At 68.8% G+C, this 57,671-nt stretch carries 50 protein-coding genes (1 of these 50 cut by a window edge); 24 read left to right on the forward strand and 26 right to left on the reverse strand.

The window, feature by feature from the left end; translation table 11 throughout:
• The first annotated feature begins 42 nt into the window (after positions 1-42).
• From ACYR7D_RS04765 to ACYR7D_RS04775, 3 genes are all read left to right on the forward strand, one after another.
• Entirely contained in the window at positions 43-216 is a 174-nt protein-coding gene (locus ACYR7D_RS04765) for a hypothetical protein (protein WP_459548411.1), read from the forward strand.
• Positions 213-530 carry a hypothetical protein gene (locus tag ACYR7D_RS04770; RefSeq protein WP_459548412.1) on the forward strand — a complete coding sequence of 106 codons (318 nt, stop codon included), beginning with the start codon at positions 213-215 and terminating at the stop codon, positions 528-530. Before ACYR7D_RS04765 ends, ACYR7D_RS04770 begins: the two co-directional genes overlap by 4 nt.
• 302 nt (positions 531-832) lie before the next feature.
• A complete protein-coding gene (locus ACYR7D_RS04775) occupies positions 833-1,069 on the forward strand; it encodes a hypothetical protein (protein ID WP_459548413.1) in 237 nt (78 codons plus the stop codon).
• 550 nt (positions 1,070-1,619) lie between these two features.
• Here ACYR7D_RS04775 and ACYR7D_RS04780 read toward each other — a convergent pair.
• Complete coding sequence (locus ACYR7D_RS04780) at positions 1,620-1,904, reverse strand: cupin domain-containing protein (RefSeq protein WP_459548414.1); 285 nt, start codon at positions 1,902-1,904, stop codon at positions 1,620-1,622.
• A gap of 30 nt (positions 1,905-1,934) precedes the next feature.
• Positions 1,935-2,912: a GlxA family transcriptional regulator gene (locus ACYR7D_RS04785; protein ID WP_459548415.1), complete on the reverse strand. Its 978-nt coding sequence runs from the start codon at positions 2,910-2,912 to the stop codon at positions 1,935-1,937.
• Positions 2,913-3,038: 126 nt separating this feature from the next.
• Here ACYR7D_RS04785 and ACYR7D_RS04790 point away from each other — a divergent pair, with 126 nt between their 5' ends.
• On the forward strand, positions 3,039-3,659 hold the full coding sequence (locus ACYR7D_RS04790) for an HD domain-containing protein (RefSeq protein ID WP_459548416.1): 621 nt from the start codon (positions 3,039-3,041) through the stop codon (positions 3,657-3,659).
• 257 nt (positions 3,660-3,916) lie between these two features.
• Entirely contained in the window at positions 3,917-4,255 is a 339-nt protein-coding gene (locus ACYR7D_RS04795; RefSeq protein WP_459548417.1) for a hypothetical protein, read from the forward strand.
• A 64-nt stretch (positions 4,256-4,319) separates the two neighbouring features.
• Here ACYR7D_RS04795 and ACYR7D_RS04800 read toward each other — a convergent pair whose 3' ends face one another.
• The 4 genes from ACYR7D_RS04800 to ACYR7D_RS04815 form a co-directional block, all read right to left on the reverse strand.
• The gene (locus tag ACYR7D_RS04800) at positions 4,320-4,817 is read right to left on the reverse strand and encodes a flavin reductase family protein (RefSeq protein ID WP_459548418.1); all 498 of its coding nucleotides are present in this window, start codon (positions 4,815-4,817) and stop codon (positions 4,320-4,322) included.
• Positions 4,818-4,827: 10 nt separating this feature from the next.
• Positions 4,828-5,337, reverse strand: a complete 510-nt coding sequence (locus tag ACYR7D_RS04805; protein WP_459548419.1) for an NADPH-dependent FMN reductase — start codon at positions 5,335-5,337, stop codon at positions 4,828-4,830.
• A gap of 67 nt (positions 5,338-5,404) precedes the next feature.
• A complete protein-coding gene (locus tag ACYR7D_RS04810) occupies positions 5,405-5,971 on the reverse strand; it encodes a hypothetical protein (RefSeq protein WP_459548420.1) in 567 nt (188 codons plus the stop codon).
• A 157-nt stretch (positions 5,972-6,128) separates the two neighbouring features.
• A complete protein-coding gene (locus ACYR7D_RS04815; protein WP_459548421.1) occupies positions 6,129-6,461 on the reverse strand; it encodes a hypothetical protein in 333 nt (110 codons plus the stop codon).
• A gap of 228 nt (positions 6,462-6,689) precedes the next feature.
• Between ACYR7D_RS04815 and ACYR7D_RS04820 the strand changes: the two genes are divergently transcribed.
• On the forward strand, positions 6,690-7,472 hold the full coding sequence (locus ACYR7D_RS04820; protein WP_459548422.1) for an alpha/beta fold hydrolase: 783 nt from the start codon (positions 6,690-6,692) through the stop codon (positions 7,470-7,472).
• Here ACYR7D_RS04820 and ACYR7D_RS04825 read toward each other — a convergent pair.
• The 4 genes from ACYR7D_RS04825 to ACYR7D_RS04840 all read right to left on the reverse strand — a co-directional run bounded on the left by ACYR7D_RS04825 (position 7,457) and on the right by ACYR7D_RS04840 (position 12,003).
• Complete coding sequence (locus ACYR7D_RS04825; RefSeq protein WP_459548423.1) at positions 7,457-8,734, reverse strand: SpoIIE family protein phosphatase; 1,278 nt, start codon at positions 8,732-8,734, stop codon at positions 7,457-7,459. The genes ACYR7D_RS04820 and ACYR7D_RS04825 overlap by 16 nt on opposite strands.
• 2 nt (positions 8,735-8,736) lie before the next feature.
• Positions 8,737-9,555: an alpha/beta fold hydrolase gene (locus ACYR7D_RS04830; RefSeq protein ID WP_459548424.1), complete on the reverse strand. Its 819-nt coding sequence runs from the start codon at positions 9,553-9,555 to the stop codon at positions 8,737-8,739.
• 163 nt (positions 9,556-9,718) lie between these two features.
• Positions 9,719-10,483, reverse strand: a complete 765-nt coding sequence (locus ACYR7D_RS04835) for a crotonase/enoyl-CoA hydratase family protein (RefSeq protein ID WP_459548425.1) — start codon at positions 10,481-10,483, stop codon at positions 9,719-9,721.
• A complete protein-coding gene (locus tag ACYR7D_RS04840) occupies positions 10,483-12,003 on the reverse strand; it encodes an acetyl-CoA acetyltransferase (RefSeq protein WP_459548426.1) in 1,521 nt (506 codons plus the stop codon). Before ACYR7D_RS04840 ends, ACYR7D_RS04835 begins: the two co-directional genes overlap by 1 nt.
• Positions 12,004-12,309: 306 nt before the next feature.
• Between ACYR7D_RS04840 and ACYR7D_RS04845 the strand changes: the two genes are divergently transcribed.
• Both ACYR7D_RS04845 and ACYR7D_RS04850 read left to right on the forward strand, forming a co-directional pair.
• Positions 12,310-13,416 (forward strand): DUF4185 domain-containing protein, encoded by a 1,107-nt coding sequence (locus ACYR7D_RS04845; protein WP_459548427.1) that lies wholly within the window; start codon positions 12,310-12,312, stop codon positions 13,414-13,416.
• Positions 13,417-13,461: 45 nt separating this feature from the next.
• Complete coding sequence (locus tag ACYR7D_RS04850) at positions 13,462-14,127, forward strand: class I SAM-dependent methyltransferase (RefSeq protein ID WP_459548428.1); 666 nt, start codon at positions 13,462-13,464, stop codon at positions 14,125-14,127.
• A gap of 8 nt (positions 14,128-14,135) precedes the next feature.
• On the opposite strand, the gene ACYR7D_RS04855 is transcribed toward ACYR7D_RS04850, so the two are convergent.
• The gene (locus ACYR7D_RS04855; protein ID WP_459548429.1) at positions 14,136-14,735 is read right to left on the reverse strand and encodes an alpha/beta hydrolase family protein; all 600 of its coding nucleotides are present in this window, start codon (positions 14,733-14,735) and stop codon (positions 14,136-14,138) included.
• A 234-nt stretch (positions 14,736-14,969) separates the two neighbouring features.
• Here ACYR7D_RS04855 and ACYR7D_RS04860 point away from each other — a divergent pair, with 234 nt between their 5' ends.
• Positions 14,970-16,805 (forward strand): acyl-CoA dehydrogenase, encoded by a 1,836-nt coding sequence (locus ACYR7D_RS04860; protein WP_459550019.1) that lies wholly within the window; start codon positions 14,970-14,972, stop codon positions 16,803-16,805.
• A 196-nt stretch (positions 16,806-17,001) separates the two neighbouring features.
• On the forward strand, positions 17,002-18,093 hold the full coding sequence (locus tag ACYR7D_RS04865; protein WP_459548430.1) for a DUF4185 domain-containing protein: 1,092 nt from the start codon (positions 17,002-17,004) through the stop codon (positions 18,091-18,093).
• Between the two features lie 42 nt (positions 18,094-18,135).
• Here ACYR7D_RS04865 and ACYR7D_RS04870 read toward each other — a convergent pair whose 3' ends face one another.
• A complete protein-coding gene (locus ACYR7D_RS04870; protein WP_459548431.1) occupies positions 18,136-20,325 on the reverse strand; it encodes a VanW family protein in 2,190 nt (729 codons plus the stop codon).
• Between the two features lie 626 nt (positions 20,326-20,951).
• Between ACYR7D_RS04870 and gnd the strand changes: the two genes are divergently transcribed.
• Positions 20,952-21,983, forward strand: a complete 1,032-nt coding sequence (gene gnd / locus ACYR7D_RS04875; protein ID WP_459548432.1) for a phosphogluconate dehydrogenase (NAD(+)-dependent, decarboxylating) — start codon at positions 20,952-20,954, stop codon at positions 21,981-21,983.
• A 247-nt stretch (positions 21,984-22,230) separates the two neighbouring features.
• Here gnd and ACYR7D_RS04880 read toward each other — a convergent pair whose 3' ends face one another.
• Entirely contained in the window at positions 22,231-23,523 is a 1,293-nt protein-coding gene (locus ACYR7D_RS04880) for an acetyl-CoA C-acetyltransferase (RefSeq protein WP_459548433.1), read from the reverse strand.
• A 179-nt stretch (positions 23,524-23,702) separates the two neighbouring features.
• Here ACYR7D_RS04880 and ACYR7D_RS04885 point away from each other — a divergent pair, with 179 nt between their 5' ends.
• Positions 23,703-25,061, forward strand: a complete 1,359-nt coding sequence (locus ACYR7D_RS04885; protein WP_459548434.1) for a 3-oxoacyl-ACP reductase — start codon at positions 23,703-23,705, stop codon at positions 25,059-25,061.
• Positions 25,061-25,927 (forward strand): MaoC/PaaZ C-terminal domain-containing protein, encoded by an 867-nt coding sequence (locus ACYR7D_RS04890; RefSeq protein WP_459550020.1) that lies wholly within the window; start codon positions 25,061-25,063, stop codon positions 25,925-25,927. Before ACYR7D_RS04885 ends, ACYR7D_RS04890 begins: the two co-directional genes overlap by 1 nt.
• A gap of 167 nt (positions 25,928-26,094) precedes the next feature.
• On the opposite strand, the gene ACYR7D_RS04895 is transcribed toward ACYR7D_RS04890, so the two are convergent.
• Complete coding sequence (locus tag ACYR7D_RS04895; RefSeq protein WP_459548435.1) at positions 26,095-27,270, reverse strand: PorA family protein; 1,176 nt, start codon at positions 27,268-27,270, stop codon at positions 26,095-26,097.
• A gap of 202 nt (positions 27,271-27,472) precedes the next feature.
• Here ACYR7D_RS04895 and ACYR7D_RS04900 point away from each other — a divergent pair, with 202 nt between their 5' ends.
• Positions 27,473-28,708 carry an acyltransferase family protein gene (locus ACYR7D_RS04900; protein WP_459548436.1) on the forward strand — a complete coding sequence of 412 codons (1,236 nt, stop codon included), beginning with the start codon at positions 27,473-27,475 and terminating at the stop codon, positions 28,706-28,708.
• Between the two features lie 12 nt (positions 28,709-28,720).
• Here ACYR7D_RS04900 and ACYR7D_RS04905 read toward each other — a convergent pair whose 3' ends face one another.
• From ACYR7D_RS04905 to ACYR7D_RS04915, 3 genes are all read right to left on the reverse strand, one after another.
• Entirely contained in the window at positions 28,721-29,896 is a 1,176-nt protein-coding gene (locus ACYR7D_RS04905) for a DUF5685 family protein (RefSeq protein WP_459550021.1), read from the reverse strand.
• Between the two features lie 118 nt (positions 29,897-30,014).
• Positions 30,015-30,638 (reverse strand): TetR/AcrR family transcriptional regulator, encoded by a 624-nt coding sequence (locus tag ACYR7D_RS04910; RefSeq protein ID WP_459548437.1) that lies wholly within the window; start codon positions 30,636-30,638, stop codon positions 30,015-30,017.
• Positions 30,639-30,788: 150 nt separating this feature from the next.
• Positions 30,789-31,958 carry a glycoside hydrolase family 3 N-terminal domain-containing protein gene (locus ACYR7D_RS04915; RefSeq protein WP_459548438.1) on the reverse strand — a complete coding sequence of 390 codons (1,170 nt, stop codon included), beginning with the start codon at positions 31,956-31,958 and terminating at the stop codon, positions 30,789-30,791.
• Between the two features lie 102 nt (positions 31,959-32,060).
• Here ACYR7D_RS04915 and ACYR7D_RS04920 point away from each other — a divergent pair, with 102 nt between their 5' ends.
• From ACYR7D_RS04920 to ACYR7D_RS04935, 4 genes are all read left to right on the forward strand, one after another.
• Positions 32,061-32,573: a universal stress protein gene (locus ACYR7D_RS04920; protein ID WP_459548439.1), complete on the forward strand. Its 513-nt coding sequence runs from the start codon at positions 32,061-32,063 to the stop codon at positions 32,571-32,573.
• 30 nt (positions 32,574-32,603) lie between these two features.
• Complete coding sequence (locus ACYR7D_RS04925) at positions 32,604-33,704, forward strand: isochorismate synthase (protein ID WP_459548440.1); 1,101 nt, start codon at positions 32,604-32,606, stop codon at positions 33,702-33,704.
• Between the two features lie 165 nt (positions 33,705-33,869).
• Positions 33,870-34,040 carry a DUF2613 domain-containing protein gene (locus ACYR7D_RS04930; RefSeq protein WP_459548441.1) on the forward strand — a complete coding sequence of 57 codons (171 nt, stop codon included), beginning with the start codon at positions 33,870-33,872 and terminating at the stop codon, positions 34,038-34,040.
• A 68-nt stretch (positions 34,041-34,108) separates the two neighbouring features.
• The gene (locus tag ACYR7D_RS04935) at positions 34,109-38,386 is read left to right on the forward strand and encodes an alpha-(1->3)-arabinofuranosyltransferase (RefSeq protein ID WP_459548442.1); all 4,278 of its coding nucleotides are present in this window, start codon (positions 34,109-34,111) and stop codon (positions 38,384-38,386) included.
• On the opposite strand, the gene ACYR7D_RS04940 is transcribed toward ACYR7D_RS04935, so the two are convergent.
• Entirely contained in the window at positions 38,343-39,554 is a 1,212-nt protein-coding gene (locus ACYR7D_RS04940; protein WP_459550022.1) for a polysaccharide biosynthesis protein, read from the reverse strand. The two genes, ACYR7D_RS04935 and ACYR7D_RS04940, sit on opposite strands and share 44 nt — an antisense overlap.
• Positions 39,555-39,747: 193 nt before the next feature.
• Between ACYR7D_RS04940 and ACYR7D_RS04945 the strand changes: the two genes are divergently transcribed.
• Positions 39,748-41,589 (forward strand): hypothetical protein, encoded by a 1,842-nt coding sequence (locus ACYR7D_RS04945; protein ID WP_459550023.1) that lies wholly within the window; start codon positions 39,748-39,750, stop codon positions 41,587-41,589.
• Between the two features lie 45 nt (positions 41,590-41,634).
• Here ACYR7D_RS04945 and ACYR7D_RS04950 read toward each other — a convergent pair whose 3' ends face one another.
• The gene (locus ACYR7D_RS04950) at positions 41,635-42,834 is read right to left on the reverse strand and encodes a glycosyltransferase family 4 protein (protein WP_459548443.1); all 1,200 of its coding nucleotides are present in this window, start codon (positions 42,832-42,834) and stop codon (positions 41,635-41,637) included.
• 281 nt (positions 42,835-43,115) lie between these two features.
• On the opposite strand from ACYR7D_RS04950, the gene ACYR7D_RS04955 reads away from it, so the two are divergent.
• Positions 43,116-43,898, forward strand: a complete 783-nt coding sequence (locus ACYR7D_RS04955) for a class I SAM-dependent methyltransferase (RefSeq protein WP_459550024.1) — start codon at positions 43,116-43,118, stop codon at positions 43,896-43,898.
• A 3-nt stretch (positions 43,899-43,901) separates the two neighbouring features.
• On the opposite strand, the gene ACYR7D_RS04960 is transcribed toward ACYR7D_RS04955, so the two are convergent.
• The 5 genes from ACYR7D_RS04960 to ACYR7D_RS04980 form a co-directional block, all read right to left on the reverse strand.
• Complete coding sequence (locus ACYR7D_RS04960) at positions 43,902-44,216, reverse strand: hypothetical protein (protein WP_459548444.1); 315 nt, start codon at positions 44,214-44,216, stop codon at positions 43,902-43,904.
• Between the two features lie 350 nt (positions 44,217-44,566).
• Positions 44,567-44,749, reverse strand: a complete 183-nt coding sequence (locus ACYR7D_RS04965; RefSeq protein WP_459548445.1) for a hypothetical protein — start codon at positions 44,747-44,749, stop codon at positions 44,567-44,569.
• Between the two features lie 340 nt (positions 44,750-45,089).
• On the reverse strand, positions 45,090-46,922 hold the full coding sequence (locus ACYR7D_RS04970; protein ID WP_459548446.1) for a phosphoenolpyruvate carboxykinase (GTP): 1,833 nt from the start codon (positions 46,920-46,922) through the stop codon (positions 45,090-45,092).
• A 242-nt stretch (positions 46,923-47,164) separates the two neighbouring features.
• Positions 47,165-48,736: a hypothetical protein gene (locus tag ACYR7D_RS04975; protein ID WP_459548447.1), complete on the reverse strand. Its 1,572-nt coding sequence runs from the start codon at positions 48,734-48,736 to the stop codon at positions 47,165-47,167.
• Positions 48,723-49,781, reverse strand: coding sequence for a hypothetical protein (locus tag ACYR7D_RS04980; RefSeq protein ID WP_459548448.1), 1,059 nt, complete (start codon positions 49,779-49,781; stop codon positions 48,723-48,725). The genes ACYR7D_RS04975 and ACYR7D_RS04980 overlap by 14 nt, the downstream gene beginning before the upstream one ends.
• A 334-nt stretch (positions 49,782-50,115) precedes the next feature.
• On the opposite strand from ACYR7D_RS04980, the gene ACYR7D_RS04985 reads away from it, so the two are divergent.
• The 4 genes from ACYR7D_RS04985 (at position 50,116) to ACYR7D_RS05000 (ending at position 55,983) form a co-directional block, all read left to right on the forward strand.
• Positions 50,116-50,328, forward strand: coding sequence for a hypothetical protein (locus ACYR7D_RS04985; RefSeq protein WP_459548449.1), 213 nt, complete (start codon positions 50,116-50,118; stop codon positions 50,326-50,328).
• 519 nt (positions 50,329-50,847) lie between these two features.
• Positions 50,848-51,651, forward strand: coding sequence for a tRNA (guanosine(46)-N7)-methyltransferase TrmB (trmB, locus tag ACYR7D_RS04990; RefSeq protein WP_459550025.1), 804 nt, complete (start codon positions 50,848-50,850; stop codon positions 51,649-51,651).
• Positions 51,651-52,379, forward strand: a complete 729-nt coding sequence (locus tag ACYR7D_RS04995; protein ID WP_459550026.1) for an NYN domain-containing protein — start codon at positions 51,651-51,653, stop codon at positions 52,377-52,379. Before trmB ends, ACYR7D_RS04995 begins: the two co-directional genes overlap by 1 nt.
• A gap of 1 nt (position 52,380) precedes the next feature.
• On the forward strand, positions 52,381-55,983 hold the full coding sequence (locus ACYR7D_RS05000) for an MMPL family transporter (RefSeq protein WP_459548450.1): 3,603 nt from the start codon (positions 52,381-52,383) through the stop codon (positions 55,981-55,983).
• Positions 55,984-56,026: 43 nt separating this feature from the next.
• Here the strand turns inward: ACYR7D_RS05000 and ACYR7D_RS05005 are convergent, their stop codons facing one another.
• Positions 56,027-56,671: a DUF1707 SHOCT-like domain-containing protein gene (locus tag ACYR7D_RS05005; protein ID WP_459550027.1), complete on the reverse strand. Its 645-nt coding sequence runs from the start codon at positions 56,669-56,671 to the stop codon at positions 56,027-56,029.
• A 144-nt stretch (positions 56,672-56,815) separates the two neighbouring features.
• Positions 56,816-57,671, reverse strand: the 3' portion of a protein-coding gene (locus ACYR7D_RS05010) for an AI-2E family transporter (protein WP_459548451.1). 479 nt of this gene lie beyond the right edge of the window; only the last 856 of its 1,335 coding nucleotides appear in the window; its start codon lies beyond the right edge, outside the window; the stop codon is at positions 56,816-56,818.

The following is a 57,671-nucleotide window of genomic DNA, read 5'->3' on the forward strand; positions in this document are numbered from 1 at the left end:
CGGGTGCTTGCCAATTGATCGCCTCGCTCGGGGAGCGACGAAATGCAGCACACGAGCACCAAAACCGCCGCGCCGCGACCGCCGTTGCCGCAACGCATACCGGCACCGGTCCCGCCGTACCGGCGCCGATTCGCGCTCTGCACCGATACGTTGCTGTTGGCCCGGATCGCCGAGGGACTTCGCGCACTCGATACCGGAATCGGGTCGGCCCGGTGAAGCACGCAATCCTGCTGCGCCGGCGCGAGGCCGATAGCCGCGACGGCGAACCGCTGTTGCAGCGGTACGGCCTCGAGGTCGTGTTCACGGCGGTAATCGACTCGGTATCGAAACTCGCCGCGGCGGTCGCCATCCAACACGTGCTACAGCACGACGCCGAGACCGTTGTCGTGCCACATCTCACCCGATCCGAAGCATGCGCGGCGCCGCCATGGCAAGCGGTGGCAGCTGTCGCCGAGCTCGTAACCATCGATGGTGTGTTGCGATACGACCGCGCCGAGGGCGCCGACGCGATCGCCGAGGGCCGGCCATGAGTACGCCGTTGCTCGTGCTCGTGCTGCTCGGCCTCGGGGTGTTCGTCGGCGCGCTGGTCCTACCGGGCCGCTGGTAGCACCGGCCGGCCGCCGCCGATCCGGTGAACATCGATTCATCCCAACAGGGGCATCATGTCCACACTGGTTCTGATCGCGATACTGGACACCGGTTGGTCGTGAAATTCGGCACCGCCTGTTCGGGGAGGATGCGTATGTTCGCGAATTTCGACATCGCCGGGTGGTGGGCAGTCCCGCCCGGGAGAACGAGGAACAGAATGCAGAACGGTTACCGTTCCACGCTAATGGAGCAGCTGCGGAAGTACGCGCCTGCGCTGCCCGCGGGGAAGGTGGACTCTCTGCGCGAGACGGTGGTGGTGGGTGAGCTCTCGCTCGCCTCCGTCGATCTCGTCAGCGCATTGGTCAACGACGCGGTGCCTGTCGATCGGCAGGACGTGCCTACGCTGCGGTGGCTGCTCGAGAACGTGGCGCTGCCGCCGGATACTCCGGCCGACCTCGCCGACCGTCTGGTGGTCGAGTGAGAGTCCCCGACTCGACAGCGGCGCCTGGCTCCCTGGTTCGCTGCTGTTTCTCGGGTGGCTCGGGTCGCGGTTTCGGACATCGCTTTGTCGCGATCTCGGCACCTGGCGGATGTTCTCGGTCGTGAATCCCGGTGTCACCACGACCAGTCGACCGCTCCGGTACCAGTGGTTCGCTGACCGGCCGCGGGAGGTAAGCCGGGTACGGCTGGTGCCTGTCCCATCAACTCTGTGGTGCCGGAATTCGCGACCGAGGGCGAGTTGCAGTGGTGTCGGAATTCGCGACCAGGTGTCACCAGAATTCGTGATCAAAGCCAGTGCTCAGCTGATCCGGTTGGTCGACGCCGGGGCGTTGTGCGTTGATACGTTACGTAATGAACGCGCGTACGTAGCTTGCCGGGTTGGCTTGTTGCCGATACCGAATTGGCGGCGCTGGGTTGCGCTGTAGGAGTTCACGGGCGTCCGTGATCATCGGAGAGGCGCTCGATATCGCCCTCGGCCAACCCCGGATCGGCCGTACCGGTATTGCTGGCCCGGTGTGCCATCCGGAGCATTACATCCATTGCGTCGCCGGCCTGTAGCCGTCGAGAGTCGCGATGCGCTCCCCCGACACGATGAACCGATACTCGGCCCTGTACTGATGCCTCTGGTAACTGAGCCGTTGCCCCGGCTTCACGGTGATCGTCTCGACCTTGTAGCCGGCGGCCTCCAGGAGAACGCCGTAGGTGCCCCACGAGCGTTCGCTGTGTTCGGTCGGAGGGCACAGGTTATGTCCGCGGCCTCCGGTCCGTGGCGGTCTGCTCGTGAGCCCGTACGCGGCGGATCGAGCATCTGTCACTGAGTCTTCCGAGTAGCGGTGTTGTGGCAGTCAGCAGGAGAAGCGGTCACGGTAGGCCGCAGGGGCCACCCCGAAGTGCTGTTTGAAGACTCGGTGCAATGTCTCGATGGAGCCGAAGCCGACAGACTGTGCGATAGAACGAAGTCCGTCACTGGTGTGCACGAGCCGGCGTGCTGCCGCATCGACTCGGATCGACTCCACATAGTGCGCCGGTGCGACCCCCACCTGTTCGCGGAACACTCGTGCGAAATGACGAACGCTGAGACCGGCGCGGCGTGCCAGCGCGGAGTTGGAAAGGTTCTCGGTGAGATTGTCCGGTATCCAAGCCTGCAGACGCGCGATCTGGGCGTCGGTGGCCGTGGAGCGTGCCAAGAATTCACTGAACTGGCTCTGGCCACCCGGCCGCCGCAGATACATCACCAGCCAACGTGCGGTGCGGCGTGCCAACTCGGCATCGTGGTCGGCGGCGACCAACGCGAGAGCCAGGTCTATCCCCGCGGATACCCCCGCCGATGTCCAGACGTGTTCGTCCCGGACGAAAATGGAGTCGGGTTCGACCAGAACGCCGGGATGCTCGGCGACCAACTGGGACGTAGTCGACCAGTGCGTCGTCGCGCGTCGCCCATCGAGGAGACCCGCCGCTGCCAAGGTATGGGCTCCCGCGCAGACCGATGCGATTCGTGGCGTCCAGCGGGCCTGCACTGCCAGCCAGTCGATGAGCGCCTCGTCCACCAGCGCCTCCGGTGCGGTCCCGTCCACCGACAGACCACCGGGCACGATCAGGGTGTCGATCTGCCGGGCTACTTCGTCCCAGGATGCCTCAGCGACGACGCATGTGCCTCCAGCACATCGGACGACACCCTTATCCGGTCCCGCGACCAGCGTCCGATAGCCGGGAGCAGCCGCGTGGACCAGGCGGCTTGCCGTTGTGAACACTTGGATCGGCCCAGCGACGTCGAGAAGCTCTACTCCGTCGAAAGCGGCGATCACGACAAGATGCGGCGTCACCAGCACAGCCTTCTGGATCGTGGCCAGGTCCGCAATGACGGGAACATGTCAGATTCGGACGAGAGGAAATGGCTGGATCTGACATAACAATGTCCTTGCGGCCATCTACGGGGCGGGTTGACGATCGTGATCGTTCATTTCCCCGTACTCCAGGAGTTCTCGATGATCCCCGCGATTCCCGATTCGCCGACCGCCCGGGCGGCAGCCGACCTCGCCGCCGAGGCCGCACCCACATACCTGTTCAATCACAGCTACCGCACCTACCTGTTCGGTCGTTGTATCGTCACCGACCGGGACATCGACGACGAAGCAGCCTTCGTCGCCGCGATGATCCACGACCTCGGGCTCACCGACACCCACCGCGGTGCCGATGAATTCGGCCGGGTAGGAGCAGACCTGGCCTGCCGCTTCCTGCAGACACGTGGATGGGATACCGATCGAATCCACTTGGTCGAGCAGGCGATTCTGCGGCACACCAACCTCGTCGCCGAGCAAGTTCCCCTGTACCGGGTGGTTCAGGCAGGCGCAGCCGTCGATGTAGCGGGACTCGGTCATGAAGAAATCTCGCGGGACGATCTTTCCGGGATTCTCGGCCTCTATCCTCGCCTCGACTTCGTCTCGCGGATGCGCGACAGCTTCCTCGAGGAAACGCGCCGTCACCCCCAGGGCGCCTTCGCCGACCTCGAACGCACTGTGGCCCTGTCCAGTCGGTTCGGTACCAATCCAATAGACCGGCCCGCCGCGTAATCCCGTTCCGTGCCCGGCGTTTGTGCTGATGCCTCGGTGGTTCGAGCGCAGCCAAGGCGAACGCGCTGGTAGATGCCCATTTACGCCACTAAATCGACACATAGGAGTCATTACCGGGCAATGCGCTCGGCGGGTGTCCTCGCAAGAGAAGCATGGGGCACGGAGAACACGAGGCCGGCCGAATGGCCTGTCCGTGCCGTATTCGTAACGGCCCGATTCCGCGGGCCGGTCCGTGCTCTACGAACCGAGGAGGCGCCTTGTTCAAATATCTGTCCGCCGCCGTGCTGACCGGGCTCGCGCTGACCGTCACCGGCGCTGCCCTCGCCGCCGATGTCCACGCCGCCCCCGCCCCCGGGAGCCCCACCGAACTCGCGCTGCACGCTCGTCTGGCGATCGCGGGCGCCGACCGCGGCGACGCCGTCGTACTCGGCGAGCGGGTATGCGCCATCCTGGAAGGCGATCCGACGCCCGCCGGCAAGCTCGCCGCCAGGACGTATCTGCTCGAGGCCGGGGTCGAGGCCGGGTTCCGGGAAGGCTGGACCCTGGGCACGATGGTGGACGTGGTTTGCCCGGCCCTGGCACCCGTGCTGCGGTAGGAGACCTCCCACAGGGTGGCGCGGTTCTCGCCGGATGGATCACCGGCGAGGACCCGCCACCGGGTCAGCCGGCGCGCAGCAGCCGGAAACGGGAACCGTGGAAGACCAGCGGGTCGCGACCGGGATGGATGGCCAAACGGTTTATCCGCAGGATCACCACGGTGTGGTCGCCCGCCGGCACATGCGCCTCGGGCGTGCCCTCGATCCAGACCGAGGCACCCTGGATGAACACCGCTTCGCCGGTGCCGTCGTGCAGGCTCAGTCCACGGAAACGGTCGCCGGTGCGTGAGCTGAGCGAGCGAGCCGCCTCCTGCTGATCGGTGCCCAGCAAGCTCAGGCCCAGATGCCCCGCGTCGACCAGACGGGTCCAGGTGGCCGAGGTGTTCTGGATGCAGAACGAGACCAGCGGCGGATCCAGCGAAACGGGTACGAAGGTGCTGACGGCCAAGCCGTCCGGCTTCCCGTCGATCCGGGCGCACACCGCGACCACCCCGCTGGGGAAGTTGGCGAAAGCGCGGCGCAGGCCGGTGCCATCGGCGGGAGTTTCGAAGAGATCGCTCATGATCAACCCTTCACTTCGATCGGGAAACCGTGGCCGATAACGCGGATGCGATCGGCCGCCAGCGTTCGGCGTAGGCGGTGAGCACCCCGTCCTCGCCGAAGGTTCGGTCGGAGAGGTACAGGCCGGGCAGCGCCGTGGTCGCGCCCAGCTCCCCCAGAACCGGTTTGAGCAGCAGATCCGGTGCGAGCGCGTGCGTGGGGCCGGCGCCCAGCATGAGCGGGACGGCCAGCACACCGGCCAGGCCGGTGCCGCCGTCGAACTGCTCGAGGAAGAGTTTCAGCAGGCCGGTGTAGGTGGCCTTGAAGGTGGGGCTGGCGAAGATCACCAGTTCCGAATCGGCGACGGTGCGCGCGGCCGCGCCGACCGCGGGATCACCCCAACCGAGCAGACCGGGCCCGAGCTCGACCAGGTCGATGACCGTCGGCTCGGTATCCGGGCGTAGCGCCGTGGCCAGCGCTACGCCCGCGGACAAGGTGCGGGACGCGGGTTTCGGGTTACCGACCACAACCGTCACGGTCACGCCGGAGCCTCCTGTCCCCGGCCGGCGCCGGGCTCGACTCGTGCTGTCCGCTCAGTTCAGCATCGAGTCACCCGGTGGCACGAGGTTTCGGCTCGATGCGATCGGAACCGGCTACCCGGGTCACCACATAGACACCCTGCAGCGCTTCGGCCGGCCCCCGGTGCACCGGGCGATCACGATCGGGCGGGAAGTAACCGGCCGGCACACCGCGGCCGGGAGCGACGAGCGTCAGATCGGTGGTGGCGGCGATCGCGCCCAGCGATTCCGGCGTCACCGTCTCCACGAGCAGAGCCCCGCCCCGTTCCAGGAAGGTGGTGATCCGATCACCGGCTTCGAACGACGCGGCGACCGTGACCCCGACATACCCGTCGAAGGTTATCCCGGTGCCCGGCCGGGCCGGCCGCCTCGGGCGGCGGCTTCCTCCAGCCGGGGCGGTGGGCCGCCGGAGCGCGCCGGATACAGCTGCCATATGGGTGCGCGGCTCGGTGCACAGCGCCTTGCGGTCCCGGTCGCTGTAGAGCGCGACGTCGAATCCGGCATCGAGCAACCCCAGCGCCGCGGTGAGGCCGGCCGGATCCGCCCCGATCACCGCCGCCGTACGCATTGCGGCGGGGAGCGGTTTCTGTGCTGTCATGTCCGCATGCTGCACCGGAGATTGTCCGGCACGCAGTATTGCGCTCAGCGAGAATCATTTCCGGATTCCCGCGTACGGCCGTGGCGCACCGGCTGTCGTCCGGGAGCACCCGGACAGCCGAACGGGCGGATCGCTCCGGCGTCCGCCCGTATTCCGGCTACTGACCTTTACCGAGACACTCGCTGACGATCTTGTTGGTCGCGGCGCGCGCCTTGTCGGCGTCTTCCTCGCTCATTCCGAGGGTCTCCGGATCGGCCATACGAGTGTCGAACTCGTCGCTGACCATGGTCCGCAGACCCTCCTGCGAAATACCCTCCGCGATGTAGACCTTCGCGGCGCAGTCGGCGAACGCCGGATCCTGGAGTCCCTTCTCCTGCAACGATGCCGACAGGTCGGCCTCGGTCAGCGCGGGCGCGGATTCGGCATCGCTACCGCAGGCCGCCAGCAGCGGCAGAACGACAAGGGACGCGGCAATCAGGGTCTTCCGCACCGGATTCCTCTCTGGAGATCATCAACTGGACGCACGCCGGCCGGGAGGGATACCCGCGGCCGTCCGTGAGACGTCCACGCATGTGTGTAGTCGTAGTCACAGCAGACGTGCAACCCGGGGCCGCGAAATCCGGCAGGATTCACACCGGGAAACAGCTGAACGAAACTGAGGTCCGGTGCCTGCTGTTAGGGTGACCCCGGTATCGCGTCCCGATCGGAGAACCGGAATATGACGACCCTCGAGCACCATCGTGCAGGCCGTGGTGAGCCCCTCGTGCTGGTCCACGGGGTCGGCAGCCGATGGCAGGTGTGGGAACCGATCATCGGGACACTCGCCGAGCGCTTCGAGGTGATCGCGGTGGACCTGCCCGGATTCGGCGGGTCCGCCCCCCTTCCACGTACCACGGTGGACACGCTGACCGACGCCCTCGCGGACTTCCTCGCCACCCAAGGCCTGGACCGCCCCCATCTGGCCGGCAACTCCATGGGCGGCGGTATATCGCTGAACCTCGGCGCGCGCGGGCTGGCCCGCTCGGTGACCGCCTTCTCGCCCATTTTCTTCTGGGACACACCGGGCCGGATCTGGTGCCAGCAATCGCTGGGGCAATCCAAGAAACTCGGCCGGATTCTCGGCCCGGCCATGCCGAAGGTGCTCGATACCCCGGCCGGGCGCACCATGTTCCTGGGGCTGGTCTTCGGCAAGCCGTGGGCGGTCGACAGCCGGGTCGCGCTGGACACCGCGCGGGGCGCCATCGATTCCCTGGGATTCTCCCCCGCCCTGGACTCGTTCACCACGGCGCGACTGCACGATCCCGCGGCCCTGGCCGAACTCCCGGTGACGATCGCCTGGGGCAATCGCGACATCCTGCTCACCTACGCGACGCAGAGCAAACGGGCCCGGTCCGTGCTCCCACACGCCCGCCACATCACCCTGCGCGGCAGCGGGCACACCCCGTTCTACGACGACCCCGCGGCCTGTGCCCGGGTGATCCTGGATCAGCTGCCGGCCTGAACCGCGGTTTCCGGGATGCCCGAGAGGTGCAGGGCCAGAACCGCGGTATCGTCGGTGACTCCCGGACCCAGTGCCTCGAGCAGGCCCGCCACCGCGGCTATCGCGTCGGTGGCCGAAACGGGAGCCAGCCCGCGGGCGAAGTCGAGCAGGGCGTCCTCCCCGTAGAAACCGTCGGCGGTACGAGCCTCGGTGAGGCCGTCGGTGTAGAGCAGCAGCGTGTCACCGGGCCACAGCGAGACGTCCACGGTGGCGATGGTGGCGTGGGGGAGTACGCCGATCAATTGGCCACCGGGGGTTTCCAGATAGTCGACGGTGCCGTCGGCGCGTAACAGCAGCGTCGGCGGATGACCGCCGGCGGCCAGGGTGACGGTGGCGTGCGGTCCGGCGGGATGGTCGCGGTGCAGGGTGAGCCGGCCGAAGAGCACGGTGCAGAAGCGCGCGGTGCCCGGCTGGGCAGCGCGCACCATGACGGTGTTGAGATGGGTGAGGACCGCGCTGGGATCGGAGTCGTGGACGGCGGCCCCACGCAGTGTGTAGCGGACCAGGGATGTGATCGTCGCGGCGAGGGCCCCCTTGCCGCATACGTCCCCGAGAAAGAAACCCCAGGTGTCCGGCGAGATGGGAAACATATCGTAGAAATCTCCGCCGACCTCGTCCGCGGAGGCCACGTGGTAGTGCGCGGCGATATCCATACCCGCCACCGGCTCGAGCGCCGCCGGTAGCAGCGTGCGCTGCAGGGTCGCGTTCAGTCGCTGCAGCCGCTCGCGCTCCCGTTCGGCCTCCCGGCGGGCGCGCAGCAGCTCCGTTTCATAGGAACGGCGCTCCCGGGCATCGAACACGGTGCTGCGGATCAGCAGCGGCTCCCCGTCCACCCCGGTCTTCACCGTGGACGTCACCAGCACCGGCAACCGGGAACCGTCGGCGGCGCGCAATTCGAGGGCGATACCGCTGACCTGGCCCTGCATCCGCAGCAGCGGCGCGAAATGCGTCTCGTGATAGAGGCGCCCGCCGACGGTGAGCAGATCGCTGAAGTGACGTCGGCCCACCAGATCACCCCGGCGGTAACCCAGCCAGCCCAGCAGGGTGGCGTTCACCTTCGCGATACGCCCGTCCAGCAGAGTCGAGAGGTATCCGCACGGTGCGTTCTCGTACAGATCTTCGACGTCGTCCTCCAACAGGGCGGTGAATTCCGCGCGCTGGTCCGGGTCCTCCGGCTCGAACCCGCATCGATCACGATCCGGACCATCCGCGCGGCCCATCATCACTACAAGCTACGCACGAAGTCGGTGATCGCGGTGGCGGTCTCCTCGGGGGCGGCCAGCTGCGGGCAGTGCCCGGTCGCGGACAGGGTCACCAACCGGCTGCCGGCGATGCGGGAGTGCACGAATTCACCCACCTCCCGCGGGGCGATCGCGTCGTTCGAACATTGGGCCACCAGGGTCGGCACCTTCACCGCCGCCAGATCCTCGCGATTGTCGGACAGGAAGGTCACCCGGGCGAAAACGCGCGCGATCTCGGGGTCGGTACGGCAGAAGCTGTTCTCCAGTTCCTCCGCCAGCTCGGGGCGCTCCGGGTTGCCCATGATCACCGGCGCCATCGCTCCCGACCAGCCCAGATAGTTGGCATCCAGCGATTCGAGCAATTCCTCGATATCGGCGGCGCTGAACCCGCCCCGGTACCCGGTGACGGGATCGTCGAGGAAACACGGGCTCGGCGCCAGCAACACCAGCCCCTGGAAGAGGTCCGGTTCCGCCGTGACGGCCAGTACGCCCATCATCGCGGCCACCGAATGGCCGACCAGCACCACCGGCCCGAGCCCGATCTCCCGGCACACCTGTCGTACGTCCTCGGCGTAGCCCGCCATGGTGGAATACCGCTGCGGACTCCACGCCGACAGGTTCGACCGGCCCGAGCCCACATGGTCGAAGCGCACCACGGTGAATTGCTCTTCCAGCAGCGGTACGACGAGGCGCCACAGGCCTTGATCACAACCGAACCCATGCGCGAGTACCAGTACCGGCGCATCGGCTCGCCCCGACACCACCACGTGATTTCTGCTCACAACGTCGTCCACGACACCCATCCTCGCACCGTATTCGGCCTCGTCACAGATTTGTTACCGGCCGGTACCCGAAGCGAAGCCCACGGCCTTCGCTGCGGGTACCGGCCCGGCTCCTCTCCGCGACCGTTTCGGCGCCCGGAGCGAGCCCACGACCGACCGCACGGTATGCCGGGCCGGGCCGGCCTCAGCGGCCCCGCCAGACCGGCTCACGCTTCTCGGCGAAAGCCAGCGCCCCCTCCGCGGCGTCCTTGGACACCAGCGCGGGCAGCGCGATCTCCCCCTGCTTCGCGAATCCCTCCGCCGCACTCCAGCCGGGGGTTTCGTCGATGATCCGTTTACTGGCGGCCACCGCCAGTGGGGCGGCGGCCGCGATCTCCCCGGCCAGCTCCAACGCCACCTCCAGCGCCTCACCCGGCTCGGTGACCCGGTTGACCAGGCCCAGCTGATAGAGCCGCTCGGCACTGATCCGGCCGCCGGTCAGCGCCAATTCGGCCGCGATACTGCGGGGCAGCCGCTGGGTCAGGCGCATCACACCACCGGCAGCGGCCACCAGGCCGCGTTTCACCTCGGGAATGCCGAATACCGCATCACGCGCGGCGACGATCAGATCGCCGGAGAGCGCCAGTTCGAAACCACCGGCCAGCGCGAAACCCTCGACCGCTGAGATCATCGGCTTCACCGGCGGTTTCGCCGCGATCCCGAGCGGGCCGCGGCGCTCGGTCATCGGCACCTCCCCGCGCGACATGGCGACCAGGTCCATCCCGGCGCTGAAGGTGCCCTCCGCACCGGTCAGCACCAGCACCCGGGCCGAATCGTCGGCTTCGAACGCGTCGATCGCGGCTTCCAGTGCCTTCGCGGTGGCCAGGTCGATGGCGTTACGCGCCGCGGGCCGGTTCACCGTGAGTACGGTTATCGCGTCACACCGGTCCAGGAGCACGGTCTCGGTCATCAGGCTGTCCTCTCACTGCGCAGGATGAAACGGTCGGCGGCGGTGATATCGATGGCCGCGCCCAAGCGGTCGCCGGTGGTGCAGAGCGCGATGGTTTCGCTGTCCGTCGCCCGGACCAGTATGCGGGCCCCCGCCGGATTCAAGGCGCTGACCACCACGGCCTCGGGCTCGTCACCGGCGCTGCCCTTGCGATACGGCACCGTGTATGCCTCGATCACCGCGGGCCCGGTGTAACCGGGCGCGGTTTCCCGCCGCGCCACCGGGACCTCGGCCTCCACCGGCCGGAAGAGCTCGGCGGGCGGTTTCGCCGAATAGATCCCTACGCCGTGTTTGGTGATGTACCAGCCGAGAGCGGTGGTCAAGCCGTAGTCGTCCGGGTTGCGCCGCAGGATCTCGGCCATGGTGGCGATCCCGTGCGTGCTGTAGTTGTTCCCCGGGCCGCCGCCGAAGGTCAGTCCGCCGGTCACCGTCAGCGGCCGGGACGGATCGTCGATCGGCAGCCCCAGGGCCGCCGCGCCGACCTGGACGGCCACCGGAAAACACGAGTACAGGTCGATATGCGCGATATCGTCGATTCCGATTCCCGCCCCGGCCAGGGCCGCCCGGCCGGCCGCGGCGATCGCCGGGGACGCGGCCATATCCGTGCGCTCGGAGACGTACCACGTATCGGTGCCGGTCGCGCCACCGTGCGGGAAGATCCACCGATCCCGGGGCACTCCGGCCGAGTCCGCAGCGGCGGCGCTGCACAGGATGAGGCCGGCACCCTGGTCGACGGTGAGGTTGGCCACGAGCAGCTTCGGATACGGACTGGAGACCATGCGGTTGCCGGGCCCGGGCGTGATCAATTCGGCGACCTCACGCTCCCGCGGCAGCCAGGCATACGGATTGCGAGCCGCGACCTCGGAGAATCGGGACCAGAGTTCGCCGATCCGGGCCCGATGCGTTTCGATGTCCAGCCCCAGCCGGTTGCGCATGGCCGATTCCATCAGCGCGTACATATAGATGGGGCCCCACAGCCCGGCCGCGGTCTCCATATCGCTGTTGGGTCCGTCGAGGGCCCCCACCACCTGATCGGGGCGGGCGTGTTCGTCCTGTTCGGGCCAGTCCGGTTCGGTGCCGGCCCGTTTGGCGGCGGTCCACGACGCCACCGACTCGGCCCCGCAGAGCAGGGCGATATCCGTCTTGCCCTCGGTGATCTCCCGGCCCAGCAGATTGAGCAGTCGTTGCGGCGCGTCACCGCCGGCGGGCGCCGACTGGATGGTGCGCTTCGGGGTCGCGCCCAGTTCTCCGGCTATCAATACGCCCAAGTCAGGGTAGGTGCGGCTCACCGGCGCAACGGAGGCGATCACATCGGCCGAGCGCAACAGCGCGTCCCCGGTCCCGCTGTCTGCACCCGCGCGGCGCAGCGATTCGGCTGCCAACTCGACAGGGCCCGGCAGTCCCGGTTCACCCGGCCGGTGCACGATCTGGCCTACGCCGACGAGCACTGGTGTGCGCGGGTCCATTCCGGCTGGCAGCATACGTCCTCCGCTTCTTCGCTGAAGTGAGCCGCTGAAATTCGCGGTTAACTTCTCGATTAGACCATGGAGTGATCTACGTCGCTCTGCGGACCGGAGGAATTCGCTCTCTGACCGGCGCCGTATCGAAGTTTCCGGCACGCGTCTCGTGACACCTCCGCAAAACCATGGGCAATACCTCTGATCAGGGCAAACTCACTGCTAACATATCCGCGATCTACCAGCCAGTCGAAATGTGCCGTGTATCACATACAGGTGCCTCACATATGGCCGCGGCGGTTTTCGACCCGACCCGGAGGTCCGACGACCTTGAAGAGAACGGGATCCATTGTGATATCGCTGCTGGTGGGCGCATCGGTCGCGTTATCGGCGGCCATCCCATCGGCCACCGCGAATCCCAACGCGATCAACCCCATTCCGGTATTGAACGGCACCAACGGCCTCCCCCAGTTGCACGGTGCCACCCGGGCCGTTTTCCAGGTGACCGGAATGGCGAGCCCGAACAACACCCACAACTACAACATGCTCGGCACCGATCTCGGGATCATGTGGGACAACGGCCGGGGCGAAATGCTGACCGCTTTCGGTGATACCGCCGGCCTCGGCTTTCCCAACCTGCTCGCCGGGAGCATGTGGGCATGGCGTAGCAATGTATTGCTACGCAGCCACACCCGCGATCCCCGGAACGGGATCTACTTCGACAGCGTGGTCCGCGATGTCTTCGGCCAGGCCAGGGACCTCGTACCCAGCCCGAAGATCCCCTTCCTCGAGATCAGCCGCATTCCCACCGCCGGTATATCCGTGAACGGTGTCCAATACATGAGTCTGATGTCGGTGAAGAGCTGGGACACCCCGGGGGAATGGACCACGAATTATTCCGGTCTGGCCGCTTCGGCGGATAACGGGGAAACGTGGGCCGATCTCGCCTTCACTCGCCGGCCCAATGAAGGCGCGAACCGCAATTTCCAGATGAACGCCTTCCTGAAGAACGCTGGATTCGTCTATGTATACGGAACCGCGTCAGGGCGCGACAACGCCGCATACGTGTCCCGGGTCCGCGAGGCGGATATACAGGATCTGGCCGCCTACGAATACTGGGACGGCACCACCTGGAAACGCGACGACGTGAACGCCGCCCGGCCCATAATGCACGGCGTCGGGGAACTGTCGGTTATGTGGAACGACTATCTGGGGCAATTCGTTTCGCTCACCACCGATCCGTTCAACTCGGTGGTGATGCGCACCGCTCCGGCCCCGGCGGGTCCGTGGAGTGAACCGCGCGTTCTGATCGATACACGCGAACTTCCCACAGCCTATGCCCCGTCGATTTTCCCGTATCAAACCGGCGACGAACTCTACTTCCTCACCACTGTGCACAATCAGTACAACGTGGTATTGATGCGCACTCGGTTGTAACCGCCGGCGTCGCCCGATATGCCACCGCCTCCATACACTGGCAGCATGGAGGCGGCCGACTGGGATGCGCGGTATGTGCAGAGCGAACTCGTCTGGGGCGCACCGCCCAACAACACGGTGGTGGAGTTCGTACACGGCCTGGAACGCCGGATCCCCCGGCTACCCGGCCCCGATGGGCAGGTTCCCGAACTGCCGCGCGTTCTCGACCTGGCCTGCGGAGAGGGCCGCAACGCCCTGTGGCTGGGCACCCACGGCTGGTTGGTGCACGGAGTGGATTTCTCGCAGGTGGGCATCGATAAGGGCCGGACCGTGGCAACCCGGCTGGCCCGCTCGATCCGGGAGCGGATCAGCTGGCAGTGCGCCGATCTCACGGACCCGGCGGTCGATCTCGGCGGGCCCTACGAACTGGTGCTGATGGTCTTCCTGCATCTTCCCGGCACACAGCGCCGCGATCTGCTCCGCCGAGCGGCGGGGTTGCTCACCCCCGGCGGCATGCTGTTGGTGCTCGGTCACCACAGCGCGAACCCGGCCCGGGGGCACGGCGGCCCGCAGGACCCGGAGATCCTGTTCACTCCCGAGGACATCGTCGCCGATCTGGGCACGGATTCCGGACTGGAAATCGATACCGCCCGGGAGGTGTTCCGGCCGACCGAGGGCAGGGACGCGATCGACGCACTGGTGGTCGCGACCAAACCTCTTCCGGCCCCGTAGCGCCGCGGTCAGGCCCGCCAGCGCTCGAACCAGGGCGCCAGCGTCTCCGCGATCTCCTCGAACCCGCTACGGAAGGAATGCGGTTGCCCCGGGATCACCCGGACCTCCGCGGCGTCGGCGGCCTCGGGGACACCGAACGGATCGCTGCCGCCGTTGATCACCACCACCTCGGCCGTCCCCGCCGCCAGTAGTTCGGCACGGCGCGTCTGCTCCGGTTTTCCCGGCGGATGCAGCGGAAACGACAGCGCCACGATTCCCCGTACGCCGAGTTCGGTGGCGGTCCGGCACGCTACCCGCGCCCCGTTGCTGCGACCGCCCTGGACCAAGGGCAGCTCGGCGCCGAATTCCGCACGCAACCCGGCCACCACTTCGGCCCAGGCCCTGTCCTGCGGTTCGGGTCTGCCCGGCGCGCGACGCCCGGCGACCCGGTAGGGCTGCAGCACACGCGCCACCATCCCACCCGCGGCCAGCGCGGTATCCCGCACCGTGCGGATGTCCCGGCTCTCCACTCCGCCACCCGCACCATGGGTGAAAACCAAGAGGAACGCGGGGTCGCCCGCACCGTCGATCTCGGCTTCCGCGGGCCCGGCGCTCGTTTCGATCCGCACGATTCACCCTAACCAGCCGCCGAACGGGGTGGTCCCCGGCATATCCGGAGCGCCCGTGTTCGTCACATCACAATGCCGCGGGACCGCGTTGCCCCCCGCCTTACCCGTCGGTAATATACTCTTTAAGTTACCCGCGAGTAGACTGCCGCGTTCCGGTAGCTACCCGATGGCGACAACGGGCGGGAACGGCACGGATACCGACCGCACCCGACTCAACGGAGAGTGAGTATCACAATGGGTCATTACAAGAGCAACGTCCGCGACCTGGAGTTCAACCTCTTCGAGGTACTCGGCCTCGGGAGCATCCTGGAATCCGGCGCCTACGGCGACCTGGACGCCGATACCGTCAAGGAAATGCTCAACGAGGTCCGCCGGCTGGCCGAGGGCCCGCTGGGCGAATCCTTCGCCGACGCCGACCGCAACCCGCCGGTCTTCGACCCCGAAACCCACAGCGTCTCCCTCCCCGAGTCGTTCAAGAAGAGCTACCGCACCCTCCAGGAGGGTGGCTGGGATTCCTACTCCGTCACCCCCGAACTGGGCGGAATCGAATTCCCCCGCGCCGCCTACTGGGCCATCGCGGAACTGATCCTCGGCGCCCAGCCCGCGGCCTTCATGTACGCCGCCGGCCCCGGTTTCGCGAACATCTTCTACAACAACGCGACCGACGAGCAGAAGAAATGGGCCAAGATCGCGGTCGAACAGGGCTGGGGCGCCACCATGGTGCTCACCGAGCCCGACGCCGGATCCGATGTGGGCGCCGGCCGCACCAAGGCCGTACAGCAGGAGGACGGCTCCTGGCATATCGAGGGTGTGAAGCGGTTCATCACCTCGGCCGACTCCGACGACCTCTTCCCGAACATCATGCACCTGGTACTCGCCCGCCCCGAGGGTGCGGGACCGGGCACCAAGGGCCTGTCGCTGTTCTTCGTGCCGAAGTTCCACTTCGACCCCGAAACCGGCGAACTCGGCGAGCGCAACGGCGTTTTCGTGACCAATGTCGAGCACAAGATGGGCCTGAAGGTTTCGGCCACCTGTGAGGTGACCTTCGGCGGCCACGGCGTCCCGGCCAAGGGCTGGCTCGTGGGCGAGGTGCACAACGGTATCGCGCAGATGTTCGAGGTCATCGAGCATGCGCGCATGATGGTCGGCACCAAGGCCATCGCCACCCTGTCCACCGGCTACCTGAACGCGCTCGACTACGCCAAGCAGCGTATCCAGGGCGCCGACCTGACCAAGATGGCCGACAAGACGGCGCCGCGGGTCTCCATCACCCACCACCCGGATGTCCGGCGCAGCCTGGCCACCCAGAAGGCGTACGCCGAAGGCCTGCGCGCGGTGTACCTCTACACCGCCGCCCACCAGGACGCCGATATCGCCGCCGCCGTCTCCGGTGCCGACGCCGATACCGCGGCCCGGGTCAACGATCTGCTGCTGCCGATCGTCAAGGGTGTGGGTTCGGAACGGGCCTACCAGTACCTGACCGAATCCCTGCAGACCCTGGGCGGTTCCGGCTTCCTGCAGGACTACCCGATCGAGCAGTACATCCGCGACGCCAAGATCGACTCGCTGTACGAGGGCACCACCGCCATCCAGGCGCAGGACTTCTTCTTCCGCAAGATCGCCCGTGACCGGGGTGTGGCGCTGGGGCATGTGGCCGGCCAGATCCAGAAGTTCATCGACTCCGAGGCGGGCAACGGCCGGCTCAAGTCCGAACGCAAACTGCTGGCCACCGCTCTCGAGGACGTACAGGCCATGGCCGCCACCCTCACCGGGCATCTGATGGGTGCGCAGGAGCAGAGCGATGAGCTGTACAAGGTCGGCTTGGGCTCGGTGCGGTTCCTGCTCTCGGTCGGCGACCTGCTGATCGGCTGGCAGCTGCTGCGTCAGGCCGAGATCGCCGGTGCGGCCCTCGATGCCGGCGCCGAGGGCGCGGACAAGTCCTTCTACCAGGGCAAGGTCGCGGTCGCGCAGTTCTTCGCACGCAATATCCTGCCGGAGCTGACCGCCACCCGGACCGTCCTGTCCAACCTCGACAACGACATCATGGAGCTGGACGAAGCGGCTTTCTGATCCGTTCCTTTTCCGCCGCGGCGGCCCGGAGGTTCTCCGGGCCGCCGCGGTCGTTTGGGCGGATCGGATCGAAACGTGGTGGCACGGGGCATTTTCGTCCAGCTCGACATCCGAACCTCGATCCCGCCCTGCGCTGCGTGATCAATGGCAAGATGGCCCGCAGAATTGCCGCGAGTTCCGTAGGAGGACACCGACAATGAGCCGCCGCCCGCTGTCCGTACTCGTACGCGCCGGGATCGTCGGTGCCACCGCCGCTCTCGTGCTGACCGGTTCGGCCGGGGCGGATCCCAACAATGTGAACCCGATTCCCGGTATCAACGGCGAGCCGCGGGGACTGCCGGCCCTGCCGGGCGAGACCCAGGCCGTTTTCCAGGTGACCGGGATGGACAGCCCCAACCGGACCCAGCAGGTGAATGTGCTCGGCACCGATCTGGGCATCATGTGGGACGACGGAGCCGGTACCCTGCTCACCGCGTTCGGTGATTCCGCGGGGTTGGGCATACCGAATATGCTGGCCGGCAGCGTATGGGCGTGGACCAGCAATGTGATCTTCCACAGCCGTACCAAGGACCCCTCGCAGGGAATCGTTTTCGACGGCGCGGTGCCGAATCCGCTCCCGAGTCCGAAGATCCCGGGTATCGAGATCAGCCTCATCCCCACCGCCGGTATCGCGGTGGGCGGGGTGCAATATCTGAGCCTGATGTCGGTGAAGGAATGGGGCGACCACGGCCGGTGGATCACCAATTTCTCCACTCTCGCCGCTTCCGCCGACGGCGGCCGCAGCTGGGCCCAGCTACCGACCACACGCCGGGCCAATGTGGACGGCCACGAACGTTTTCAGCAGAACGCCTTCGTGAAAGACGCGGGGTACGTCTACCGGTACGGCACACCGGCGGGCCGCGATCACCCGGGATATGTGTCCCGCGTCCGTGAAGCCGCGATCGCGGATATCGACGCCTACGAGTACTGGGACGGCCGGGAATGGAAACCGAACGATCCCGAGGCTTCGGTGCCGGTGGTCGAGGGCGTAGCGGAACTCTCGGTGCAGTGGAACGAGCACCTGGGGCAATTCGTCATGCTGACGACGGATCCGGGCAACTCGGTCGTCCTGCGCACCGCCGACGCACCGCAGGGGCCGTGGAGCGCTCCCCGCGTGCTGGTGGAGGCCGCCGACCTGCCCACCGCCTACGCGCCGATGATCTTCCCCTATCAGACCGGCAGCGATCTGTATTTCCTGCTCACGGTGCACCGGCAATACAACGTGCTGCTGATGCGTACCCCCCTGTAACCGCGGCCCCGCACGAATCGTTCGCGGAGAGGGCGTCGCCGGTCAGCGACCGCTGTCCTCGCCACCGCTCGGCGCGGACGTCGGCTCGTCCGATTCCTTCTTCTCGTCGGGCGCCTCGCATTTCACCTCCGGTACCGGGTCGTATTTCACCGTGCGGGTGGTCCGGGAGATCTCCCCGCCCGTATTGATATCGGTGATCACGCGAGTATCGGAAATGGTGAAGCCCGGCGCGCCCTGCGACGGGATACAGTCGTCGCCCTCGGGCAGGGTGATGGTTTCCGGTTCGGTCGGCTTGGTTTTCTCACCGGTGATCGATTCCACGTTCACCGTCTTGGTGCCCCAGATACGCACCGTCACCTGGTAGCTGTCCGCGAACGCCTGGATGTACAGGCCGTGCGGGGTGTTGTTGCGGAACTGCAGATCGATCGCGCCGTCGAAAACGGTCGCTTCCCGGGCCGCCGGGTACCGGGAGATGTAATAGCTGTGCTCGGTATGGCCCGCGTCCTCCAGCCCGGCGAAGTACGCGGCGTTGTAGAGCGTGGTGGCGAACTGGCTGATCCCACCGCCGACGGCTTTACTGGGACGCCCGTGGTCGATGATGCCGGATTCCACATAGCCCTCGGCCGCGCCGCGCGGGCCGGTATGCCCGTTCAGTGAGAAGGTGTCACCAGGTTTGACGACGGCTCCGTTCACCTCCTGGGCGACCGTACGGATGTTCACCCCGGAGGGCCCGCTGAAACCGCTGGTGGTGAACTCGCCCATCACCTCGGTGATACCGAGGGCCTCCGCGGCCTGGGTGGTGAGCGCGGGTTCGATCCGCTCGTAGATCGCGGGGGTGGACCGCTGGGGGCCGGCGGCGGCGAGCATGGCGGGCAGCTGTTCCAGCGTGCGCTCCCAGTTGATCTTGTCGCCGACGACCGAGGGAACGACGGTGGGCGTACCCGAGAACGTGAAGGTCGCGTCCTCGGGTTCCACCTCGGTATCGGCCAGCTGCGGAGCGAGCAGGTCGGTGGCGACCCGGTGGTCGAACTCGACCCGCAGACCACCGTTGCCGTCGGGCACGAAATCGACGATCGCGGCGATCTGCTCGGGCTCCAGGGTGGCCTCGGTGCCACCTTTGCCCGTGTACACCACCGGACCGCTCACGGCGGGTTCGGCGATCTGGTGCAGGGCCTGCTGGATCGCGTCCCGCCGCACCGCGGGCGGAGCGGTCGCCACCGGCAGGTCCAGGGTGCTCGCGGTAGCCCACTGTTCGGTGAGTACGGTCCGCGCGGCGGGCTGGTCCAGCATCCGGCCGGGCACGGGGTTCACCGCGACCGGCTGGATTCCCTGGAACTCGACACTGCCCTCCACTGGCGGCTGATCGTAGACGCTCAATTCGGCGAAGGTATCGCTCAGCTCGGCCTCGTCGACAGCGGTGGCCACCGGAACCTCTCGGTCGGCCACGAGGGACAGCAGCCGGGCGGCCGGGTTGAGCGGCTGACCGCCCACCCGTTCCCAGGTGGCGTCCCAATCCACGCCCAGACCGGCGGCGGCAGGCACCACCTGGGTCTGTATATCGGCGATCTTCACCGGCACCACTTCGCCTGCCCGGGCGTCGAGCGCGGTCTGCAGTTTCGCGTGGGCTTCCTCGCGATCCATTCCGCCGATGGCGATCCCCGCGACCTCGACCCCACGCGGCACCTTGCCGGAGGTCAGCACCAGATCGGCGATATAGCCGACCAGCGCGATACCGAACACGACCGCGGCCACCACCAGCACCCGCCGGGCGGACGCGGAATCACGCAGCCGGGCCCGAACGGCATGCAACCGGCCCGCCCGGTCGCCGGAACCACGGGAGCCCCCGCGGGCGAGCGGACCACGCGGCGCAGCCGCGGATGAGCCGGACGAACCCTGCGCCATCACGTCCCGGGTGGTGGGATTATCGGGGTGTCCGGGCCACGAGGACGGCCCGCCGTCGGCCAGGCGACGGGTGAGGGCGGTCGAATCGAAAACCTCGGTCGGTGCGTCCGGATCCAGCGAACCGGGCTCGTCCGAGGCAGCCGGGCCCGCGGACGGCAACGCGACCTCGGGGCCCGCGGACGGCGGCGCGACAGCGGGGCGGGGGAACTGCTGGGTGACGAAATCGGGCCCGGTCGGGTCGGCGGAATCGGGTACGGGGCCGGGTGGCTCCGGGAGGGGGTGGCCGTGGGGAGCCTGCTCCGCACCGGGCCGGGGGCCGGAAGAGCCCATGGGCGCCGAAGCGGAGGTTTGCGGCGGGGTGACACTGGAAACAGAGTCAGGAGAGGGCTCCGGCCCATTCGGCCCGGAGGGCGGCTGCTCACCGGCGGCCTTGACCGGATGCAGCCAGGAACTACCGCCTCGCCAACCGGGTACGACGGTCTCCGCGGGATCCGCGGGTGCGGACGGCGGGTGCGCACGGCCGGTGCCGAGCGGCTGGTGTGGGCCGCCGGCGGTAGGCCGCGGGTGGCCGAGGCCGTGTCCGTCGCCTCGGTCGGTGTGCGATTCGCCGCTCACGAACCGTCCTCCCCAATCGAAATGTCTTTCGGAACCCGCGGGGATGCGAGCCTTCGCCAACGATAGTTGTCCGAACTGTAATCTCCAGTGCCGGATCGATCACAGCTACGCCATCTGGTCGCGATCGGCGTCACATTTGAGCCAGCGAGTGCTCGGGCCTCGGACAGCAGAGCGGCCCCGTGCAGTCGCCGGGTCGGGGGTCAGGCGAATACACGGGGCCGACCGGTATATCGGCGGCACAGCCGGAGTGTTACACCGGGCTCATCGGAAGATCGTCCACCGGCGGGCACAATCGGTATCACATGCGTTCCGGGCTCCTACCCACGCGAAGGAGACGCGCGATGCAGTTGGGCATGATCGGCCTCGGCCGGATGGGCGCGAATATCGTGCGCCGGATCGTCGCGAACGGCCACACCGCGGTGGGGTGCGAACGCCGCGCCGACGTCATCGACGACCTCGCGGCCGAATTGGGCGGTGGCTTCCGGGGCAGCACCGACCTCGCCGAATTCGTCGCCGCCCTCGACACCCCCCGGGTGGTGTGGGTGATGATCCCCGCCGGCCTCACCGGAGGCGTCATCGAGCAACTGGCGGATCTGCTCGCGCCCGGCGATATCGTCATCGATGGTGGGAACAGCCGCTACCACGACGATATCGCCCGCGCGGCGAAGCTGGACCCGCTCGGTATCCACTATCTCGATATCGGAACCTCGGGCGGGGTGTTCGGCAGGGAACGTGGTTTCTGTCTCATGGTCGGCGGTGCGGTGGAGCCGTTCCGGCATATCGAACCGTTGCTGCGGGCCATCGCGCCCGGCGTCTCGGCCGCCCCGCGGACCCCGGGGAGAACCGGGGAACCCACTCCGGCCGAGCAGGGCTACCTGCACTGCGGTCCGGCCGGGGCCGGCCACTTCGTGAAAATGGTGCACAACGGCATCGAATACGGCGTCATGGCGGCATATGCGGAAGGATTCAACATTCTACACAAGGCCGACCACGGCGACCGGGCGACCGGCGCCTACTCGGCGGAGGAGACACCGCTCGAGCATCCCGAGTACTACCGCTACGACATCGATATCGCCGAGGTAGCCGAGGTGTGGCGACGTGGCTCGGTGGTGGCCTCGTGGCTGCTGGATCTGACCGCGGCCCAACTACGCGCCGACCCCGGTCTGGACTCCTTCGGCGGACGGGTCTCCGACTCCGGCGAGGGTCGCTGGACCCTGGACGCGGCGGTCGATATCGGCGTACCGGCGCCGGTACTCGCCGCGGCGCTGTTCCAGCGCTTCGGCTCGCGCGGCGCATCGGAGTACGCCGACAAAACCCTGTCGGCGATGCGCGAGGCGTTCGGTGGGCATCATGAGCTGCCCGAGACGGAGTAGACCGCTTTCTCCACACCACACGGAACGGGCCGATCAGCCTATGGCAGTACCGGCACACGGCGGGTGTCCCCCCGGCGGACGCGGCCGTCGGGATACCCCGCCGGCCACGCGGACGCCGGCGCACCACGACCGCCGACGAATCGGCGCGCGGAGCCCCCGACCCCTCGACCGGGGCGCCGCGACCGGCCGCGCCGACACGCCGGGCACGCGCGGCCCCTCTTCCGAGGGGCCGCGGGACCCGGTGGGGTCAGCGCTCCAGGATCGCGACCACGCCCTGTCCACCGGCGGCGCAGATGGAGATGAGCGCCCGGCCGGAGCCCTTCTCCGCCAGGAGCTTCGCGGTCTGGGCGACGATCCGGCCGCCGGTGGCCGCGAAGGGGTGCCCGGCGGCCAGCGAGGAGCCGTTCACGTTGAGTTTGGTGCGGTCGATGGAACCGAGAGCCCCGTCCAGCCCCAGCCGCTCCTTGCAGTACTGATCCGATTCCCAGGCCTGCAGGGTGGCCAGCACCACCGACGCGAAGGCCTCGTGGATCTCGTAGTAGTCGAAATCCTGCAGGGTGAGCCCGTTGCGGGCCAGCAACCGAGGTACCGCGTAGGTGGGAGCCATGAGCAGCCCGTCGGGCCCGTGGATGTAATCGACGGCGGCGACTTCGCTGTCCACCAGCCGAGCCAGCACCGGAAGGCTGCGCTCGGCGGCCCATTCCTCACTGGACAGCAGCACGGCCGAGGCGCCGTCGGTGAGGGGGGTGGAGTTACCCGCGGTCATGGTGGCATCGCCCAGCTTCACACCGAAGACCGGTTTCAGGGTGGCGAGCTTCTCCAGGGAGGAATCCGGCCGCAGATTGTCGTCGCGGGTCAGCCCGAGGAAGGGGGTGACCAGATCATCGAAGAAACCACGTTCGTAGGCGGCGGCCATGTTCTTGTGCGACAGGTAGGCGAGCTCGTCCTGCGCCTCGCGGGCGATACCGAACTCCTTGGCCGTGACGGCCGCGTGCTCCCCCATCGACAGCCCGGTGCGCGGTTCGGCGTTGCGCGGGATCTCGATACCGATCATGCCCGGCCGCAGCTGGCCCACCAGTTTGAGACGTTCGGCGTTGGTACGGGCACGATTGATCTTCAGCATCCATTCGCGCATCCGCTCGCTGACGCCGATCGGCGCGTCGGAGGTGGTGTCGGTACCGCCGCCGATTCCCGCCTCGATCCGGCCGGCCGCGATGGCGTCGCCCACGGTGACGATCGCCTGCAGACCGGTACCGCAGGCCAGCTGCAGATCATGGGCCGGGGTGTAGGGGCTGAGCCGGCTACCCAGCACGCTCTCCCGGATCATGCCGTGCTCGCCGACCCGCTTGAGGACCGCGCCGCCGGCCACCATGCCCAGCCGTTCGCCCTGCAGATTGAAACGGCTCACCAAGCCGTCCAGGGTCGCGGTGAACATGTCCTGGTTGGAGGCCTGCGCGTACGCCTTGTCGGAACGCGCGAAGGGGATGCGGTTACCGCCGAGGATGGCGACCGGACGTGTCGAACGGGGTGTGGTGGTCACTCGGGTCTCCCAGGTTGTCGAGGTGGCGAGATGGTCGGGTGCTCCGGCCCCGGGCCGCGGTACCCAGCCGCGGCGCCGACGCCCGCCCGCGATCGGTTTACGATAAACTTACTCCGGAGTAAGTTCAATGTCGACACCGGTACCGACACCACAACGAGCAACAGGAAAAGGTGGGAACAGTGGCAGCCAAGAGCAAGGGTGCACCCAACCTCTACGGATCGTTCGTCAATTCCGCGCCGGGCGGGTTCCTCGCGAACAAGCTGGGCCTGCCGAAGCCGGAGAAGTTGCGCCGCTACGTACCCGGTGAGCCGCCGCTTCCGGGCCCGGTACTGCTGGGCGGCAAGGGCCGGGTCGCCGAACCGCTGCGCGCGCTCCTGGCCGACGACTACACCTTCGCCGATTCGCCGGCCGCCGGCACCAAGTACGGCGCGCTGGTCTTCGACGCCACGGGGATCGGCAGCATCGAAGACCTGTCCCAGCTGTTCGAGTTCTTCCAGCCCGCCATGCGCAGCATCGCCCCGTCCGGCCGGGTGCTGGTCATCGGCACCACCCCGGAACTGGCCGGGACCGTGGACGGCCAGATCGCACAGCGGGCGCTCGAGGGCTTCACCCGGTCGGTGGGCAAGGAACTGCTGCGCGGCGCCACCTCGCAACTGGTGTACCTGCATCCGGAAGCCGCCCCGGCGGCCACCGGGCTCGCCTCGACGCTGCGGTTCGTACTCTCGGCCAAATCGGCGTTCGTGGACGGTCAGGTGATCCGGGTCGGCAAGGACGACGCCGTCGCCCCGGCCGACTGGAACCGTCCGCTGGACGGGAAGGTCGCCGTGGTCACCGGAGCGGCGCGCGGTATCGGCGCCACCATCGCCGAGGTCTTCGCCCGCGACGGCGCCCAGGTCATCGTGGCCGATATCCCGGCCGCCGGTGAGGCGCTGGCCGAGACCGCCAACAAGGTGGGCGGTACCGCGCTGGCATTGGATGTCACCGCACCGGACGCCGCCGAACGGCTCGCCGAATTCGCCACCGAACGGTTCGGCGGGATCGACATCATCGTGCACAACGCCGGTATCACCCGGGACAAACTGCTGGCGAACATGGACGCGGGCCGGTGGAACGCCGTGCTGAACGTGAACCTCGCCGCTCCGCACCGGATCACCCAGGGCCTGGTTGCCTCGGGCGCCCTGAAGGAGGGCGGCCGGGTGATCGACGTATCCTCCATCGCGGGTATCGCCGGCAACCGGGGCCAGACCAACTACGGCGCGTCCAAAGCCGGTGTGATCGGCATGGTGAATGCCGAGGCGCCCGCCCTGGCCGAGAAGAACATCACCATCAATGCCGTGGCACCCGGTTTCATCGAAACCGCCATGACCGCGGCCATCCCGCTGGCCACGCGCGAAGGCGGCCGGTTGATGGCTTCCCTGAACCAGGGCGGCCAGACCGTGGACGTCGCCGAGACCATCGCCTACTTCGCCAGCCCGGCGTCGAACGCGGTGAACGGCAATATCGTCCGGGTCTGCGGCCAGAGCATGATCGGCGCGTGATGACCGAGATCATCACCCTCGACGCACCGCCCAAGAACGGCAGCCTGTACGTGAAGGCGGCACTGGGCGCGGTCCCGGTTCCGTTCGTGTCCGGCCGCAAGGACGCCATCCCGGACCGGGAGGTCCGGCTCGACGGTTTCCGGGTGGATCCGGAGCATCTGGCCGCCTATTGCCGGGCCACCGGCCTGCGCTTCGGGGATACGCTGCCGCTGACCTACCCGTTCGTCATCACCTTCCCGATGGTGATGAAACTGGTGGTGCAGCGTGATTTCCCGTTCGTCGCGGTCGGTGCCGTCCACGCGGAGAACCTGATCGAACGCGGCCGGGAGATCTCGGTGAGCGAACCGCTGGACATCACCGCGCGTATCGAGAATCTCCGCGAGCACCCCAAGGGTCTGCTGGTGGACGCGATCAGCGAGATCCGGGTGGGCCGGGAACTGGTGTGGCGGCAGGTCACCACCTTCCTGCACCAGCAGAAGACTTCGCTGTCGGGCGGTCCGAAACCGGAGCCGAAACCGGAAGAGGTGCCTCCGCCCCCGCTGCGGACCCTGAAGGTGGATCAGCAGACGATCACCCGGTACGCGAACGCCTCCGGCGATCAGAATCCGATCCACACCTCGGCCCTGGGCGCCAAGGCCTTCGGATTCCCCCGCGCGATCGCCCACGGAATGTGGTCGGCGGCGGCGATTCTGGGCAGCCTGGAAGGACGTATCCCCGGCCGCGTCTCCTATGCGGTGAAATTCGGTAAGCCGGTCCTGCTGCCGGCGACCGTGAACGTGTACGCGGATCCGGCCGATGGCGGCTGGGAGCTGGCCCTGCGGCATCCGAAGAAGGGATACCCGCACCTCACGGCCACGTTGCGCTGACCGAGACCCCATCGAGCGGGAAACCCCGCCCCGGGCTTTCCGGGGCGGGGTTTCCCGTCTCCGGCCCGTACGGGCCTTTGCCTACCGGAGGATCCGGTACGAACCCTCACCCATAGACGAAGGCTCCCCGGACCTGCCGTCCGGGGAGCCTTCGCGGTACGTCGGCGCTACAGCTTCTTCGGGAGTTCTATGGTCTCCGTCGGGGCATCGGCGTCGGCGCGCGGGAGGGTGGTGGTCGGCGCGTCCGCGTCGACACCGGTCGGCGCCGATCCGCTCGGCCGCCGGCCCGAGGGGCCCGTGGCGCGAGCCGGCTCACCGGATCCGCCGCCCTTGACGCCGAGCACGATGCCCGCGATCAGGGCGATGACACCGAGGACACCGAGGACGATCGGCAGGATACGGCCGAACAGCGAGAGCTGGTCCATGCTGTCCTTGGCGATGGCGAGCTGCGATTCGACGGTGTCGGCATCGAAGACCATATGCGCCTTGAGAGCCGTCACCTCCTGCTTGTCGGCGCTGCGGCCGTAGAAGATGTTCAGCTGTTCACCACCCTTGACGATGGTGCCGGTCTGCGGCTCGACCCACACATCGCGGGTATTGCTGTAGAAGCGGTACATGGTGACCGGTTCCTCGCCGCCCTCGACGCCCCATTTGGCCGCGGGCAGGCTCAGCTTGTTCGTCGGGGCCTTGTAGACCTCCGCGAGGTTGGTCACCGGCACCTGCTGCTGGAAGTGGTAGACCGTGGTCCCGTTGATCTCGGTCTCCTCCTGGAACACCATATCGGTGGTGGTCCGGGCGAGGACGTCGAAGTACGGGTAGTTCTTCTTCTCGGTGCCGATCGGGAACCGGTACTGCAACCCGGCGCGGTGCACCGGATCGGCGATGCTCTCGCCCTTGGTATTGGTGGTCATCGCGATCGAGCCGTTGGGGTCGGTGGAGACGGGCTCACCGGTCTTGCGGTCGATGGTGACCCGGTCGACGTAGGCCGTCAGCACGCCGGTATCACCCGCCTTGTCGATCCGGCGCAGCGTGTTACCACCCTGGACGGTCATCTCCTCGGCGTTGGAGGGATCCTCGACGGTCAGGAACCGCTGGGAAACCAGCGGAACGTTCTCGTCGACCTCGGCCGAACGCCCTTCCTGGGTCAGCGAGGTGGAGTCCAGTACCAGACTCTCCTCGTCTTGCTGGTTGACCGCGACCGTGGTGATCTCGAGATCGAGAGGAGTCTTGGCCATCTTGCCGACGGTGTAGGTAGGAATCATCAGCGCGGCAACGATCAGCAACGCGCCGAGACCCACGAGCACGCAGGCAACCGTCCTTCTGGTTCCGGCACTCAGTGCCATGCAAAGTCTCCTCGTCGTAGAACACAGGTCGTTCCGCGGGTACAGCGGGGCGCCGCGGCACTCGTGAGCCCTGACACTAACAGCCTGAGGGGTACCCCGGCGCTGGCGAGGCCGGATTAGGACCGAAAACAAAGAGGCTTCCACGCCCATTGTGAAATACCGGTTTCCCCGGGAACCGGCCGGCCCGGCAGACTGGAGCCCGATGACGACCACTCCGATCACCGGACCCGGAGCTCAGCCCACCACCGAATCGGTTCCGGTCACCGCCACGGCCCCCGGTCCGGCGACGATCACGCCCGCGGCACCGCCACCCGCGGCGCGCCAGCGGGCCTTTCTACCGGCCCTGGAGGGTATGCGCGGCTTGGCGGCACTCGGGGTGCTGCTCACCCATGTGGCCTTCCAGACCGGTGCCACCTCGATTCCGCTGCTCGGCCGCCTGCTGGAACGCTTCGATATGGCGGTGGCGGTGTTCTTCGCCCTTTCCGGCTTCCTGCTGTGGCGGCCGCACGCCCTGGCCGCCCGCGGACAGGTACAAGCGCCCACCCTCGGGTACTACCTGCGGCACCGGGTCGCCCGCATCGTGCCCGCCTACTGGGTGGTGGTGTGCGCGGTGCTGCTGTTGGTACCGGCCGCCGCCGATACCGCCGGCCTGCAGGTATGGCTCTCCAACCTGCTGTTGCTCCAGGTCTTCGTGCCCCTCACGCTGACCGACGGCCTCACCCAGATGTGGAGCCTGTCGGTGGAGGTGGCCTTCTACCTCGTACTGCCGCTGCTGGCATGGCTGCTGCACCGGTTACGCGGGCGCGCCGCCCGGGCGCGGGTACCGGCGGTGCTGGCGCTGGGGCTGATCAGCCTGAGCTGGAACTTCATCCCGGTACCGACCCCGAACGCGATCCACGCCGACAACTGGCTGCCCGCTTACCTACCGTGGTTCGCGGGAGGCATGTTGCTGGCCGAACTGCTGTGCGATGAGCGGCGGGCCTCCTGGCGGCGGATCCTGGGCAAGCAACGGTGGATGTGGGCGGTCGCGGGCACGGCGTTCGTGGCCTCCGCGACCGACCTGGGCGGGGTCGCCGGGCTCACCCGGGCCGAGCCGTGGCAGTACGCGGCGAAGATGGGGCTGGGGGCGGTGATCGGGTTCGCGCTGCTGGCACCGCTGGTCCTCGGCCCGGCGGAGAGAACCCACCGTTGGCTGACCTCGGCCCCGGCCGCGATGGCGGGGCGCTGGTCCTACGGCATCTTCATCTGGCATCTGGCCGTGCTCTCGGTGATCTTCCCCGTTTTCGGGATCCTGCCCTTCCACGGGAACTTCTTCGTCGTACTGGCACTGACCGTGGCCTTCACGCTGCCGATCGCCGCGGCGAGCCATGCCCTGGTGGAGGAGCCCTGCCGGCAGTGGGCGCGGCGATACGACCGGCCGCGGGCCGAGCGCACCTGACCGGCCCCGCGCTCAACAGGAGCAGTCGCAACAGCAGCCGTCGCATTCGCAGCAGCTTCCGCAGTTCGAGCAGCAACTGGCGCAGTCACAGCAGCTACTGCAGGTGTCGCAGCCGCAACCCTGGTCGATCCAGGATTGCCGCCGTTCACCGCTGCACGGCCGGGTGTGTTCGGCGCAGCAGGCGTAACCGGTGCAGTACTGGGTGAGGATCAGCTGGATCGACTCTCCCACGCCGGGCCGCCGGTTCTGCCCCGGAGGGGCCCCCACATCACCGGAACGACCGGTGAGCAGGTTCACCGCGGCACCGCTCGCCGCGGCCGGCGGCGGCGCGACGCTACGGCCGAGGCGGCGCACCGCCGTGGCCAGCGGGTCCAGCAGGGCCCAGCGCAATGCGGGGACGTGGGTGAGTTCGGCTGTGCGCAGCGTCGCGCGCAGCGCCCGATGAGAATCGCGGACCAGGTCGTAGGCACGCGCCGGCGTCGTTCCGGTGGCGGCGAGCGGATTGAAACGGCCCGCGGCGGTATCGGCGGTGTAATCGGTGAGTGCGTCGGCGAGATGTGCTATCCGCCCGAACTCCGCGCCCGCCGTGCGCAGGGGCTCGGCATTGCCGGGGTGACCGGCCAGTACGGCTGTATGCGCGAAGAACTCGGCGGCACAGCGGCGGCTCGCGACGGTCAGTTCGTCGAGCGCGGCGGTATCGCGGGGAGCGGCGGCGATCCGGCGTTCGGTGGCCGCCTGCGCCTCGACGGCCGCGACCAGCGGCCGGATATCGAGACCGATGGCGGCGGCCCGGGTATGCGCTCCCGCCGCCCAGCCGGTGGCGACCCGGCGCATGGGCCGGTGCAGCCGGGGGCGGGTATCCCCGTCGTCGATATGGTCACCGACCTTGGCGGATCCGAGCAGCAGGGCGGCGGTGGCGGCCAGCTGGACGGGAGCCGAAGCACCCACCGGTACCCGCGCGGTGCGCATACCGCGCAGAGGGCACGGGCCGGCGGTACGCCGCGGCGCGGGATCCGCGGCCTGCGCTTCGGTGAGTATTCCCAGGACGACGGCATCGGTATTGGTGGCACCACGAGCGAGCTGCCCGTTCCCGTCGCGCAGCCCCAGGCACAACCCGCACATATGTGACTGCCAGAGCCCGGGGTCGATCCCGTATCTGGCGGCGCCGTGCCGGCACGGCCGCAACATTCCGAACACTTACCCTCCCGAACGGGCCCGGACCACGGCACCCGCGCGGGAATCGAAACTACGGAGCCCGGACGGCCCGCGCAACCGCGGAAGCGGTTGCGCGGGATGCGGTTCCGGACTATTCGGGCATTTCGGCGCTCTCCACGGGGCCGGGCTTACGGCCGGACAGCCCCCGCCAGGCCAGCGCGTCGAGCAGGTCCACGGCCTCGGCCACATCGATACGGCCGCTGGCCACGGTATCGGCGATCGCCTCACCGGCACCGATCACCGCGACGGCGACGATATCGAAATTGGTGCCCGGTTCGGCGTGCTTGGCGCTGGACTCCAGGAGTTTGGCGGTGAGCTCGATGACCCGCTCGCGGGCGTTCTCGATTTCGGAGGCGAAAGCCTGCTGGCCGAGTGCCTGCCGGTAGAGGACCTGCCACGAGTTGCGGTGGGTGTCGACGAACCCGAGGAACCCCTCCAGGGCGGTGCGCAATTGTTCGTGCGGGCTGAGCAGCGGGTTACCGGCCGGAGCGACGGATTCGAGGAAGCGCAGCCCCTCACGCTGGATACACGCGCGGAAGAGTTCGTCCTTGGAGCCGTAGTAGAGATACAGCATCGGCTTGGATATCTCGGCTTCGGCCGCGATGGCGTCCATGGAGGTTTCGTGGAAGCCCTTGCGCGAGAAGACTTCGACCGCGGCGTCGAGCATCTGCTGCTCACGCACCGCCCTCGGAAGTCTCTTCGTACCGCCCGCCATCACGTCTCCTACCGCATCGAGCCCTTCATATTACTCCAAAGTAAGTTCCGCGGGACCGGAACACCGGCGGACCATCCGCGTCGATGGATTTCCGGAATATCCGGCGCACCCGCAAGGCACCGGCCACGACCGCACAGCCGCGACCGCGAATCAGCAGACGCGCGCGACCTGCTTGTAGTCCGCCATACGCAGTACCGAGGCATCCACCCGCTCCATCGGCAGGCGTCCGGTCGCCACCGCGTCCTCCAGGCGGTCCAGCACCCGTCCGACGGCCTCGGTACTGATCCACAGAGCATTGTCGGCACCGGCCACGAGCGTGGCCTCGACCGCCTCCTCGATGGACATCCGATCGGTGATGGCGGCCATACCGCTGAGATCGTCGGTGAAGACGACACCCTCGAACGGGGCCGCACCGTAACCGGAACCCTGGCGCAGCAGGGTCATGACCTCGGGGCTGATACTGGCGGGCACGCCCGGAGTGGTCAGGCCGGGCACATCCAGATGGCCGACCATCACGGCGGACCCCGAATCGATGAGCTCACGGAACGGCACCAGATCGCGGGTACTCAATTCCGACAGCGGCGGAACCTGGACCGCGCCCAGATGGGAATCACCGGTACTCGACCCGTGACCGGGGAAATGCTTGAGCACGGTACCCACGCCCACCTCGTGCATGGCCCGGATATAGGCGTCCGCGTACTCGGTGACGACCGCCGGATCGTCGGAGAAGGAACGGTCGCCGATCACCGAATCGTCGGATTGGGAACTGACATCGATATCGGGGGCGAAATCGACGGTGATACCCAGGTCGCGCATGGCACGGGCGCGCTCCAGCGTGGCGGTGTAGAACTCGTCGGGCGTCATGGTCTGGGCGGTGACGCGGGCTGAGGGGGCGGTCCCGATGAGGTTGCCGAGCCGCGATACCCGGCCACCCTCCTCATCGGTGGTCACCATGAGCGGCACCTTCGCCGCGGCCTTCACCTGTTCGAGCCCGCCATCGGTCAGAATGGACTGATCGGTCCAGCTGCCCACGAAGATACCGCCGACCCCATGGTCACGCACCACCGCCAGCGCGTCCTCGGTGCCGGTGACCCCGACGGTGAGCAGCTGCCCGAGCTTCTCCCGGGTGGTGAACTGCCCCAGGTAGGTGGCGGCGCAATCACCTTCGGTGGTGGTCGGCTCGGGTACGGCGCCGGCCGTGGTCTCGGGGCTGCCACCGACCGGTGTGGTGGTTGCGCCACCACCGGCACTGTCACCACCGGAGCACCCGGCGGCGAACACGGCGAGCACCGCGAACAGGACGAACGGAATCTTCCGCATGCCAAAACGGTAGCCCCCACGCCGCGGTCGCGGAACCTCGGCTCGACCGACACCGCGGAGTAACCTGTAGACACCGGTCAGGAACCCGCTCTGGAGGTCGCCATGCCCTGCGATCTGATGCTCATCGCCTACGACGGTTCCGAACACGCCAAGCGAGCGATCGAATACGCCGGCCGCTTCCTCACCGCCGACCGTGCCGTGGTGCTCACCGCCTGGGAGCCGATGGTGCGGCAGGCCGCGCGTATCTCGGGGATCTCCGGAATGGTGCAGCCGGAATGGGTGCCCGACGAGGAACTCGAGGATATCGCGTACACCACCGCGCGGGAGATCAACGCCGAAGGCGTACACCTGGCCGGGTTGGCCGGCCTGAACGCGGAAGCGCGTACTCAGGAGTTCGCCGGTAGCGCCTGGCACGCGATCGTGGAGGCGGCCGACGATCTCGACGTGGACATCATCGTCGCGGGCACCCGGGGCGCCACCGGGCTGCGGGCCCTGGTGCACAGCAGTGTGGCCGATGCCGTGCTCAAGCACTGCCATCGCCCGGTCTTCCTGGTGCCGCCGATCCAGCGGGCCGGCGCCCGGACGGACGGACGTAACGATCACGCGGCGAAGTAGCGCCCGCGGGCGGCACACCACGGTCGGCTCATGACCGGATTCCTACTCGCCCGGCCCGACGGCGTGCTGTGCGCCGACGGGATCCGCGCCGGGTACCGCGACCCGTGGCAGGCGGTCGAGGCCCTCCGCGACGGCACGGCCACGGCCGTGACCGGGGCCCTGCCGTTCGATCCACGCCGACCGGCCGCACTGGTCGAACCGGCCGAACTGCGGTACACGGCCGGACCCCGCCGCCCGGCCGCGCTCCCGGAGCTGCCCCGGGTGCATGTGGTGAACGAACTACCGAGCCCGGCCGAACACCGCGCGCGGGTGGCGCGAATAATCGAGCTCCTCGACGATCCCACCCAGCGGCTGCGGAAGGTGGTGGCGGCGCGTTCCGTGCTCGCCGAAGCCGAGGCGGCACTGGACCCCGAGGTGGTCGCCGCCCACCTGCTGGTCCGGCATCCGCGGGCGAACGTTTTCACCGTGGATCTCACCCCCGCCGGCCGGGAAGGGGCGACCCTGGTGGGCGCGAGTCCGGAGATACTGGTGGATCGGCGCGGGCCGGTGGTCGAGGTTTTCCCGCTGGCCGGTACGTCACCGCGGCTGCCCGACCCCCGAGCCGACACCGCGGCGGGCGAGCGGCTGGCGGCCAGCGTCAAGGACCGGGCGGAACACGATTTCGTCGTCGACTGGATCGCCGAACGGCTGGCCCCGGTATGCGCCTCCCTCACCGTTCCCGCGCGCCCGCGACTGGTGCGCACCGCCGATGTCTGGCATCTGGGCACTCCCGTCCACGGAGTGCTGCGGGAACCGGAACCCAACGCCCTGGAACTGGCTCTGCTGCTGCACCCGACCCCCGCCGTCTGCGGTACCCCGACCGCGGCCGCTCTCGAATACATCACCACGTTCGAGGAGGACCGCGGGTTCTACGGCGGGGCGGCCGGCTGGTGCGACAGCAGCGGCGACGGTACGTGGGTGGTGGCGATCCGCGGCGCGGAACTCGCCCCCGGCGGACGGTCACTGCGCGCCCATGCGGGCGGGGGGATCGTCGCGGCCTCGGATCCGGACGCCGAGGTCGCGGAGACCACCGCCAAACTGCATACTCTGCTGGACGCGCTGAACTGCGCAGTTCCCCCCGGTCCGGAGTGAGGAAGCAGGCGTATCCGCCTCCCGGCTCCGGCCCCGTACACCCCGTGGGCGGCTCACCTCCGACAGCAGCCGGCGGGAGGAAACTCCGGGCGGTGCGTGCCCGGCCCCGGCCGGGGCTGCTAGGTTGGGCCAGATATCTGCCTGCTTCGAGTTTGGAGTGCTGCGATGAAGTTTGCTGTCCCCGGTGCCGCGAGCGCGGTCGGCGGCGCCCTGATCGGCGCTGTCGCGGTCTTCGCCATCACCGCCGCCCTGCAGCAGAACACCCGGCCGGAGGTCGATCGCAGCGGAAACGCCGACAGCTCGCTGCTGAACAGCGTCGAATACGGCAAGCGCTGAGACCCCACCCGACTTCGTACCGTCCCCGCCGGCACTGTCCGGCGGGGACGCCGAACGCCTGACCCACGGTGCCAGCTCAGTCCGATCCCGCCGAGCCCGCCGCGGCGGCCGCCCGACCGACACCGGACCAGGCGCCCACCGATGAGCTGGGCCGCCGCTGGCTGCTGGGCTCGGCGCTCGTCGCTTTCCTGCTGAGCTTCCTGCAGGCCCCCGGGCTCACCGTCGCCGATACCAAGTACGACCTGGCGGAGAATCCTCTCGGATTCCTGTCCCGGGCCGCGCACCTGTGGAGCAGTCAGGCCCCGATGGGCCAGGTACAGAACCAGGCCTACGGTTATTTCTTCCCGCACGGCGCCTTCTTCGCGTTGGGCGATTTCCTGCACGTTCCGGGCTGGGTGACCCAGCGGATCTGGTGGGCGCTGCTGCTGCTCGCCGGCTTCTGGGGCGTGGTCAAACTCTGTGAAACGCTCGGAATCGGCCGTCCCGGTTCCCGGGTCGTCGCGGCCGCGGCCTACGCGCTCTCGCCCCGGGTGCTGACCACACTGGGCTCGATCTCCTCGGAAACCCTGCCCATGATGCTGGCGCCCTGGGTGCTGCTGGCCCCCGCGGCGCTGGGAACGGCATACCGGCGGCACCGCCGGGGCGGTGCGCGGTCACCGGCTGGCAGCGCCCTGGCCCTGGCCCTGATGGGCGCGGTGAACGCGGTGGCCACGGTGGCCGCTTTCCTGCCCGCGCTGCTCTGGTGGGCGACTTTCCGGCCCGGCCGGGCCTGGTGGCGGTTCACGCTCGCCTGGGTTCCGCTGCTGGTGGCGGCGGTGGCCTGGTGGGCGGTACCGCTGCTGCTCCTCGGCCGGGTGAGCCCGCCGTTCCTCGACTACATCGAATCCTCCGGGGTGACCACCCAGTGGGCGTCGCTCGGCGAGGTACTGCGCGGCACCGACAGCTGGACCCCGTTCGTCTCCCCGGAACGTATCGCGGGCGCGGTCCTGGTCACCCAGCCGGCCGCGGTGCTGGCCACCGGATTGATCGCCGCGGCGGGGATGGCGGGCCTGGCTCTGCGATCGACGCCGGCGCGTGGCCGGCTCGTGCTGATCCTCTGCGTCGGCCTCACCGGCATCTGCGCGGGCTACGTGGGGCAGCTGGGCGGTCCTTTCGCCGAATCGATCCGTATCTTCCTCGACTCCGGTGGCGCGCCTCTGCGCAATGTGCACAAACTCGAGCCGCTCATCCGGCTACCGCTGGTTCTGGGCCTGGCGCAGCTGCTGGCCCGGGTGCCGCTGCCCGGTTCGGTGCCGCGGACGGCCTGGAGCACCGCCTTCGCGCATCCGCACCGGGACCGGCGGGTCGCGGTCACCATGCTGATCCTCGCGGCCATCGCGCTGTCGACCTCACTGGCCTGGACCGGCAAACTCGCCCCGCGCGGCGCCTACGACCGGGTACCGGCGTACTGGCAGCAGACCGCGGACTGGTTACGCGCCAATGCCGCCGACACCCGTGCGCTGGTGGTGCCGGGAGCACCGTTCGGCAGCCAGGTGTGGGGACTGACCCGGGACGAGCCCCTCCAGGCCCTGGCCGCCACGCAGTGGGCGGTCCGGGACGCGGTGCCGTTGAACCCGCCCGGCACGATCCGGGCGATGGATTCGGTGCAGCGTCTCATCGCCGACGGGCGGCCCTCGGCCGGCCTGGCGCCCGCGTTGCGCGGGCAGGGAATCGGGGTGCTGGTCCTGCGCAACGATCTGGACCCGGATACCTCCCGGTCCACGCGGCCGCTACTGGCACACAGTGCGGTGGAGGGCTCACCTGGATTGCGCAAGGTAGCCGAATTCGGCAAGCAGATAGAAAACGATTCCGGGACAGATGGTTTCGTGGTCGACGCGGATCTGCGACCCGCATACCCCGCCGTGGAGATCTACCGGGTCGACGCCCCGGATACGGGTACCCCGATCGAATTACGCGGCGGCACCGGAGCGCCCGCGGAATTCCCCGGCGCCTACACCGTCCCGCTCGCCTCGGTCCCGGTGGTGCAGGGAGCACCGGAAGTTCTGGAACGGCTCCACCGCGACCCGGCGACCTCGCACGAACCCACTCTGCTGGCCGCCGACGCCGCGGCCGCGGGCCTGCCCGTGGGCCCGGTGACGGTAACCGACACCCCGATGAACCGGGAAACCGATTTCGGCAAGGTCGACAACCACAACTCCGCCCTGCGGGCGCCGGGCGACGCCCGCCGCACACATAATCTGGTACCCGACTACGATGTGCCCGGCGCCGACCGCGTCCAGGGCGGTTGGACGGGCGCCACCCTCACCGCCTCCAGCTCGGCGGCCGACGCCACCCAGATCGGCGGGGCCGCCCCCGGCAACTCGACCGCCGCGGCCGTGGACGGCGATCCGGCCACCGCCTGGATCAGCAATGCCGCCGAATACGCACTGGGCCAATGGCTGCGGCTCGACCTCGATACCCCGTTCCGTTCCGGACTGCTGCGGTTCACCACCACCCCGGCCGCCATCGGCGATCCGGTGAAATGGGTGGAGGTACGCACCAACAACGGCAGTGTCTCCGCCCGGATCGGTAAACCGGGCGAACCCGTTTCGGTGGCCCTCCCGGTGGGTTCCACCGAATGGATCCGGATCACCGCCATCCGCACCGAACGGGGGAGCACCGGCGGCCAATTCGGTATCAGCGAGCTGAGTGTCGACGACTACACCGTGCGCGAGGCACCGGTCCCGGTCGAGATCCGGCACCGCACCGTCCTTCCGGACACCCCACCGGGCGCGTTCGTCACCGCCTGGGATCTGGGACAGGAATTCCCCGGCCGCAGTGCCTGTTTCGAATCCCCCGACCGGGTGCGCTGCGGGAAAGGCCTGGCGCTGGCTCCGGAAGAACTGGGCACGTTCAGCCGTACCCTGTCGGTGCCGGAGCCGGTTTCGGTCGAACCCCGATTGATGGTCCGCCCCCGGCAGGGCCCCGCGCTGGAGGCTCTGCTGACCGATCCCGCCCGCCCGGTCGCCCGCGGCGCATCCGATGTGGGCGACCTGCGCGGTTCCGCGTTCGCGGCGACCGACGGTGATCCCCGCACCAGCTGGACCGCCCCGGAGGACACGGTCCGCGACACCCTCGGCCCGAAACCGAACCTGACGATCGAACTTCCCGAACCGGCGCTGGTGACCGGACTGGAGCTGACCCCGTCCCTGGGTGGCCTACCCGCGGCACCCACCTCCGTCGCGGTGAACCTCGGCGGCGGCCCCCAGCTGCGCGAGATCGCGGAGCCCGGCGAGACCTCCCGGATCGACCTGCACCCCACGGTGACCGACCGCATCGAACTGAGTATCCGGAGCTGGGAATCGGTCCTGGACCGGACCGCCCTGGGCTACCACCAGCCGCAACCTCCCGGGCTGGCCGAGGTGAACGTGCTGGGACCGCGGTATCCGGCACCGGCACCGGCGGACCGGCTGGTGACCGTCGGCTGCGATACCGGCCCGACCATAGCGGCCGGGGGGCGGTTGATACGAACCAGCGTGACCGCCACCGCCGGCCAGCTGAGTTCCGGCGCACCGGTTCCCGTGCAGCTCTGCCCCGACTCGCCGATGGGACCGCAGCCGCCGACGACCGGGCTTCCCGCCCCACAGCCGCTTTCCCTGCCGACCGGCGAGGTCGACGTGCTGGTGGCCCCGACGGAACTGTTCTTCGTCGATCGGCTGCGGTTGGTGAACACGCAGCACGCGCCCGCTGTCGCCGATAACGGAACCCAACTGCTCACCCTGCCGCTCAGCACCAATATCGGCTGGTCCGCGCATACTGCCGACGGCCGTGAACTCGAACCGGTCGTGGTAGACGGTTGGCAGCAGGGTTGGCTGCTACCGGCCGGAGCCGCGGGTCCGGTCACGGTTTCCTTCCCGATCGACCGCTGGTACCGGCTGGCGATATTCGGCGGTCTCCTGCTGTTGATTCCCCTTCTCGCCCTTGCGTTTCCGCGCGGGCCGCGGGTACCCGCCGCCGCACCGGCACCGGCGGTTCGTTCGTCGCGGCTCCCGAGCGCCCTGGCACTGGTGGCCGCCGCGACCCTGATCGCCGGCCCGGCGGGCACGGTGCTCACTCTCGCCGGTCTGGCCGCACTGCGCTTCGTACCCGGTATTCCACGGCGCGGACCGGCGGCCGTCGCCGGAATCGGCACCGCCCTCTCCGCGGCCGCGCTCTCGACCGGGCCGTGGCGGATGCCCGGCGGTTATATGGGCGATTCCCTGTGGGTACAGATCCCCGCGCTGGTGGCGGTGATCGCGGTGGGTCTGGCCGCGCTACCGCCGGTCAGGCGGCCACGACCGCCGGGCGACGCACCGCCGCCCGGATGACCAGCACCGCCACCACGGCGGTGGTCACCGCGGCGACAGCTGCCGCGGTCGAGATGAGCGCGGTGACGGTGCTCGCCAGGGTGAGCACGAGCACCACTTCGAGGGCCAGACCGGCCCACGCGAGCGCGGCGAACGCCGTACGGTTCACCGCGATAGCCGACAGCAGCGCGCCCTGGAGTACCGCCAGGACGGCCCCGTGCAGCGCGAACAACCACAGCAGGCCTTCGATCGGGGCATAGTCGCGGCCCGCGAACAGGGGGGCCAGCGGCGCGGCCACCGCGGCGCCCAGCACCGCGCACACTCCCACCCCCGAGAGCACCGCGAGTGCCGAACGCACCGCCGCTGCCGAGGACGCCGGCCGCGCCATCCGCGGATACAGGACCACTCCCACCGCCTGCGGCAACCAGAACGCGATCTTGGTGGCGATGGTGCCCAGCGCGTACCTGCTGGCGTCGGGCTCGTCCAGCACGATCCGCACCACGATCAGATCGGCGGAGGACAAGGCCATCAGTGCCGCCTGCACCTGCGCCGCCTGCAACACCGCGAGCACCCCCGCGAGGCCGCGGCCCGCCGGTTCCCGGTTCGGGAGGCCGGCATCGGCGGACAGGACAGGCATCGTATCGCCGAGCGATCCGGCCGGGCCGATACCGCGCGCCGCGCCGGCCACCAGCCGCGCGTACACCGCCGCCGCGCCGATACCGGCGGCGGCCGCCCACAGCGCCGGAGTGGCGCCCCCACCGCAGGCCAGCACCACCAGCGCCGGGAGCACCTTCGCGATACCGGTGATCCCGAGCACCAGCGCCAGATCCCGGAACCGGCCACGGCCCTGGAGCACCCCTTGCTCACCGGCCAGCACCACGAGCGCGGGCGCCGACCCCAATGCCGCCGCCGCGGCCGCGATATCCACCTCCAGCACCACGCTCACCACCGGAACGAGCACCACCACCGCGGAGGCCACCAACAGCGCACACCGCCAGCGCAGCGCCCGCAGGCCGGCGGTATCGGCTCCGTGCACGAGTTCGCGCGCCACCACGTTCTGCAACGCCAGTGCCGGTACCGCGCACAGCAGCTGCACGGCGAGCAGACTCGCGAATTCGCTGTACCCGGCCACCCCGAGCCAGCGTCCGGCCAGCAGTTGCAGCAGATAGCTCGCGATATTGGCGGTCATCGCCCCCGCGGTCACCAAGGTCATGTCCGCCACGGCGGGGAGACGGCGAACGAACTGCACGTGGGCAAGTGTCCCACCCGGCCCGGTCGTATACCGGTCCACCCCGCTGCGCGGCGCGTACGTAGGGTGACTGGCCGTGGGTGCGCAACGAACAGGCCGGTGGACGCTCTGGCTCCCGGCCGGTTACAGCCTGCTGCTCACCCTCCTGGTGACGGCGCCGCTGCTCGGCCCCGGCCATCTCCTGCTGCGTGACGCCGTCAGCACCCCCCGCTCCTACCCGACCGATGCCGCGCTCGGCCTGAGCGACGCCGCACCCCGGGCTGTCCCTCAGGACGGTTTCCTGGCCGCGCTCTCGCCGCTGGTCGACGGCGGTCTGCTCGTGAAGGCCGTACTCCTGGCGGCGTTGTGGGCGGCCGGGTACGGCGCCGCGGTCCTGGTCCGGGAACTGCTCCGGGCCCCGCTCGCCGCGCAACTGATCGCGACAACCCTGGCCGTCTGGAACCCCTACATCGCCGAACGCCTGCTCCAGGGCCACTGGAGTCTGCTCACCGGGTACGCCGCGCTCCCGTGGACGGCCCTCGCCGTCCTGCGATTGCGCACCACCACCGTGCGGCCGTCCCGCCGAGCGGATGGCACGACGGGCGGCTCCGGCGCGGTGGGGCCCGCTCCGGAGCCGTCACGCGCGCACGTTTCCGGAACGCCCGGCGCGGATACCGGACCGGCCGGTACGAATTCCGCGCCCCTCGGCAACTGGGCCGCCCTGGCCGGTTGTCTGGCCGCCGCCGGACTCACCCCCACCGGTGCGCTGCTCGCCGCGGTCGTGGCCGTAGCGCTGGCCGGTACGCGGCGCTTTCTCGGGGTGCTCGCCCTGGCGGTCATGGCGTGCGCGCCGTGGCTGCTGGCCACCGCGGTCTCGGGGGTGGCGGCCGAACCGTCGGATCCCGCGGGGGTCGCGGCCTTCGCCGCTCGCGCGGAGCCCTGGCTCGCCACCGTGGGCAGCCTCGCCGGGTTGGGTGGTATCTGGAACGCCGAGGCCGTCCCCACCTCCCGGACCACCCCGCTGGCGACGTTCGCCACGCTCCTGCTGCTGGTGATCGTGCTGCTGGGGTTGCGTCGGGCGGCGGCCGCGGACGACGATCCCGAGCGCACCCGGGCCCGCCGTGTACTGCTCGTCCTGGCCGCGGCCGCGGTGGCGCTGCCCGCACTGGCCGCCACACCGGCCGGCCTCACCGTCATGGAGTGGCTGGTGGTCCATGTCCCCGGCGCCGGACTGCTGCGGGACACCCAGAAGTTCGTGGCGCTGGCGGTACCCGGCTACGCGCTGTGCGCGGCGGCCGCCTGGGCCACCGCCGCTGGGCGCTGGGCGCCGGCCGGCACGCCCGCGTCCGGCGCGCGGGCCACCGGGTTCGCCGTCCTCTTCATCGGCGCGCTGATCCTTCCGCTGCTCGATCTCGGCTGGGGCGCCGGCGGGCAGATACGGGCGGTCCGGTATCCGGATTCCTGGCGCGAGGTTGCCGAACGAATCGAGGGTCCCGGCGATATCGCGGTCCTTCCCGGCGGCATGTTCCGCCGTTTCCCCTACAGCGGTGACGCCCCGGTCCTGGACCCGGCGCCGCGTATGCTGCCGCGCGACGTCCTGCAAACGGGTGAACTACCGGTACACGGCCGGACGGTGGCCGGTGAGGGCGCCCGCGCCCGGCGCGTGGAGAACCTGCTGCTGGCCGGTGGGCAGGCGAACGAACTGGCCCGGCTCGGCGTGGGGTGGGTCCTGGTCGAACGCGATACCCCCGGGCCGCGCGGCGATTCCGCGATCACCCTCGCCCAGTTGCGTCCGGTGCACACCACGGCCGAACTCGCCCTGTACCAGGTACCCGACGTATTGCCCCGTCCCGAACCCCGGTATCGGGAGTTGGTGATCGCGGCACATATCCTCTGGGCGTTCCTGCTGTTCACACCGCTGCTCGCCGCTGCTCACCGCTGGGTGTCGCGCAGGCTCTCGCCGGGGGGCGCGGTCCCCGGACCGCGAATCCGGTAGACCGGGCCCGCAAGTCCGTTCCCGTGCCGACCGGCCCGGTACCGCTCAGGCTCCGGTCGGGAGACCGGCGCGCGCCGCGTCTTCTCCCGGCGAGATCAGTCCACTGACCCGCCGGCCTGCCGCGGCGGCCGCGAGCACCCGGTGGACACCGGAGGCGGTGTGTTCCCAGGAGAACTCTCGGGCCCGGGCCCGGGCCTTCTCACCCATGATCGTGCGGGCGGCCGCGTCGTCGAGCAGATCTCCCACGATCGCCGCGAGCTGATCGGCGTCATCGGCGAGCACACCCGTGACCCCGTCGATAATGGAATCGGTGAGCCCGAGGGAGGAGCGGTAACCCACCGTGGGGACCCCGTGCTGGGCCGCTTCGATCACCGCCAGTCCCCAGCCCTCCTTCCGGGAGGGCAGCACATGTACCCAGGCTCGGGCGAGAAGTTCGTGTTTACGGCATTCGCCCACGTGCCCGTGGAAGGTCACCGCCTCCGCGATGCCCAGCGCCGCGGCCTGATCCTTCAGCTTGCCGGCCCACCAGCCGTCACCGATCACATCGAGACGCAGCTGCGGGATCCGCCCCCGTAGGCGCGCCACCGCGGTGAGGGCGTCCTCGATCTGTTTGTGCGGCACCAGGCGGGAGAGCACGACCACGCGCGGTTCGGGCGACCGGACGGCGGCGGCGCCGGTCAGTGCCTGCACGGGCACGGGTTCGGCCCCGTTGCGGACGACGGCGATGCGGGAACGGTCGACACCGAGCGTCGCCAACTCCTCGGCCGAGGGCAGCGACACCGTGAGGTATTGGTCGTCACGATGCACCCGGGGGGAAAGCCGCGATTCGATCCACCACCCGATCCGGCCCACCAGCCGGCCCGCCACCGGCCACTGTTCCCGGTGCCCGTGGTGCACCAGCACCACCGAGGGCGCCCCCGATACCAGCCGGGCGAAGAACGGTATGCCGTTCTGGGTATCGATCACCGCGTCGGGCCGCACGTTCCGCAGCGGACCGAGGCCGAGCCGGCCCAGTGCGATCGCGGCCAGGGCCCGCGGGTAGACCGAGAATCGGCCGCCACCGCGGCTGATATCGATACCGTCGACGTGTTCCCGCTTCGCCGCGCCGCGGTATCGGGCGGTCCGCAGGGTGACCTTCACCCCGCGGGCCGCGAGCTGCGTACCGACCTGTTCCAGATACCGTTCGCTACCGCCACCTTGCGGATGCCCGGTATCACGCCAACAGAGCAGCAGTACTTCGCGCACGGGAGGCTTCTCCGGTCGGTTCGGGCCCCACGGGGGGACATGGGCATCGCGGTACACCTTAACGCTCATCTCCGGCCGGAAAGTCGCGCACCTGTGTGTCCGTCCGATATCGGATCGGCCGCATCCGAGTTTCCCCGATACGCCGAATTCGTCACCGGCCACGATATGGAAGACTCGCGGTCGTGCTCGACTCCGAGGAATCGACTGCGCCCCGGATATCGCCCGGCGCGGCGAGAACAGCGCCCAGCGCCGCCGCCCTTTCCGATAGCGCGGCGGAAACGGTGCCCACCGGCGCCCCCGGGCGGTCGAAAGGTTTCCGCTTCGCCCGGCGGGCCACGGTGCGCCGTTCACTACGACTGCTGTACAGCTTCCGTTTCGAACAGACCGATCCCGCGCGGTTCTACGGCGGTATCGCCACCGACAGTGTCCGGCTGCTCGGCGATTTCTACGCCGACCTGACCGGTCGCGAGCTCACCGGTGCCACGGTGCTCGACGTAGGGGGCGGTCCGGGCTATTTCGCCGACGAGTTCGCCCGGGCGGGCGCCCGTTATATCCCGGTCGAACCCGATCCCTCGGAAATGCACGCCGCGGGTATCTCGGTGCCTGCCGCCGTCCGGGGTTCGGGAATGGCACTGCCTTTCCGCGACGACGCCGTGGACATCTGTTTCTCTTCGAATGTGGCCGAGCATGTACCGGACCCGTGGCGAATGGCCGACGAAATGGTGCGGGTGACCCGGCCCGGCGGCATGATCGTGCTCTCCTACACGGTGTGGCTGGGACCTTTCGGCGGTCACGAAACCGGACCCTGGCACTATTTCGGCGGTGAGTACGCCGCCCGGCGATATCGGCGCCGGTACGGACGGGAGCCGAAGAACCGTTTCGGGGTGTCGCTGTTCGCGGTGCGCGCCTCGGACGGGGTGCGCTGGTCCGAGCGCACGCCCGCGTCGGTGTATGCGGTGTTCCCGCGTTATCACCCGCGCTGGGCGTGGTGGCTGGTTCGGATACCGGCAATCCGGGAGCTACTCGTCAGCAATCTGGTGGTGGTGGCCGGTAAACCCGGCTGACCGCTACAGCGCCATCTGGGGCCGGCTCCGCACGAACCGGTCCCGCCAGCCGCTGCGGACCACCGGTTCGGACTTGACCCAGGGTGATTCCTGAATGGCCAGCCCGACAGTTTCCAGGGTGGTGAGACCGACCTGATCGGCCAGTCCGCCGACCATCGCTACGGCCTCGGCCGCCTGCATGGCGGCCATCGCCTGGGCGGTGGTCAGGGTGCGTCCCGGTAGGAACGAGACGACCCAGCCGCCGCTGCCGACACTTTTCGCCTGATGGTCGGTCTGGTCGCTGGTCATCAACGCCTGACCGATCACTTGCACCGCCATGAACGCCTCTCCCAATCGCGGGTTCTCGGTTCGATGAATGGAGCGAGCTGATATCTGGCTAACAGCATGCGCCTTTCAGCAACAAAACGCAATAGTGCGTTCGATGAAATACGAACCGGCAGGTCGGATTTCGTGGCTCGGCCGCCACATCGGAGACCCGCCCGCCTCCTCCGCTCATTCCGGAGCCGACACAAAGGTCCACGAATTCGCCTGGTACACAAGTCGGCAACGCACAGCACGAAACCCATGCGCGGAAAACACTTTTCGATCCGGCGAAACACCGGATCGCGAAAGAACGAACGCGGCGAGAACCCTGGACGGCAGGCCGGCCAACCACTACCGGGGACGAACTAATCGGTGACCAGCAGCGCTCGCAGTATCGGCCGACCATCCGGCTGCGCGTCGGGCGCGTCCACCACCTCGACCCGCCAGCCGTCCGGCAGCGCGGACCGCAATCGCCCGGCGGCGCGGTGCAACGGCGTGCTCACCGGAAAATCGTGGGGTGATTCCGGGGTGACAAACCCATCGGCCATGTTCCAACCACCTCTCGCGGGGTGATCGGCTCGGCCACGGATCGCGACGGTCGGGCCGATCGGGGGAAGCAGGACAGTCCGGCAATCGGAATTGCGTGTCGTGAAATCCGAGACACTTTCAGAATAAGGCACGAACCGGTCCCGGGCCCGTATCCGCGGCGGTGATCCATCGGTCCACTACCCCGGCGCCACCGGCCCGGGATACGCCACAGTCCGCGGCGAATCGGCTTCGCCACGGACTGTGTCGTGCTGCCGCGCACCACGCGGTCGCGGTGCGCCGGCCCCTATCGTGCCGCGGGCGGCGGCGGGCTCATCGAACGAACGTCGTTATCGATGTCCGTCACTTGATGCGCTGCTTGAGCGCCTCGAACTCGTCCCGGATACCGGAGGGAAGTTTGTCGCCGACGAATTCGAACCACTCCTCGATGAGCGGGATCTCCGCCCGCCATTCGTCGAGATCCACCGCGAGGGCCTCGTCCACGTCGGCCGCTTCCACGTCCAATCCGGCCAGGTCCAGCTGGGCGGCGGTGGGCACATTGCCGATGGCGGTGCTCTCGGCGTCGGCGGAACCCTCGATCCGGCCGATGATCCACTCGAGCACGCGGGAGTTCTCCCCGAAGCCGGGCCACAGGAACCGGCCGTCGTCGCCGCGGCGGAACCAGTTCACATAGAAGATCTTGGGCAGTTTGGCCGCGTCCGCGTTCTTACCCAGCTCGATCCAGTGTCCCAGGTAGTCACCGACGTGGTACCCGAGGAACGGCAGCATGGCCATCGGATCGCGGCGCACGGTGCCGACCTTGCCCTCGGCCGCCGCGGTCTGCTCGGACGACAGGGTGGCACCCATGAACACACCGTGCTGCCAATCGAAGGACTCGGTGACCAGCGGCACCGTGGTCTTGCGACGGCCGCCGAACAGGATCGCCGAAATCGGCACACCCTGCGGATCGTCCCATTCGGGTGCCAGGATCGGGCACTGCGACATCGGGGTGCAGTACCGCGAGTTGGGGTGCGCGGCCAGCGTCTCGGTCTCCCGCCGGACCCAGTCGTTGCCCTTCCAATCGATCAGATGTTCGGGCTCCCCCTCCAGGCCCTCCCACCACACATCGTTGTCATCGGTGAGCGCGACATTGGTGTAGACGGTGTTACCGGCCTCCAGGGTGGCCATGGCATTGGGGTTGGAGGAGTGGTTGGTGCCCGGCGCGACACCGAAGAACCCGAATTCCGGATTCACCGCGTAGAGCCGGCCGTCCTTACCGAAACGCATCCAGGCGATATCGTCGCCCAGGGTCTCCGCCCGCCAGCCCGGCACGGTCGGCTGGATCATGGCGAGGTTGGTCTTACCGCAGGCGCTCGGGAAGGCGGCGGCGATGTAGTACGCCTTGTCCTCCGGCGAGATCAGCTTGAGGATCAGCATGTGCTCGGCCAGCCAGCCCTCGTCATGGGCCATCGCCGACGCGATCCGCAGCGAGTAGCACTTCTTACCGAGCAGCGCGTTACCGCCGTAACCGGACCCGTAGCTCCAGATCTCCCGGGCCTCGGGGAAATGGGTGATGTATTTGGTCTCGCTGCACGGCCACGGGACATCGGCCTGCCCCTCGGCCAGCGGCGCACCCACCGAGTGCAGCGCCTTCACGAACGGACGATCCGTACCCAGCGTCTCGAGGGCCGCCCGGCCCATCCGGGTCATCACCCGCATGGAGACCACGACGTATTCCGAATCGGTGATCTCGACGCCCAGCTTGGGGTCCTCCGCGCCGAGCGGGCCCATGCAGAACGGCACCACGTACATGGTGCGGCCCTTCATCGAGCCCCGGTAGAGCTCGGTCATGGTCGCGCGCATCTCGGTGGGATCGACCCAGTTGTTGGTCGGGCCGGCGTCGGCCTCGGATTCGGAACAGATGAAAGTGCGCGATTCGACCCGCGCCACGTCGGACGGGTCGGATAAGGCGAGGAACGAGTTCGGCTTCTTCTTCTCGTCCAGCTTCTTGAACGTGCCCGCCTCCACGAGCTGGGTGGTGAGCCGATCCCATTCGGCATCGGAACCGTCCGCCCATACGACTCGATCCGGTTGGGTCAGTTCGGCGACCTCCTGAACCCAGGCGAGCAGTTCGCTGTGTTCGGTCGGCGCGGTGCCGTCGGATCCACGAAGACCGGGAATGGTCGCTGAGGTCATGAAAATTCTCCTGAAATGGGCGGCTCCAGAATGCCTCCGCCCTGGCCCTCGGGCCCGTGACCAGCGCGAAAACACCTAGCGCCACCATTGGCGGGTGAGGCGCCCGCTACGGCCCATGGTGCGCGCCGCCCGATCGCGGGGTGCACTGGGGGCGAACCGGACGCCCAGGTTCCTGCTTAAGAGGTTAACGCGGTATTGCGCCTCCTATGGAATCGGGTTGCCGATCAATAGGGGTGAACAAACTATTTTCCGGTATCCGGGGTCCATCCGTCGAGTATCTGCCGGTCACGGGCGCACGCGCCGAGTCGGCCGGGCTGTCCGGTGGTGGCGCGGCGCAGGGCGGCCTCCAGGTCGGCGACCCGGCGGTCCACTTCCACCATCCGGGCGGCGGCCACCCGGACCATCTCGTCGGAGAGTTCGGCCTCGGCCTCGACCAAGGCGGTGATCGCCCGCTGCTCGAGCTGGGCCTTTACATTGGCGATCGCATCTGCGACCCACTGCCGCAGGTGATCTCGGTCGGCGAGTTGCCGCCGGGTCCGCACCACCCAGGCGGCCGCGCCCGCGCCGAGCAGTAGCGTCGCCGGAATCGTGGCCACGTCCAGAGCGGGCACCAGGGCCAGCGGGGAGACGAGCAGCCGGCCCAGACCCACCCCGGCCGATGCGCCCAGCACGATCATAAGGTGATCTTCGACACCCCGGCCCCGGGGTTGCGGATCCGGACCGAGTGTGGGTGCCGGTTCGTACCGGAATCCGGCTGTCTCATCCGGTGGCGCGGTCCCCAATTCAGGCGCCGCCGACGCGCGGATCCGCAGTTCGGTGAGCCGGGCCGCGATATCCGCATCGATCACACCGGTGAGCTGATTGACCGCCGACCGCAGCCGTTCCGGGAAGTCACCGCGCCCCGCGGCGTCCGAACGATCGAGCTCGGCGCGCGCCTGCGCGTGCAGCGTCCGCACCCGGGAGCCCACCTGGGTCAGCAGATCCACCCGGGCGAGGTTGAGCTGGGCTCGCAAGGTGGATACCGCGACGGTGCGCCCGCCGTCGCGTTCGGCGAGCAGGCGAGCCCGCTCGGCCCGCAGCAGCTCCGATTCCGCACCCGAGCGCAGCGTCGTTTCCTCCTGTTCGATCCGCTCCCGGGTCTCGGCCACCACCCGCGCCGCCGCCGCGACGCGACGAGCGGCCGCGGTGGCGCTATCGGTGGTGAGCGCGGCGAGGCGGCCGTGCAGCACCGCCAGGCCCGAACGGTCGAGCAGCGCCGAATCGGCCGAGGTGCGGGCGGCCAGCGCCAGCCGTGCGGAAACCGGCACGATCTCACAGGTGAGGCCGGCGGCGGCGACCAGTTCGGCGGTGCGATCGCGGACCACCTGCCAGTCCTTGTGCGCGTGCGTGCCGTTGAGCACCAGCAGCACCCGGGCGCCCCCGGCGCAGAGCCGGCGGGCCAGGTCGAGTTCCGCCGCCCCGATCACCACTCCGGCGTCCAGCACCAGCAACACCACCGAGCCCGGCGCGGCGGGCGCCTCCGGATCCGGCGCCGGCGCGTTCAGCTCGATCCGCGGTTCGAACCGGGTGAGTTCGGTACGCAGCAGGGTGGTGTTGGTGTCGTCCGGGGCGATGAGCTGGACCGCCGCGGCCGTCCCGGTCACGTTCATCGTGCGCAGCAGCGCCATACCCTGCGGATTCCAGCGGCTCACCACCTCCGCGACCGCTTCCGGTAGGACCTCGGCCGGGCCGGGATCCCCGTGCCGGACCGGCGTAGCGGCCGTGGACGGCGCCGGGCGCCGGCCGGCCAGGGGACCCCGGTCAGAGTCCGACACTGCTCATCCGTTCCCACATCCGTACATAACCGTTGTGCACCCGCACCGCGGCCCGGCGCGCGGCCGGGGACATCTGGCCGGCGACCACCGCCCGCCAGCGGACGGCACGCGCCAGCGCGTCGTCGGCGTCCTCGGGTTCGGGCCGCGGGTATCCGGCGGCCAGATGGGCCACCGCGGGATCCGCCAGACCGCCGCACAGGGCCAGCCACCGAGCCTCGTCGGTGTCCAAGTACTCGGTGATCAGCGCCCGTGCCCGGCTCTGCCCGTGGGGCAGAGCCCGTACCGCCAGCCGGGTCAGTTCATCGATGAGCGCGCCCGCGCGCCGCGCTGTGGCCTGCTGGTACCGCTGCCCCAGCATGCGGGCCACGGGGTCGATACCGCTGACCGTGTGCAGGATCTGCAGTACGGTCTGCGGGGTCAGTTCGGGTTCCCGTTCGAGCGCGGCCAGAACGCAGGACAGCCCGTACAGGTCCCAGCGCTCCAGTAGTTCGGCCCGCTCCGCGGTATCCGGCCCGGCGGCCGGAGAGAGGAAGGCCTCGGCGGAAACCGCCGCCGCGGCGCCCGCGCGGGCATGCCGGCGCAACAGCGCCATATCGGTTTCGCTCAGAACGCCCGTGACCGTCCGGACCGCCAGTGGCCCGACCAGCGGGAAGGCCGGCAACCCGAATTCCCTGCCGTACCGGACCGCGGCGTTCACCGCGTCGGCCCAGCCGGTGCCGATCGCATCGGCTTTGTTCAATACCAGCAGGGCGCGTTCCGGCGGCAGCGAAGCCAGCATTCTCCGGTCCCCGGAGGACGGGGTGCTGGCCAGGACATAGACGACGACATCGGCGTCGAGCACCGGGTCCGGGAATCCGGGTTCGTCGACCGGCGCGGTCTCCACCCCCGGTCCCAGCCCCAGCGCCTCGGCCACGGTGGTCCGCCCCGACCGGGTGCGCCCGGCGACCTGCGCCCGCGGTAGCGTGCGCCAGCGCTGCACCGCCGCCTCGATACCGTTCGCGATCCCGGCATCCGAACCATCGCCCATCCGGAGCGCCGAGATCATTCGGTCCAGCGGATCCGCCGCCCCCGCCTCACGCATATATCCAGTCCGATCCCTCTGTCGCGGCCACCGGTGCGCCCTCGTCTTACGGTGCGCATTCTGTCAGAAGACGCCCTGCGCCGCGCCGAGCAGCCGGACCCGATACGGACAGGACCATCCAGTCTATTTTCACTCGTTCATACGGTCGGCCGGCACTCGGCGAATTCCCGTCCCGGATCATCCCGGCCCTTCCCGGTGCCCGAAAAAACTTGCCCGCTCTTCCGCCGGCACCCTGGGCTGTCACCGTCGAAATCAATCGGCAACAGATCGATCGGGGAGTTCGATGGGGAGGTCGAAGATGATCGCTCGTTTCATCCTGGCGGCAGGTATCGCCGCAATAACCGTGGCCGGCGGAATCGGGGTCGGCTCCGCCGCGGCATCACCCGAAAAACCGAGAGGGACGATGGCAACCTGCCCGAGTATGCGGGATTGGGCCATAAACGTGGGCGAAAAGGTGGACCCATGCTATTACGATCCGAAGAAAGACAGCTACGTCTTCGACACTCTGTAGGAGGATCGCGGGCCGCGACCCGGAACCCGCGGGCGCTGCTCGTAGTTCGCCCTCCAGCGACTCCGAGCAGCGCCCGGGTCACCGGAGTCATCGGGTGCCGCCAGCGGATGGGCGACGTTTCGCAGATCGAGAACCCCACCGTTTCGTCAGTCGATTTCCACCCCCGCCGGGCAAGGAACGAATAACTCGGGGTATCGAATCATCTTCGTGCGCACAACCTCGAGTGATATCCATCCGATGATGACAGGTAGAGCTTTTATCGGCACCTTCGGCAATGATTCGACAACCGGGTGGGAACGAGCGGATGAGCGTTGCACGAATCGCGATGATACGAGAATGCCGAGACATACCCATTTTCGTTCCGAATTTCCACCGCCGGCATCATCGGCACGCATTCGGCCGCCGATACACTGAAAAAGGGCCGATTCGGGGTATTCCGCGGGCAACAACGCATGCCGCACTACCTACGGGTAACGCGGCGTGGGTCCGGTTCACGGTAAACCGGGCCCATGCTGGACAATAGGGAACGTGAACGACGCAGTCCGCCCTTACGAGTCAGGTTCGTCCGTACCATCCGCAGCGGATGACGGCGGATCCCGGAGGCGGCCGCACGCGGGATCGCGCCTCTACCCCCGAGTAACCAGTTTCCGGTCGCGGCGCGGCATGCTCACTCCCAACCAGCAGGCAGCCTGGGACAGGAATTGGCGCGCGATCGGCCGGGAAGTGGCCGACGAACCGCTGGATACCACCGCATGGTTCGGCCGCCGGGCCCCTGTCGTCGTCGAGATCGGCTGCGGCACCGGTACCGCGACCGCCGCCATGGCCCAGGCCGAACCGCATCTGAATCTGATCGGTATCGAGGTCTATCAACCGGGCCTCGCCCAACTCGTGCAGCACATCGAGCGCGAAGAGATCCGTAATATCCGGCTGCTGCGCGGCGATGCCGTCGATGTGCTGGAGAACATGATTGCTCCCGGATCGCTGACCGGCGTGCGGGTGTTCTTCCCGGATCCGTGGCCCAAGGCCCGCCACCACAAGCGCCGGCTGCTGCAACCGGCCACCGTGGCGCTCATCGCCGACCGGCTGCGGCCGGGCGGAATTCTGCATGTGGCCACCGACCACGCCGACTACGCCGAGCACATCGCCGCGGTCGGTGCCGCGGAACCGCTGCTCATCGGCTTGAACGAGGCCGCTGGAGGCACGGAGACCGCGTACCGGGAATCGGCACCGATCGGATTCGAACGCCCGATCACCAAATTCGAGAGCAAGGCACATCGGGCCGGTAGTGCGATCAACGAGTTCATATGGGGCAAGATCGAATGATGAGCGTCAGTGAGATGGCCCCGACCGGCGACGAGGTTGCCGGAAGTCTGCACGACCCCGGCGACGAGCCCGCCGGGCCCGAGGCGGACCGTCTCCGGCGGGTTCTGCTGGTCTGGGATGCTCCGAACCTGGATATGGGCCTCGGCGCCATCCTCGGCGGCCGGCCCACCGCCGCTTACCGCCCCCGCTTCGACGCGCTGGGCCGGTGGCTGCTCGCCCGTACCGCCGAACTCTCCGTCGGCGAGAAACAGCGGGTGGAACCGGAGGCGACCGTGTTCACCAATATCGCCCCCGGCACCGCGGACGTGGTCCGGCCGTGGGTCGAGGCACTGCGCAATGTCGGGTACGCCGTCTTCGCCAAACCCAAGATCGACGAAGATTCCGATGTCGACTCGGACATGCTGAGTCATATAGCACTACGCACGCGCGGGGCGGGCCTGGCCGGAATCATCGTGGCCTCCGCGGACGGGCAGGCCTTCCGCGAGCCGTTGGAGCAGCTCGCCGCCGACGGTATCCCGGTTCAGGTGCTCGGCTTCCGCGAGCATGCGAGTTGGGCAGTAACATCCGATACTCTCGAATTCGTCGACCTCGAGGACATCCCGGGAGTGTTCCGTGAACCCCTCCCACGGGTGAGCCTCGACTCGCTGCCCGACGAGGGTGCCTGGCTGCAGCCGTTCCGGCCGCTGTCGGCGCTGCTCACCTCTCGCCCCGCACAAGGAGTCGCTTAAAGTGTTCACCCGCTGGGGCGATCTGGTCTACCGGCTGCGTTTCGCTGTCATCGGAGTCGTTGTCGCGGGAATGCTGGGCCTGGGTGCCTGCGGCCTGGGGCTGGCGGATCATCTCAGCTCCAGCGGTTTGTTCGATCCGAACTCGGAGTCGGTGAAGGCCGCCGAAATCTCCGACGAGGCGTTCGGCCGCAACCACGATGCCGATGTGCTGGTGCTCTACACGGCGCCGGAGGGGCAGACGATCGAGTCCGATCCGGCGTTCCGGGACAAGATCGTGGACAGCTTGAACCGGCTGCCCAAGGAATATCCGGACCAGATCGCCTATGTGAAAGGCGCCTACTGGAAGACCGAGACGGGCGAGGCCTCACCCGCGGTGTTCGGTTCCAAGGACAAAACCAAGACCTTCGCCTCCGTCGCGATCGTCGGTAACAACGACGACGAGATGGTCCGCAACTACCGCGCCGTGAAGGATGCCTTCTTCATCGACGGGGTCGATGTGCAGGTGGCGGGTCTGCAGCCGGTGGCGGGCACGCTCAACGACACCATGGCGCACGATACGAAGCGGATGGAACTCCTTGCCATTCCGGCGGTCGGTGTGCTGCTGTTCTTCATCTTCGGCGGTGTGGTGGCCGCCGGGCTCCCCCTGATCGTCGGTGGTCTCACCATCATCGCCGCGAACGGCATCCTGATGATGGTGACGAAGTTCACCGAGGTGAACACCTTCGTCACCGGTGTGGTTTCGATGATCGGCCTGGGTCTGGCCATCGATTACGGGTTGTTCATCGTCAGCAGGTTCAGGGAGGAACTCGCCGAGGGCTACGACACCCGGGCGGCCGTCCGGCGCTCGGTGATGACCGCCGGACGAACCGTCGTGTTCTCCGCGACCATGATCATCGCCAGCCTCGGCGGCCTGCTGCTGTTCCCGCAGGGCTTCTTGAAGTCCATGGCCTACGGCACCATCGCCACCGTCGCCGTGGCCGCTCTCGCCTCGATCACCCTGCTCCCCGCCATGCTGAGCGTGCTGGGACGGCGGGTGGACATGCTGAGCTTCAAGAAGATGCGCAAGACCAAATCCGCGGAGGAGGTCGAGGCCAGCCTGTGGGGCCGCATCACCACCTGGGTCATGCGCCACCCCCTCAAGATCGCCATCCCGATCTGCATCGGGCTGCTGCTGTTGATCATCCCGGTGAAGAACCTGGCCTTCGGCGGTATGAGCGAGAAGTACCTCCCGCCGGACAATGCCGTACGGATCGCGCAAGAGGAGTTCGACCAGACCTTCCCACTGCGCCAATCCGACCCGATTCAGCTGATCTTCCTCGGTGAGAACACCTCCTCCATCGCGAAGGTGCTGAAGGAGGCCGACAAGGCGCCCGGTCTGGCCGATGCCGCCGGTTTCGCCGTACCGTCGGAATCCCCGACTCAGCCGAACGTGTTCCGCACCAGTGCCACGCTCCTCGACTCCGACGACTACCGGCCGACCGTGGAATACCTCCGGGCGATAGACGTACCCGACGATGTGACGATGCTGGTCGGCGGGCAACCGACGCTCCAGGGCGACAGTATCGACGCCCTGGTGGACCGGATCCCCCTGATGATCGCTGTGGTGCTGCTGGTCACCACGGTCCTGATGTTCCTCACCTTCGGGTCACTGGTGCTGCCCATCAAGGCGGCCCTGATGAGCGTGCTCGGACTCGGCTCGACCCTCGGCATCCTGACCTGGATATTCATCGACGGGAACGGCGCGGATCTACTCAATTTCACTCCGCAGCCGATCATGTCGCCGGTGCTGGTCCTGATCATCGCGATCATCTACGGCCTGTCCACCGATTACGAGGTCTTCCTGCTGTCGCGCATGGTGGAGGCCCGCGCGATGGGTGCCTCCACCACCGAGGCGGTCCGGATCGGTACGGCGCACACCGGGCGCATCATCACCGCGGCCGCCCTGATCCTGCTGGTGGTGACCGGCGCGTTCGCGTTCTCCGATCTGGTGATGATGCAGTACATCGCCTACGGCATGATCGCGGCGCTCATCATCGACGCCACCATCCTGCGTATGCTGCTCGTCCCGGCCACCATGAAATTGCTCGGCGACGATTGCTGGTGGGCCCCGGCCTGGATGAAGCGCATCCAGCAGCAGGTCGGACTGGGCGAACCGATTCTGGACGACGAGCGCCCCGGCGGCGGCGATGTGGTCGACCTGGTCAAAACCACCCCGGTCACCGATCCGGTCACCATGCAGATGCCGGCCCTGGCCACCGAGAAGCAGCGCAAGACACCGGTTCTCAAACGCACCCGCGAGGAAATCGAGGCCGCCGCGCCCACCGCGCATCTGAACGCGGTGCCCAAGAGGCCGCGCAAGGCCGACCGCAAACAGGCGGACCAGCAGGCCGCGGCCGGCACCGCCGCCAAACAACCGATGCCCACCCCTGCGGACCCCACCCGGCCGCGCCCCACACCGCAGCCCGAGGGTTCCGGCGAATCCGGCCGTGCGCCCGACGAATCCGCTGTACCGGGTCGTACCGGGCAACCACCCGTACCGGGGCCGGGTCCGTCCCCCCGCGCTCCGCAGCCGTCCGCCGGATCACCCGGACCGGCCGCACCCGAACACGGGCGCACCCCCGGGGGGCCGCGTGGTGATCTGCGACAGGCTCCCCCCGGGCGAACGCCCGGCGGGCCGGTGCCCCGGCCCGGGGATCCGGCGGGCGGCCAGCGACCCCCCGCCGGATCCCCGGCGGGTCGGCCCGGCTTCGCCACCCCCACCCTGCGTGGTCTGTTCGCCTCCGAACCGACCGAGGACGCCGAGGGCCAGAACGCGGCGGGGCGTACCGTTCTGCCGACCCCGGCCGACGCACCACTCGCGCCCCCCGGTCCGCAGCAGAACCGGACACTCGACGGCGCGCCGGCGCCCCGGCCGGAGAGCTCACTGCGCATCCCCGGCGCACCGGCCCGTCCGGCGGGGCCCGCCCGCCCGCCGGCACCGCCCCGGCCCCCGGCCGGTGACGGCAGGCCGCCCGGCCGCCCGGCACCGGTGCCGCAGCCCGGCGGCCCGCGGGGCGAGCAGGGGCCCGGTCGTCCCCCAGCACCGCCCCGGCGGCCCGGCCCGAATCCGGGACCGGCGGATCCGCGGTCACCGCAGGACCAGGGCTCCCAGCCACGGCCGATGCCGCGAACCGGCAATCCGGGAACCGGAACTCCGGGCGGTCCGGCCGATCCCGGCCGCGGCCTGCCCGAACTGCCGCGGCGCGTCCCCGGCGCACAGCAGCCCATGGAACTGCCGGGGCAGTATCGCGCACCCGATCCCGGCCGGTTCCGCACACCGGAGGCCCCGGCGCGGCCGCCGGAACCCCCCACCCGGCCCGCGGAGCGCCCCGCGCCGAACGACCGGCGACCCGACAGTCTCGCCCAGCAGTCCGCTGCCGCCGCCGGGGGCGGGCAGAACCCGGATACCCGGGAGCGCAACAGCATCGAATCGTGGATGGCCGGGCTGCGCTCGGCGCGGCGCCAGCAGGCCGGTATGCCGGCCGAGGACACCGGGCGCCACCAGCACGGCGAGGGTCGCTCGGTGAGTGTGAACGAACTACTCCGCCGCCGCGAACAGGACTAGCACCACGGCACCGGCCCGCGCGGAAGGAACGACGACGCGCGGGTCAGTGCCCCAGCAACCGGCGCCAGTGCGCCATGAAAGGCTGTTTGGCGGTAACCGATCCGAACCGGACCCGGCCGTGCACCAGCAGATGCAGGGGTCCGATCGGGGGTCCGCTGCGTACCTTGTTGTTGACGCTGGATCCGATCAGTTCGAGGCCGTCCAGATCGACCGTCGCCTCCTGCGGTACCACCAGGGTGAGCGAACTGGCGTAGTCGTCGACCTGGATCTCCACCACCTGGGTGGTCATGACGGCCTGGGTGAAATCCAGGGTCACCCCGGAAAGCCAGCTGTTGGTGCGCAGTACCGGCGCCACCTGCCACACACCGCGGCGGTTCACCCCGGACATACGCGGGCGGATGGTACCGCCCTGCACCATCGCGGACAGCTGTGAGTTCGACGTATCCCCCGGTAACGGCAACGGCTTTCCGTGCTGTCCGGGCCGGGTGGCGGGTTCGCCGATCAGTCGTACCCCCGGTAGGTCGATCAGCACCGAATTCAGTTCCCCGCGGGTCTTGGAGGCCAGCGCGGTATCCATCCGCTCGGTGAACTCCCCCAGCGACAACATGCCCAGTCCGACCGCGCGCTGCAGCAATTCCCCGACGTGTTCCCGTTCCGCATCGGAAACACGCAGGTCCCGGTTGCCCACCTGGCCGCCGGGACCCACACCGTCGAATACCGGATCGGGGCCGTCCATAGATCCGAGATTACCCAGCGCCGATAACATCCCGCATCAGGGCATTCCCCGATACGGGGGTCGCATCCGGTCGGTCGGCCGGGTCGAACGCCCACTTCACCCCGGCCGGCCGACCCCGGACCACCCGCCGGGGTCGGTACCGGGACCGGCGGGTGGTCCGGGGTCGGGGGCACCGGTTTCCGGCCGCGTATCGGCGCCGCCCGGACGGGCGAGCGGCAGCCGCCGTTGCGCCTCGGCGAGCAGGGCCACGATATCGAACCGGCCCGAGGCTCCGGCGGCGGCGATCAGGGCCCCCTCTGGTTCGGGCGAATCCGGCTCGGCCACATAGATCCCTTTACGGTCCGGGGTCAGCTCGCCGCGCAACTCCTCCGGATCTTCCGCGAGCAGTGAGCGAATCGCGGTGTTCAGCACCGCGACCAGCGGCACCGCGAGCAGCCCGCCCGCGATCCCGCCCAGGACCACTCCCGCGGCGATCGCCAGTACCACTGCCAGCGGATGGATACGCACGGCGCGCCCGAGCAACAGCGGCTGCAGGACGTGCCCCTCCAGCTGCATCACCGCGACGATGATTCCCAGCACGATCAGCGCGGTCACGAAACCCTTGGTCACCAAGGCGATGAACACGGCGACGAACCCGGCCAGGAACGCACCGATGATCGGGATGAACGCGCTGATGAACACCAGCGAGGCCAGCGGCAGCGCCAAGGGCACCCCGAGCAGCAGCAGCCCCGCGCCGATACCGATGGCGTCCACCGCCGCCACCGCCACCGTCGCGCGCACGAAACCGACGAGGGAACCGAAGCCCAGTTCCCCGGCGGTACGTACCCGTTCACGGTGGGCACGAGGCACGATGCGCGTGACGAACTCCCAGATCTGGTACCCGCTGTAGAGGAAGAAGATCAGGATGAACAGGGTGAGAAAGGTTCCGGTCAGGATGTGACCGATCATGGTG

This window comes from Nocardia sp. X0981, assembly GCF_977089955.1.

Coding starts and splice junctions, on each gene's coding strand:
- ACYR7D_RS04765 (WP_459548411.1), top strand. CDS start 43: ATGCAGCACACGAGCACCAAAACCGCCGCGCCGCGACCGCCGTTGCCG.
- ACYR7D_RS04940 (WP_459550022.1), bottom strand. CDS start 39,554: ATGACCGCCAATATCGCGAGCTATCTGCTGCAACTGCTGGCCGGACGC.
- ACYR7D_RS04995 (WP_459550026.1), top strand. CDS start 51,651: ATGAGCGTCAGTGAGATGGCCCCGACCGGCGACGAGGTTGCCGGAAGT.
- ACYR7D_RS04900 (WP_459548436.1), top strand. CDS start 27,473: ATGACGACCACTCCGATCACCGGACCCGGAGCTCAGCCCACCACCGAA.
- ACYR7D_RS04910 (WP_459548437.1), bottom strand. CDS start 30,638: ATGGCGGGCGGTACGAAGAGACTTCCGAGGGCGGTGCGTGAGCAGCAG.
- ACYR7D_RS04840 (WP_459548426.1), bottom strand. CDS start 12,003: ATGCTGCCAGCCGGAATGGACCCGCGCACACCAGTGCTCGTCGGCGTA.
- ACYR7D_RS04835 (WP_459548425.1), bottom strand. CDS start 10,483: ATGACCGAGACCGTGCTCCTGGACCGGTGTGACGCGATAACCGTACTC.
- ACYR7D_RS04930 (WP_459548441.1), top strand. CDS start 33,870: ATGAAGTTTGCTGTCCCCGGTGCCGCGAGCGCGGTCGGCGGCGCCCTG.
- ACYR7D_RS04915 (WP_459548438.1), bottom strand. CDS start 31,958: ATGCGGAAGATTCCGTTCGTCCTGTTCGCGGTGCTCGCCGTGTTCGCC.
- ACYR7D_RS04970 (WP_459548446.1), bottom strand. CDS start 46,922: ATGACCTCAGCGACCATTCCCGGTCTTCGTGGATCCGACGGCACCGCG.
- ACYR7D_RS04825 (WP_459548423.1), bottom strand. CDS start 8,734: ATGATGGGCCGCGCGGATGGTCCGGATCGTGATCGATGCGGGTTCGAG.
- ACYR7D_RS04830 (WP_459548424.1), bottom strand. CDS start 9,555: ATGGGTGTCGTGGACGACGTTGTGAGCAGAAATCACGTGGTGGTGTCG.
- ACYR7D_RS04920 (WP_459548439.1), top strand. CDS start 32,061: ATGCCCTGCGATCTGATGCTCATCGCCTACGACGGTTCCGAACACGCC.
- ACYR7D_RS04865 (WP_459548430.1), top strand. CDS start 17,002: ATGAGCCGCCGCCCGCTGTCCGTACTCGTACGCGCCGGGATCGTCGGT.
- ACYR7D_RS04860 (WP_459550019.1), top strand. CDS start 14,970: ATGGGTCATTACAAGAGCAACGTCCGCGACCTGGAGTTCAACCTCTTC.
- ACYR7D_RS04820 (WP_459548422.1), top strand. CDS start 6,690: ATGACGACCCTCGAGCACCATCGTGCAGGCCGTGGTGAGCCCCTCGTG.
- ACYR7D_RS04870 (WP_459548431.1), bottom strand. CDS start 20,325: ATGGGCTCTTCCGGCCCCCGGCCCGGTGCGGAGCAGGCTCCCCACGGC.
- ACYR7D_RS04850 (WP_459548428.1), top strand. CDS start 13,462: ATGGAGGCGGCCGACTGGGATGCGCGGTATGTGCAGAGCGAACTCGTC.
- gnd (WP_459548432.1), top strand. CDS start 20,952: ATGCAGTTGGGCATGATCGGCCTCGGCCGGATGGGCGCGAATATCGTG.
- ACYR7D_RS04980 (WP_459548448.1), bottom strand. CDS start 49,781: ATGATCTCGGCGCTCCGGATGGGCGATGGTTCGGATGCCGGGATCGCG.
- ACYR7D_RS04985 (WP_459548449.1), top strand. CDS start 50,116: ATGATCGCTCGTTTCATCCTGGCGGCAGGTATCGCCGCAATAACCGTG.
- ACYR7D_RS04800 (WP_459548418.1), bottom strand. CDS start 4,817: ATGAGCGATCTCTTCGAAACTCCCGCCGATGGCACCGGCCTGCGCCGC.
- ACYR7D_RS04775 (WP_459548413.1), top strand. CDS start 833: ATGGAGCAGCTGCGGAAGTACGCGCCTGCGCTGCCCGCGGGGAAGGTG.
- ACYR7D_RS04895 (WP_459548435.1), bottom strand. CDS start 27,270: ATGGCACTGAGTGCCGGAACCAGAAGGACGGTTGCCTGCGTGCTCGTG.
- ACYR7D_RS04810 (WP_459548420.1), bottom strand. CDS start 5,971: ATGACAGCACAGAAACCGCTCCCCGCCGCAATGCGTACGGCGGCGGTG.
- ACYR7D_RS04905 (WP_459550021.1), bottom strand. CDS start 29,896: ATGTTGCGGCCGTGCCGGCACGGCGCCGCCAGATACGGGATCGACCCC.
- ACYR7D_RS04965 (WP_459548445.1), bottom strand. CDS start 44,749: ATGGCCGATGGGTTTGTCACCCCGGAATCACCCCACGATTTTCCGGTG.
- ACYR7D_RS04890 (WP_459550020.1), top strand. CDS start 25,061: ATGACCGAGATCATCACCCTCGACGCACCGCCCAAGAACGGCAGCCTG.
- ACYR7D_RS04925 (WP_459548440.1), top strand. CDS start 32,604: ATGACCGGATTCCTACTCGCCCGGCCCGACGGCGTGCTGTGCGCCGAC.
- ACYR7D_RS04960 (WP_459548444.1), bottom strand. CDS start 44,216: ATGGCGGTGCAAGTGATCGGTCAGGCGTTGATGACCAGCGACCAGACC.